Annotated in this window: 52 protein-coding genes, 1 pseudogene and 1 riboswitch (2 of these 54 only partly in view); of the genes and pseudogenes, 14 read left to right on the top strand and 39 right to left on the bottom strand. The window is 70.7% G+C overall.

The genetic code is table 11. The annotated features are described in order from the left end of the window. Window positions 1–41 carry the 3' portion of a response regulator gene (locus ACFC1J_RS08135; RefSeq protein WP_375904184.1) on the top strand. The gene continues 652 nt to the left of window position 1, outside the view, so only the last 41 of its 693 coding nucleotides appear in the window; the start codon falls outside the window, past its left edge; its stop codon occupies window positions 39–41. Window positions 42–109: 68 nt separating this feature from the next. Beyond that, a riboswitch (FMN riboswitch) is annotated at window positions 110–255 on the top strand. A gap of 7 nt (window positions 256–262) precedes the next feature. Then, window positions 263–703, top strand: a pseudogene (locus ACFC1J_RS08130) (6,7-dimethyl-8-ribityllumazine synthase); the annotation flags it as partial. A gap of 62 nt (window positions 704–765) precedes the next feature. Here ACFC1J_RS08130 and ACFC1J_RS08125 read toward each other — a convergent pair. From ACFC1J_RS08125 to efeU, 6 genes are all read right to left on the bottom strand, one after another. Continuing rightward, complete coding sequence (locus ACFC1J_RS08125) at window positions 766–2,118, bottom strand: FAD-binding oxidoreductase (RefSeq protein ID WP_375904182.1); 1,353 nt, start codon at window positions 2,116–2,118, stop codon at window positions 766–768. Window positions 2,119–2,186: 68 nt separating this feature from the next. Beyond that, window positions 2,187–2,831, bottom strand: a complete 645-nt coding sequence (locus tag ACFC1J_RS08120; RefSeq protein WP_375904180.1) for an FMN reductase — start codon at window positions 2,829–2,831, stop codon at window positions 2,187–2,189. Between the two features lies 1 nt (window position 2,832). Next, the gene (locus ACFC1J_RS08115) at window positions 2,833–4,047 is read right to left on the bottom strand and encodes an LLM class flavin-dependent oxidoreductase (RefSeq protein ID WP_375904495.1); all 1,215 of its coding nucleotides are present in this window, start codon (window positions 4,045–4,047) and stop codon (window positions 2,833–2,835) included. A 204-nt stretch (window positions 4,048–4,251) separates the two neighbouring features. Next, window positions 4,252–5,598, bottom strand: a complete 1,347-nt coding sequence (efeB, locus tag ACFC1J_RS08110) for an iron uptake transporter deferrochelatase/peroxidase subunit (RefSeq protein ID WP_375904178.1) — start codon at window positions 5,596–5,598, stop codon at window positions 4,252–4,254. Between the two features lies 1 nt (window position 5,599). Further along, window positions 5,600–6,832, bottom strand: coding sequence for an iron uptake system protein EfeO (gene efeO, locus ACFC1J_RS08105; protein ID WP_375904177.1), 1,233 nt, complete (start codon window positions 6,830–6,832; stop codon window positions 5,600–5,602). Beyond that, window positions 6,829–7,821 (bottom strand): iron uptake transporter permease EfeU, encoded by a 993-nt coding sequence (gene efeU / locus ACFC1J_RS08100; RefSeq protein ID WP_375904175.1) that lies wholly within the window; start codon window positions 7,819–7,821, stop codon window positions 6,829–6,831. The genes efeO and efeU overlap by 4 nt, the downstream gene beginning before the upstream one ends. A gap of 164 nt (window positions 7,822–7,985) precedes the next feature. Between efeU and ACFC1J_RS08095 the strand changes: the two genes are divergently transcribed. Then, window positions 7,986–8,990 carry an isopenicillin N synthase family dioxygenase gene (locus tag ACFC1J_RS08095; RefSeq protein WP_375904174.1) on the top strand — a complete coding sequence of 335 codons (1,005 nt, stop codon included), beginning with the start codon at window positions 7,986–7,988 and terminating at the stop codon, window positions 8,988–8,990. A 136-nt stretch (window positions 8,991–9,126) separates the two neighbouring features. On the opposite strand, the gene ACFC1J_RS08090 is transcribed toward ACFC1J_RS08095, so the two are convergent. From ACFC1J_RS08090 to rpsO, 4 genes are all read right to left on the bottom strand, one after another. Beyond that, complete coding sequence (locus ACFC1J_RS08090) at window positions 9,127–9,441, bottom strand: transcriptional regulator (RefSeq protein ID WP_375904172.1); 315 nt, start codon at window positions 9,439–9,441, stop codon at window positions 9,127–9,129. Continuing rightward, the gene (locus ACFC1J_RS08085; protein ID WP_375904170.1) at window positions 9,434–10,324 is read right to left on the bottom strand and encodes a hypothetical protein; all 891 of its coding nucleotides are present in this window, start codon (window positions 10,322–10,324) and stop codon (window positions 9,434–9,436) included. Before ACFC1J_RS08085 ends, ACFC1J_RS08090 begins: the two co-directional genes overlap by 8 nt. Further along, a complete protein-coding gene (locus ACFC1J_RS08080; RefSeq protein ID WP_375904168.1) occupies window positions 10,317–11,207 on the bottom strand; it encodes a hypothetical protein in 891 nt (296 codons plus the stop codon). Before ACFC1J_RS08080 ends, ACFC1J_RS08085 begins: the two co-directional genes overlap by 8 nt. A 256-nt stretch (window positions 11,208–11,463) precedes the next feature. Further along, complete coding sequence (gene rpsO, locus ACFC1J_RS08075; protein WP_018187174.1) at window positions 11,464–11,733, bottom strand: 30S ribosomal protein S15; 270 nt, start codon at window positions 11,731–11,733, stop codon at window positions 11,464–11,466. A gap of 162 nt (window positions 11,734–11,895) precedes the next feature. Between rpsO and ACFC1J_RS08070 the strand changes: the two genes are divergently transcribed. Next, window positions 11,896–13,182, top strand: a complete 1,287-nt coding sequence (locus ACFC1J_RS08070; protein ID WP_375904167.1) for an MFS transporter — start codon at window positions 11,896–11,898, stop codon at window positions 13,180–13,182. A gap of 33 nt (window positions 13,183–13,215) precedes the next feature. On the opposite strand, the gene ACFC1J_RS08065 is transcribed toward ACFC1J_RS08070, so the two are convergent. Then, window positions 13,216–13,710 (bottom strand): carboxymuconolactone decarboxylase family protein, encoded by a 495-nt coding sequence (locus ACFC1J_RS08065; RefSeq protein ID WP_375904165.1) that lies wholly within the window; start codon window positions 13,708–13,710, stop codon window positions 13,216–13,218. Between the two features lie 84 nt (window positions 13,711–13,794). Here ACFC1J_RS08065 and ACFC1J_RS08060 point away from each other — a divergent pair, with 84 nt between their 5' ends. Continuing rightward, window positions 13,795–14,661 (top strand): sigma-70 family RNA polymerase sigma factor, encoded by an 867-nt coding sequence (locus ACFC1J_RS08060; protein WP_375904163.1) that lies wholly within the window; start codon window positions 13,795–13,797, stop codon window positions 14,659–14,661. 64 nt (window positions 14,662–14,725) lie between these two features. Next, entirely contained in the window at window positions 14,726–15,619 is an 894-nt protein-coding gene (locus ACFC1J_RS08055; RefSeq protein WP_375904161.1) for a DNA-3-methyladenine glycosylase family protein, read from the top strand. A 67-nt stretch (window positions 15,620–15,686) separates the two neighbouring features. Here ACFC1J_RS08055 and ACFC1J_RS08050 read toward each other — a convergent pair whose 3' ends face one another. The 3 genes from ACFC1J_RS08050 to ACFC1J_RS08040 all read right to left on the bottom strand — a co-directional run bounded on the left by ACFC1J_RS08050 (window position 15,687) and on the right by ACFC1J_RS08040 (window position 18,468). After that, a complete protein-coding gene (locus tag ACFC1J_RS08050; protein ID WP_292717956.1) occupies window positions 15,687–16,235 on the bottom strand; it encodes a YceI family protein in 549 nt (182 codons plus the stop codon). 165 nt (window positions 16,236–16,400) lie between these two features. After that, window positions 16,401–16,769, bottom strand: coding sequence for an FKBP-type peptidyl-prolyl cis-trans isomerase (locus ACFC1J_RS08045; RefSeq protein ID WP_375904158.1), 369 nt, complete (start codon window positions 16,767–16,769; stop codon window positions 16,401–16,403). A 232-nt stretch (window positions 16,770–17,001) separates the two neighbouring features. After that, window positions 17,002–18,468 carry a PrsW family glutamic-type intramembrane protease gene (locus ACFC1J_RS08040; protein ID WP_375904156.1) on the bottom strand — a complete coding sequence of 489 codons (1,467 nt, stop codon included), beginning with the start codon at window positions 18,466–18,468 and terminating at the stop codon, window positions 17,002–17,004. A gap of 60 nt (window positions 18,469–18,528) precedes the next feature. On the opposite strand from ACFC1J_RS08040, the gene ACFC1J_RS08035 reads away from it, so the two are divergent. Continuing rightward, the gene (locus tag ACFC1J_RS08035) at window positions 18,529–19,398 is read left to right on the top strand and encodes a fumarylacetoacetate hydrolase family protein (RefSeq protein WP_375904154.1); all 870 of its coding nucleotides are present in this window, start codon (window positions 18,529–18,531) and stop codon (window positions 19,396–19,398) included. A gap of 30 nt (window positions 19,399–19,428) precedes the next feature. Here the strand turns inward: ACFC1J_RS08035 and ACFC1J_RS08030 are convergent, their stop codons facing one another. From ACFC1J_RS08030 to ACFC1J_RS07990, 9 genes are all read right to left on the bottom strand, one after another. Next, window positions 19,429–20,544 (bottom strand): LacI family DNA-binding transcriptional regulator, encoded by a 1,116-nt coding sequence (locus ACFC1J_RS08030; RefSeq protein ID WP_375904152.1) that lies wholly within the window; start codon window positions 20,542–20,544, stop codon window positions 19,429–19,431. Between the two features lie 24 nt (window positions 20,545–20,568). Further along, window positions 20,569–22,422, bottom strand: a complete 1,854-nt coding sequence (locus ACFC1J_RS08025) for a glycoside hydrolase family 3 protein (RefSeq protein WP_375904150.1) — start codon at window positions 22,420–22,422, stop codon at window positions 20,569–20,571. A gap of 26 nt (window positions 22,423–22,448) precedes the next feature. Then, window positions 22,449–23,312 (bottom strand): carbohydrate ABC transporter permease, encoded by an 864-nt coding sequence (locus ACFC1J_RS08020; RefSeq protein ID WP_375904149.1) that lies wholly within the window; start codon window positions 23,310–23,312, stop codon window positions 22,449–22,451. Window positions 23,313–23,316: 4 nt separating this feature from the next. After that, the gene (locus ACFC1J_RS08015) at window positions 23,317–24,276 is read right to left on the bottom strand and encodes a carbohydrate ABC transporter permease (RefSeq protein ID WP_375904147.1); all 960 of its coding nucleotides are present in this window, start codon (window positions 24,274–24,276) and stop codon (window positions 23,317–23,319) included. A gap of 1 nt (window position 24,277) precedes the next feature. Beyond that, window positions 24,278–25,546 (bottom strand): extracellular solute-binding protein, encoded by a 1,269-nt coding sequence (locus tag ACFC1J_RS08010; protein WP_375904145.1) that lies wholly within the window; start codon window positions 25,544–25,546, stop codon window positions 24,278–24,280. Between the two features lie 162 nt (window positions 25,547–25,708). After that, a complete protein-coding gene (locus tag ACFC1J_RS08005) occupies window positions 25,709–27,169 on the bottom strand; it encodes an aspartate ammonia-lyase (protein WP_375904143.1) in 1,461 nt (486 codons plus the stop codon). A 64-nt stretch (window positions 27,170–27,233) separates the two neighbouring features. After that, a complete protein-coding gene (locus tag ACFC1J_RS08000) occupies window positions 27,234–28,136 on the bottom strand; it encodes a metallophosphoesterase (RefSeq protein WP_375904141.1) in 903 nt (300 codons plus the stop codon). Between the two features lie 63 nt (window positions 28,137–28,199). Further along, window positions 28,200–28,532 carry a peptidase gene (locus ACFC1J_RS07995; RefSeq protein ID WP_375904139.1) on the bottom strand — a complete coding sequence of 111 codons (333 nt, stop codon included), beginning with the start codon at window positions 28,530–28,532 and terminating at the stop codon, window positions 28,200–28,202. Beyond that, window positions 28,529–29,767, bottom strand: a complete 1,239-nt coding sequence (locus ACFC1J_RS07990) for an anion permease (protein ID WP_375904137.1) — start codon at window positions 29,765–29,767, stop codon at window positions 28,529–28,531. The genes ACFC1J_RS07995 and ACFC1J_RS07990 overlap by 4 nt, the downstream gene beginning before the upstream one ends. A 168-nt stretch (window positions 29,768–29,935) precedes the next feature. On the opposite strand from ACFC1J_RS07990, the gene ACFC1J_RS07985 reads away from it, so the two are divergent. Both ACFC1J_RS07985 and ACFC1J_RS07980 read left to right on the top strand, forming a co-directional pair. After that, window positions 29,936–32,068 (top strand): S9 family peptidase, encoded by a 2,133-nt coding sequence (locus tag ACFC1J_RS07985; RefSeq protein ID WP_375904135.1) that lies wholly within the window; start codon window positions 29,936–29,938, stop codon window positions 32,066–32,068. Window positions 32,069–32,274: 206 nt separating this feature from the next. Further along, entirely contained in the window at window positions 32,275–33,195 is a 921-nt protein-coding gene (locus tag ACFC1J_RS07980) for a hypothetical protein (RefSeq protein ID WP_375904133.1), read from the top strand. 180 nt (window positions 33,196–33,375) lie between these two features. Here the strand turns inward: ACFC1J_RS07980 and ACFC1J_RS07975 are convergent, their stop codons facing one another. The 7 genes from ACFC1J_RS07975 to ACFC1J_RS07945 form a co-directional block, all read right to left on the bottom strand. Continuing rightward, window positions 33,376–34,404 (bottom strand): 6-phosphofructokinase, encoded by a 1,029-nt coding sequence (locus tag ACFC1J_RS07975; protein WP_375904131.1) that lies wholly within the window; start codon window positions 34,402–34,404, stop codon window positions 33,376–33,378. A 218-nt stretch (window positions 34,405–34,622) separates the two neighbouring features. Beyond that, complete coding sequence (locus ACFC1J_RS07970; protein ID WP_375904129.1) at window positions 34,623–36,788, bottom strand: DEAD/DEAH box helicase; 2,166 nt, start codon at window positions 36,786–36,788, stop codon at window positions 34,623–34,625. A 213-nt stretch (window positions 36,789–37,001) separates the two neighbouring features. Next, the gene (locus ACFC1J_RS07965) at window positions 37,002–37,979 is read right to left on the bottom strand and encodes a bifunctional riboflavin kinase/FAD synthetase (RefSeq protein ID WP_375904127.1); all 978 of its coding nucleotides are present in this window, start codon (window positions 37,977–37,979) and stop codon (window positions 37,002–37,004) included. Beyond that, on the bottom strand, window positions 37,976–38,410 hold the full coding sequence (locus ACFC1J_RS07960; protein ID WP_375904494.1) for a hypothetical protein: 435 nt from the start codon (window positions 38,408–38,410) through the stop codon (window positions 37,976–37,978). Before ACFC1J_RS07960 ends, ACFC1J_RS07965 begins: the two co-directional genes overlap by 4 nt. 135 nt (window positions 38,411–38,545) lie before the next feature. Continuing rightward, window positions 38,546–38,917: a hypothetical protein gene (locus tag ACFC1J_RS07955; RefSeq protein WP_375904125.1), complete on the bottom strand. Its 372-nt coding sequence runs from the start codon at window positions 38,915–38,917 to the stop codon at window positions 38,546–38,548. Continuing rightward, window positions 38,914–39,810, bottom strand: coding sequence for a tRNA pseudouridine(55) synthase TruB (gene truB / locus ACFC1J_RS07950; RefSeq protein WP_375904123.1), 897 nt, complete (start codon window positions 39,808–39,810; stop codon window positions 38,914–38,916). The genes ACFC1J_RS07955 and truB overlap by 4 nt, the downstream gene beginning before the upstream one ends. A 23-nt stretch (window positions 39,811–39,833) precedes the next feature. Continuing rightward, window positions 39,834–40,715 carry a LysR family transcriptional regulator gene (locus ACFC1J_RS07945; protein WP_375904121.1) on the bottom strand — a complete coding sequence of 294 codons (882 nt, stop codon included), beginning with the start codon at window positions 40,713–40,715 and terminating at the stop codon, window positions 39,834–39,836. Between the two features lie 283 nt (window positions 40,716–40,998). On the opposite strand from ACFC1J_RS07945, the gene ACFC1J_RS07940 reads away from it, so the two are divergent. The 3 genes from ACFC1J_RS07940 (at window position 40,999) to ACFC1J_RS07930 (ending at window position 43,617) form a co-directional block, all read left to right on the top strand. Continuing rightward, the gene (locus ACFC1J_RS07940; protein WP_375904119.1) at window positions 40,999–41,682 is read left to right on the top strand and encodes an SGNH/GDSL hydrolase family protein; all 684 of its coding nucleotides are present in this window, start codon (window positions 40,999–41,001) and stop codon (window positions 41,680–41,682) included. After that, window positions 41,679–42,530: an SDR family oxidoreductase gene (locus ACFC1J_RS07935; RefSeq protein WP_375904117.1), complete on the top strand. Its 852-nt coding sequence runs from the start codon at window positions 41,679–41,681 to the stop codon at window positions 42,528–42,530. The genes ACFC1J_RS07940 and ACFC1J_RS07935 overlap by 4 nt, the downstream gene beginning before the upstream one ends. A gap of 190 nt (window positions 42,531–42,720) precedes the next feature. After that, window positions 42,721–43,617: an A/G-specific adenine glycosylase gene (locus ACFC1J_RS07930; protein WP_375904115.1), complete on the top strand. Its 897-nt coding sequence runs from the start codon at window positions 42,721–42,723 to the stop codon at window positions 43,615–43,617. Window positions 43,618–43,664: 47 nt separating this feature from the next. On the opposite strand, the gene ACFC1J_RS07925 is transcribed toward ACFC1J_RS07930, so the two are convergent. The 5 genes from ACFC1J_RS07925 to nusA form a co-directional block, all read right to left on the bottom strand. Next, the gene (locus tag ACFC1J_RS07925) at window positions 43,665–45,653 is read right to left on the bottom strand and encodes a LuxR C-terminal-related transcriptional regulator (RefSeq protein WP_375904114.1); all 1,989 of its coding nucleotides are present in this window, start codon (window positions 45,651–45,653) and stop codon (window positions 43,665–43,667) included. A 328-nt stretch (window positions 45,654–45,981) separates the two neighbouring features. Beyond that, window positions 45,982–46,413 carry a 30S ribosome-binding factor RbfA gene (gene rbfA, locus ACFC1J_RS07920; protein ID WP_309338100.1) on the bottom strand — a complete coding sequence of 144 codons (432 nt, stop codon included), beginning with the start codon at window positions 46,411–46,413 and terminating at the stop codon, window positions 45,982–45,984. Window positions 46,414–46,555: 142 nt separating this feature from the next. After that, complete coding sequence (infB, locus tag ACFC1J_RS07915) at window positions 46,556–49,330, bottom strand: translation initiation factor IF-2 (RefSeq protein WP_375904112.1); 2,775 nt, start codon at window positions 49,328–49,330, stop codon at window positions 46,556–46,558. Between the two features lie 59 nt (window positions 49,331–49,389). Next, window positions 49,390–49,680: a YlxR family protein gene (locus ACFC1J_RS07910; RefSeq protein WP_375904110.1), complete on the bottom strand. Its 291-nt coding sequence runs from the start codon at window positions 49,678–49,680 to the stop codon at window positions 49,390–49,392. Window positions 49,681–49,800: 120 nt separating this feature from the next. After that, complete coding sequence (nusA, locus tag ACFC1J_RS07905) at window positions 49,801–50,787, bottom strand: transcription termination factor NusA (RefSeq protein ID WP_375904108.1); 987 nt, start codon at window positions 50,785–50,787, stop codon at window positions 49,801–49,803. Window positions 50,788–50,928: 141 nt separating this feature from the next. Here nusA and ACFC1J_RS07900 point away from each other — a divergent pair, with 141 nt between their 5' ends. Both ACFC1J_RS07900 and ACFC1J_RS07895 read left to right on the top strand, forming a co-directional pair. Continuing rightward, a complete protein-coding gene (locus ACFC1J_RS07900; RefSeq protein ID WP_375904106.1) occupies window positions 50,929–52,287 on the top strand; it encodes a flavin monoamine oxidase family protein in 1,359 nt (452 codons plus the stop codon). A 118-nt stretch (window positions 52,288–52,405) separates the two neighbouring features. Continuing rightward, window positions 52,406–52,666, top strand: a complete 261-nt coding sequence (locus ACFC1J_RS07895) for a helix-turn-helix transcriptional regulator (protein ID WP_375904104.1) — start codon at window positions 52,406–52,408, stop codon at window positions 52,664–52,666. An 84-nt stretch (window positions 52,667–52,750) separates the two neighbouring features. Here the strand turns inward: ACFC1J_RS07895 and ACFC1J_RS07890 are convergent, their stop codons facing one another. The 4 genes from ACFC1J_RS07890 to ACFC1J_RS07875 all read right to left on the bottom strand — a co-directional run. Further along, window positions 52,751–53,809, bottom strand: coding sequence for a TIGR00730 family Rossman fold protein (locus ACFC1J_RS07890; protein ID WP_375904103.1), 1,059 nt, complete (start codon window positions 53,807–53,809; stop codon window positions 52,751–52,753). Window positions 53,810–53,877: 68 nt separating this feature from the next. Then, window positions 53,878–54,318, bottom strand: coding sequence for a cupin domain-containing protein (locus ACFC1J_RS07885; RefSeq protein ID WP_375904101.1), 441 nt, complete (start codon window positions 54,316–54,318; stop codon window positions 53,878–53,880). After that, complete coding sequence (locus ACFC1J_RS07880) at window positions 54,315–54,914, bottom strand: pyridoxal 5'-phosphate synthase (protein ID WP_375904099.1); 600 nt, start codon at window positions 54,912–54,914, stop codon at window positions 54,315–54,317. Before ACFC1J_RS07880 ends, ACFC1J_RS07885 begins: the two co-directional genes overlap by 4 nt. A gap of 36 nt (window positions 54,915–54,950) precedes the next feature. After that, window positions 54,951–55,693, bottom strand: partial view of a P1 family peptidase gene (locus ACFC1J_RS07875; RefSeq protein WP_375904097.1) — the 3' portion only. 415 nt of this gene lie beyond the right edge of the window; 743 of the gene's 1,158 nt are visible here — the last part of the coding sequence; its start codon lies beyond the right edge, outside the window — the gene reads right to left on this strand; the stop codon is at window positions 54,951–54,953.

Genomic DNA, 55,693 nt, shown 5'->3' with positions numbered 1-55,693 from the left:
CCGCGTACCGCCTGGCCGGTGCACCCGCAGCGCCGCGCTGACGGCTGCTTCAGCGTCGGGCGCCGGATCGCACCGTGGTCGGAGCGACTGCAGTGCGGTGATAGCGTCGTCCTGTCCTCAGGGCGGGGTGAAAGTCCCCACCGGCGGTGTCGCGGCATGGTCCGCGCGAGCCCGCGAACGGTCCCCATGGCGGGGACCGCCGATCCGGTGCGATTCCGGAGCCGACGGTCACAGTCCGGATGAGAGAGGACAGAAGGAGCAGTCAACCATGCCCAGAATCGCCATCGTCGCCGCGCAGTGGCACGCGGAGATCGTCGAGCAGGCCGTGTCCGCCTTCGTCGAGCGTCTTGCCGAGCTCGGCATCGACCAGGTCGACGTGCTCCGCGTCCCCGGCGCGTTCGAGATCCCGCTGCACGCCCAGCGCCTTGCGCGCACCGGCCGCTACGAGGCCATCGCGACAAGTGCTCTCGTCGTGGACGGCGGGATCTACCGGCACGACTTCGTCGCCGGATCCGTCGTCGACGCGCTCATGCGCGTGCAGCTGGACACCGACGTGCCGGTGTTCTCCGCCGTGCTCACGCCGCACCACTTCCACGAGCACGACGAGCACCAGGACTACTTCCGGCGCCACTTCGCCGTGAAGGGCCGGGAGCTCGCCGAGGCCGTGTCGGCCACGGTGCAGAGCCTCGCCGCGATCGGCTGACCGACCCGCGGGGCCCTGCACCCGGCACGTCCGCCGTCGCTGAGTCCGCCGCCGAGGCGGACTCAGCGCGGCAGGCGTCCTTCGTGCAGCACGCCGTCGGGATCCGCGCTCGCGCGCACCGCGCGCAGCCGGTCGATGTCGGACGCGGTGGCGCACTGCTCGAGCGTCTGCCCCGGCGTGAGGAACGTCGGCACCGTCCGCGCGGCGGCGGCCGGGGCGAGCAGCTCGAGGAGGCCCGCGATGCTGGCGTCGCCGGGCTCGGTCGGTGCTCCGGGGAAGCTCGGCACGAGCGCATGCAGGAGCCAGCCGGCCGAGGCCAGGGAGGCGAAGCCGGAACGGCGCGGGGCGTCGAGCGCTCCGCCCAGCATCCGCAGGTCGATCCCGATGATCGTCGACTGCGCAGGAGCCTGACGGAAGTCGATCAGCGCGTCGATCACGGCGTCGTCGAGCTGGTCGAGCGCGAGAGATGCGCCCCGGCCCGCGGTCGGCTCGGTCGGCTCCCCCGAGGACGCCGCGAGTGCGGCGGGCGACGTCGCGCCGGCGGTCTCGCGCTGCACGGCACCGGCGCGCCGCACTCCCGCGAGGAGCGCGTCGGCGGCACCGTCGGCAGACAGCGCCTGGACTGTCAGGTAGCTCTTGCCGCGGATCGCCTCGGGCAGCATCGGCGCGTCGGGCATCCGCATCGAGCTCGTGAACACGTTGAGCGTCGACGGCGCGACGGCGGCGAGATCCCGCACGGCGCGCATCACCGCGGCGGAGTCGGCCGCGTCGAACGTCAGGGAGGCGCCCCACTGCGCCGGAGCGCGGACCAGATCGATCTCGAGCGCGGTGACGATGCCCACGACGCCGCCCGCGCCGCGCAGCGCCCACATCGCCTCGCGGTCGCTGTCGTCGTCGATCCGCTCGTGCGTGCCGTCGGGTCGCAGCACCCACGCGGCCCGCAGGTTGTCCGAGCCGAGTCCCGCCGTGCGACTGAACCAGGAGTGACCGCCGCCGAGCGTGTAGCCCGCGACCGAGACCACCGGGCTCGTGCCCGCGGGGGCCGCCCACCCCGTGCCTTCGAGCGCGTCGACCACGGCGCCCCAGCGCACGCCGCTGCCGACCACGACCACACCGGCCGCGAGGTCGATGTCGAGCCGGTCGAACGCCGTGGTCCGGACGATCACGGCCCCGGCCAGATCGCCGGAGGCGCCGTGGCCGCTCGGCTGCACGGCGATCGGCGTTCCGGCCTCGCGTGCCGCCGCGAGGATCAGGCGCAGATCGTCGAGGCCCGCGGGCACCGCCACCGCGGCGGGAAGCTGGTCGATCGAGAGGTTCCACGGGCGGCGGGCGGCGTCGAATCCCTCGTCCGAGGGGAGCAGAAGGGATCCGTCCAGCGCACGGTCGAGGGCATCGAATGCAGAGAGAAGGGGCATGACGCCACCATAGGATGCCCCACGGACATTTCCCCGGTGACGTCACGCCCCTCGTGCGTGCGCGCTGCCTACTCCCCCGCGAGACCGCCCAGCAGGTGCCCGAACGAGCGCCCTTCGCCGAGGTAGTTGCCCGGGTCGAAGGGATCCTTGTCGGCTGCGGGCTCGCGTCGGGCCATCGCCTCGGCGAGCTCCCGCGCTCCGCGCTCCACCCGCGCGCTGAGCGGGGCCACCTCGTCGGCATTCGCGCCCCAGTCGCTGGAGGCCGCGAAGACGCCCGTGGGGACGGGCTCCGCGTGCAGGTAGGTGAACAGCGGACGGATCGCGTAGTCGATCGCGAGCGAGTGCCGCGCGGTCCCGGCGTTCGCGCCGATCAGGACCGGCTTGCCCGTGAGCGCGTCCGGATCGAGCACGTCGATGAACGACTTGAACAGACCCGAGTAGCTCGTGGAGAAGATCGGCGTGACGGCGATCAGGCCGTCGGCCGAGATCACCGTGTTGATCGCCGAGTCCAGCGCGGGCGGGGCGAACCCGGTGAGCAGGTTGTTGGTGATGTCGTGCGCGAGATCGCGCAGCTCGATCACGTCGACGCTGACCTCGGAGCCGAGTTCGGTGAGCCGGTGCGCGGTCTCCGCCGCGAGGCGGTCGGCCAGCATGCGCGTGGAGGACGGGTTGCTGAGTCCTGCGGAGATCACCGCGATGCGACGGGCGCCCATCTCAGTTCGCTCCCTTCGTGGCCGCAGCCCCGAAGGACGATCCCGCCGCGGCAGGGACCGCGCCGCCGTCCTGGTAGGGCGATCCCGCGGTGAGGTTGTCGCCGCGGTTCGCGCCGGGCCGCGCCTCGCGCGCCGGGCCGTCGCCGTACACGGCCGTGACGCGCGCGGCGTGGGTCGGGGCGTCCGGCACGATCTCGGGACGGTTCTGCGCGAGCTCCTTGCGGAGCACCGGCACGACCTCGCCGCCGAGCAGGTCGATCTGCTCGAGCACGGTCTTCAGCGGCAGGCCGGCGTGGTCCATGAGGAACAGCTGGCGCTGGTAGTCGCCGTAGTGGTCGCGCATCGCGGCGTAGCGGTCGATGACCTGCTGCGGCGATCCGACCGTGAGCGGCGTCATCTCGGTGAAGTCCTCCATCGACGGGCCGTGTCCGTAGACCGGGGCGTTGTCGAAGTAGGGACGGAACTCGTTCACGGCGTCCTGCGAGTTCGGGCGGATGAACGTCTGCCCGCCGAGACCGACGATCGCCTGCTCTGGCGTGCCGTGACCGTAGTGCGCGAAGCGCTGCCGGTACAGCTCGATCAGGCGCTGGTAGTGCTCCTTCGGCCAGAAGATGTTGTTCGCGAAGAATCCGTCGCCGTAGTAGGCGGCCTGCTCGGCGATCTCGGGCGTGCGGATGGAGCCGTGCCACACGAACGGCGCGATGCCGTCGAGGGGGCGCGGGGTGGACGTGAAGCCCTGCAGCGAGGTGCGGAACTTGCCTTCCCAGTCCACGACGTCGTTCGTCCACAGCTCATGCAGGAGCGCGTAGTTCTCGATCGCGAGCGGCAGGCCCTGACGGATGTCCTTGCCGAACCAGGGGTAGACGGGGCCGGTGTTGCCGCGGCCCATCATGAGGTCCATGCGGCCGCCCGACACGTGCTGCAGCATCGCGTAGTCCTCGGCGATCTTCACCGGGTCGTTCGTGGTGATGAGCGTCGTGGAGGTCGAGACGATCAGGCGCTCGGTCTGCGCGGCGAGCGCGGCGAGGAACGTCGTCGGGCTGGACGACCAGAACGGCGGGTTGTGGTGCTCGCCGATCGCGAAGACGTCGAGGCCGACCTCTTCCGCGTGCTTCGCGATCGTGAGGGTGTTCTGGATCCGCTCGCGCTCGCTCGGGGTCTCCCCCGTGACCGGGTTGCGGGTGATGTCGCTGACCGACATGAGGCCGAACTGCATGCCCGACCAGGTGCTCGACTCGCTCACTGCTGTCTCCTTCAGATTTCTATTCACTTGAATGTATCTGATGAAACGTACTCCACCCAGAAGTATTCCCGCGATCCTCGACATCGGCCAGGGGATCCGCAGACGGGGAACGCCCGCCCCGGCAGGGACGGGCGCTGCGCGACGGCCGGCCGCAGCAGACCGGCGCACTCCGGCGGATCAGGCGAACAGGGCCGCGCCGACGTACGAGCCCTGCCGCGCACCGGGCGGGATCGCCCAGATGCCGGACCCGATGTGCGTGATGTACTCGCTCATGAGGTCGGTCGACAGCTTCTTCTGAAGGGTGACGAACTGCTCCGGCGTGCGCTGGTACGAGAGGAAGAACAGGCCGGCGTCGAGGCGGCCCAGCTCGTTGTTGCCGTCGACGTAGTTGTATCCGCGGCGCAGGATGCGGATGCCCTTGTTGATCGTCGGGTGCGCGAGGCGCACGTGCGAATTCTCGTCGATCGCCGAGCCGGAGAACACCGGCTCCGCCATCTCGCCGCCGCCGGAGAGCGGCGAACCGCTGCCCTTCGCCCGGCCGATGGTGCGATCCTGCTCCGCGAGACGCAGCCGGTCCCAGGTCTCGATCAGCATCGCGATCTTGCGCGCGACGAGATACGACCCGCCCGCCATCCACGCGGGCTCGTCCTTCTCCGCCACCCAGACGTGCTCGTCGAGGGCCTGGGCGTCGTCGGCCAGGATGTTCGCCGTGCCGTCCTTGTAGCCGAAGAGGTTGCGCGGGGTCTGCTGATCCGCGGCGGTGCGCGAGGTCCGCCCGAATCCGAGCTGCGACCAGCGCAGCCTGGCACGTCCGAACGCGATCCGGCTGAGGTTGCGCACGGCGTGCACCGCGACCTGCGGGTCGTCGGCGCAGGCCTGGATGCAGAGGTCGCCGCCCGTGTAGCCGGCGTCGAGGGCGTCGCCGACGAACGCCGGCAGATCGGCGAGCGCGGACGGCCGCCGATCGGCGATCCCGAACCGGTCGCCCTCTGCGAGGAAGAGCGACGGACCGAGCCCGAAGGTGATCGTGAGACCCGCGGCCGTGAGCCCCTGGGCCTCGCCGGTGTCGTCCGGCGGCGCCTCGGGAGAGCCCCCGACGGCGCCCGAGGCGCTCACGTCGAGGCCCTTCGTCAGCCGCGACGCCGCATAGCTCCAGTCCTGCAGGAGGGAGACGAGGTCTTCGCGGCTCGCGCGCGGCATCATGTCGAAGCTCGCGAAGTGCAGGTGCTCCTGCACGCGCGTGGTGATCCCGGCCTGGTGCGCGCCTTCGAAGGCGTACTCGTCCGCGGGAGCGGATCCGCCCAGCACCCCGGTCGCGGCGACCGCGGCCGCGCCCCCGGCTCCGACGGCGATGCCGGCGACACCGCTGCCGAGCGCCCAGCCGATCAGGCCGCGCCGGCTGATGCCGGTGCGCGGTGCCGCCCCCTCCGGCACGGCCCCGGCGGGCGCGTCGGCGGTCGAGGGTGCTTCCGGCGCCGCGTCGGCGGGCCGATCGGATCCTTCCGGGGACTCAGGGACCGTCATGTCAGCCGAGGATCGTGCTGGTGAGCTTCGAGAGCGGCTCGGCGAGCGCATTCAGCAGGTCGGTGAGGTCGCGCTTCTGCGCCTCGGTGACTGTGGAGTACGGCGCGAAGCCGTCCTTCAGCGAACCGTGCACCGCGAGCTCGGCCTCCAGGGCGGAGAACCCGCGATCGATCTGCTCCACGAGCTTCTTGCCCTCGGCGCCCTTGCTCTCGGCGAACTCGCGCACGACTGAGAAGGCCATCTTGGATCCCTCGACGTTCGCCGCGAAGTCGGAGAGGTCCGTGCCGGACCACCAGTCCTCCTCGCCCGTGATCTTGCCGGTGGCGACCTCGTCGAGGAGCGAGATGGACCCATTGGAGATCCCGGCGATGCCCTGGGACTCGAGGTCCTTCACGAAGGCGTCGGAGTGGACGTGGTCGTACAGCTCCTGCAGGTCCGCGAGGAGCTTGTCGGCGAACGTCGCGCGCTCGGCGGGCGTCGACGGCGCCCAGTCCTGGTTCGCCGGGGTGGTGCCGTCGGAGTTCATCGCGCCAGCGGCCGGGGCCCACAGGTCCTTCTCGATGCGGTGGAAGCCGGTCCAGTCGATGCCCTCGGCCTTCGCGTCGAGCTCGCGGAAGTCCAGGCGCGGGTCGAGCGTCCCCAGCTGCTCCGCGATGGGCTCGATGCGCTCGTAGTACGCACGCACCGTCGAGAACTGCGCCTGGGCGGCCGCGTCGTCGCCGCCGCGATAGGCATCGGCGAACGTCTTCGCGGCGGGGAGCAGCTGATCGACCTGGTCCTTCACATACGAGGCGTACTGCGTGAGGGCCTTCTGCTTCTGCGCCGCGTCGCCTCCGGTCTCTGCGACCTTCTCGCCGCTGACCGTGAACGCGGTCCTGCCGACACCGGCGCCGAGCATCCCCGGCTTGCACACCGTGAAGTACTTGCCCGGCTGCGCCACGACGGTGAGGGTGCGCGACGCGCCGGGGGCCACGTTCTCGACCTCGCCGACGATCCGCACGCCGTCCTCGGCGAGCAGGTAGAACTCGGTCACCTCGTCGCCCTTGTTGCTCACGTCGAAGGCGAGCGTGCCGCTGGTCGCTGTGGCGGCGGAGACGCTGCACGCATCGGCCGTGGACGAGACGGTCAGACGCCCGCCGGCGGCGACGTCGGACTTGGCGACGCAGCCCGTGAGGGCGAGGCCGAGGGCGGCGACGGCGCCGAGGACGGCGATCGGTCGGCGGGCGATGGTCATGAGGCTCCTTCAGGGGCGGGCGAGGCGGTCGACGCGGCACGGGTGGCCGCCGACTCGGTCGTGACGGGCGTCGCGGAGGACGCGGAAGCGGGAACGGAGGAAGACGGCGTCGTACGGGGCGTGGGGCGACGCAGCCCGCGCACGAACAGCGTGCCGACGATCGCGATGTACAGCGCCCAGGCGATCACCTGGAGCCAGCTCATCCGCGGCATGAAGCCGACGGTGGCCTGCAGCAGCACGGCGAGCGCGCTGTCGGGGCGGATCGCCGCGGTGACGTCGAAGGCCCAGCCGAAGGGCAGGCCGGCCCAGCCGACGAGCACGGAGCCCGCGGCGTCGAGCGGAGCGGCGGCGGTGAAGGGTCCTGGCACGACACCGGCCTCCTGCAGGTCGCTGAGCGCGTAGGCGAGCACGCCGGCCGCGATGATCACGAGGAAGCCTCCCGTCCAGGTGAAGAAACGGGAGAGGTCGAGCCTGACCGCGCCGCGAGCGAGCAGCCACCCGGCGAGGACCGCCACCACCAGGCCGAGCGCGGCCCCGAGGATCGCCGATGGCGCATCGCCGAAGGACTGCACCATCGACCAGAGCAGCAGAGTGGTCTCGACGCCCTCGCGGGCCACCGACACGAACCCGACCAGCACGAGCGCCCAGACGGTGCCCGCCTCGAGCGCGCGGTCGACGCCGCCCTGCAGCGTGGCCTTCATGGTGCGTCCGGCCTTGCGCATCCAGAAGATCATCCAGGTGACCATGCCGACCGTGACGAGCGAGAGCGTGCCGCCGATGATCTCCTGCCCCTGGAAAGTGAGGGCGTAGGCGCCGAAGGTCAGCACGGCGCCGATCACGAGCGCCAGCAGGATCGCGGCGCCGACGCCGGTCCATAGACGCGGCAGGACGTCCTTGCGATCGAGCCGCTTCAGGTAGGCGACGAGGATGCCGACGACGAGCGCGGCTTCGAGGCCTTCACGGAGGCCGATGAGGAAAGTGGCGAGCACGAGGGGCTGTTCCTGGAGAAGTTGTGAGGTAAGGCATCCCTTACCTCCATGAGCCTAGCATCCGCTTCCCCGCCTTCCGGACGCGAGCTCGGCGGGCGGAGCCGCGACGGTAATCCTCGGCAACAAACGGCCGACCCCCGCGGCAGCCGTCTTAGCCTCGCCTCATGGCCGAACTGAACCTCCCGATCCTTGACCTGTCCCAGCTCGACGCGGGCCCCGAGGCCGCCGCGGCGTTCCGCGATGACCTGCGCGCCGCGACCCACGACGTCGGCTTCTTCTACCTCACCGGCACCGGCGTCACCCCCGAGCTCGAACGTCGCCTGCACCAGGCGGCGTTGGACTTCTTCGCACTGCCGGAGGACGACAAGCTCGCGATCGAGAACGTCAAGAGCCCGCACTTCCGCGGCTACACCCGCATCGGCGGCGAGCGCACGCAGGGCGCGGTGGACTGGCGCGAGCAGATCGACATCGGACCGGAGCGCGAGGCCGTCGAGGGCGGGGCCGCCTACAACCGCCTGATCGGCCCGAACCTGTGGCCCGACGCCCAGCCCGAGCTGCGCGAGGTCGTGGCCGAGTGGCACGCGCAGCTCTCCGGCGTGGCCCGCACGCTCCTGCGCGCCTGGGCACTCGCGCTCGGCGCCGAGGAGACCTACTTCGAGCAGAACTTCGGCGATCCGTCGACCCTCATCAAGATCGTCCGCTACCCGGGCACCCACGAGCCCGAGCCGCAGCAGGGCGTCGGCGCCCACAAGGACTCCGGCGTGCTGACCCTGCTCTGGGTCGAGCCGGGCAAGGGCGGTCTGCAGGTGGAGCGCGACGGCTCCTGGGTCGACGCTCCCCCGGTCGGCGGCGCCTTCGTCGTCAACATCGGCGAGCTGCTCGAGTACGCGACGGACGGCTACCTCAAGGCGACCAACCACCGGGTGGTCTCCCCGCAGGCGCCGGACGAGCGGATCTCGATCCCGTTCTTCTTCAACCCCGCGCTCGATGCGCGACTGCCGCTCATCGACCTGCCTGCGGATCTGGCGGCGCAGGCACGCGGCGTCACGAAGGACCCCTCGAACCCGATCCACGCCCTCTACGGCGAGAACGCCCTGAAGTCGCGCCTGCGCGCGCATCCGGACGTCGCGGCGATCCACCACGCGGACCTGGTGGGCGCCTCCGTCTGAGCGAGGGCGGCGGGTCTGCGGTCGCGCTCGCAGCCGCGCTCGCGAGACACCACTTCTGGCATGAGACCCCGCGCCTGACGTGATGTCTCATGCGGAATCTGGTGTCTCGCGCAGTCACTCGTTGAAGACTCGCGGCTCAGATCTCCGGCCCGCCTCCCGCCACGATGTCCCTCAGAGCCTGCACATGCGCCTCGAACGCCCGCGCGCCAGGTGCTGTGACGCGCACCCAGGTGCGCGGCCGAGTGCCGACCTGGCCTTTCCGGCTGACGACGTAGCCGGCCGCGGACAGCGCGGCGATCGCCTTGCTCACCGCGGAATCGTTCGCCTGCAGCACGTGCGCGAGCGTCGCGAAGTCCATCTCCACGCCGTCGCGCAGGGCCGCCATCATCGAGAAGCGGATCGCGCCCGCGAAGGTGTCATCCAGGCGCATGCGCGGGTGCGGCTCAGCCATCGGGACCGGCCGGCCAGAGCGCTGCGACCACGAAGAACACCAGGATCGCCCCCGCCGCGACGGCGCCGATCATGCCGCCGAGCAGCGGGTTCGCGAACGCCGGAATCGGTGCGACGCAGGCGATCACCGCGGAGATCGCGAACGCCGTCCATTGCGGCGGACGCCACGTCGCGCCGATCGCGGGCACCGCGTTCAGGAAGCGTCCGAGCGCGGCGAACGCCATCGCGAGCACTGCGGCGACCACAGAGAGCACCTGGAAGCCCTCGCCCGCGGCGAACAAGGGACTCACTGCGGCGATCAGTGCGAACCCGACGCCGAAGCAGCCTGTGGCGATCCGCACGGCGGTGTTCATCTCGGCATGCTCTGCGACGGGGACGGCGGCCGCGTCACCGGCACCCCGGCGCATCGCGCCCCACGCCCAGAGCCCGGCACCGAGGCCCAGCACTCCTCCGAGCGCGACGAGAACCACGGGAGCGTCGCCGCGCAGGAACGTGATCACAAGGGCCAGCACGAACGCCGCAGCCGAGGCGACGGTGAGCACCTGATGCACGACACGCGCCGCGCCTCGAAGGGCCCGTGCCGCGGGATATCGTTCGCGGAGCCCGCGCGCGAGCTGACTCCACATCACGATGACGACGAGCAACGCCAGGGTGGGCAACGACCGTGCGTTCACGGACGGATCCCGAAACATCTGGGCAAGGAACCAGGAGACGAAGGCGGTCGTCGGGACGATCGCCTCGAAGAAGAGGATCCGGCCCAGCCGGTGACGGTCGAGCACCTCTTCGCGTCGCCCCGCGATGCCGGGCAGCGCGTCGAGGGCGGCACGCGCAGCTTCCCGCCCTGGCACGCCCTCGGATCCGTGGACGCGGCGATCCTCAGTCATCGTCGCGCTCCGGGAGCAGGCTGACGATCGCCGCCAGGACCAGGACCACGGCGCCGAGAGCGAAGCCGGTCGCCAGCGCGATCCCCGGACGGGTGCTCACGAGGAGCACCATCGCCATGGCGGCGGACGCGCCGAAGCCGAACATGATCCACTGCGGGGCCCACCAGGTCTCGCCCAGATCCGCGCACCACCCTGTGAGCAGCGCGACGAGGTACAGGATCATGATTCCGAACATCGCCAATGAGCTGACGGCGGAACCCCATCCCGGAACGGCCGCCGCCCCGCTGACGGCAGCGCTGATCGCGAGGCACCCACCCACCGCCATCGTGCCGACCCGTGCGGTGCGGGTAAAGGGCGCACGTGCCGGAGCGAGGCGGGGAAGGTCGTTCCGTCCCTCGTGCCGCAGCGACAGACCGGCCGCCAGCCCACCGGCGAGGAAGAGCAGTGGCGGCCCGGGAAGCCAGAACCATGAGAACGCCCCGGTGACCCCGTCGATCACCACGAGCGCGAGACCGAGCGCGGCGCCTGCGACAGCCAGGCCGTAGCACACACCAGCGCGTGCACCCCGCAGCATGCGGCGCGCGCCGTAGCGCTCCCTGACGGCGCGCGCGAGGAACGACCAGATGAGGAACACGGCGAGCGCGTTCAGCGGCGCTATGGGCAGTTCGGGACTCTGCCGATGGAGCCCCCAGGCGATGAAGAAGATGCCAACGTACAGCGCGATTGCGATGCTCTCGACGATGTGCAAGCGCCCGAGCCGCCGGAGATCCAGCACGCCCTCGGCACGCTGCCTGACATCCGGAAGCACGTCCAGATACGCCTGCGCCGTAGCCGCGTCCGGCTGTTCCAGAGGTTCCGCACCCCGCATGGGCTGCTGCTCCATCGATCCCCCCGAATCATCGGTGAGCTTTCCTATAGGAAAGCTCCTCCCACTTTCCTACAGGAAAGTCGATCGGGGATCAATGCCGCGGGTCGTGAGAAACCACTTCCTGCATGAGACCCCGCGCCTGACGTGATGTCTCATGCGGAATCTGGTGTCTCGTGCGGATCCGCGCCCAGCCCCGGACAAAGGTCGAGGCCCGCCCCACACCGTGGGACGGGCCTCGCAAGAACGTTTTGCGCGATTGAACGCTGGCTGCTTAGCGGCGCAGTCCGAGACGCTCGATCAACGACCGGTAACGGTTGATGTCGACGTCCTGGAGGTAGCCGAGCAGACGACGGCGCTGACCGACGAGCAGGAACAGGCCACGACGCGAGTGGTGGTCGTGCTTGTGCTCCTTGAGGTGCTCGGTGAGGTCCTTGATGCGCTGCGTCAGCATTGCAACCTGCACCTCGGGGGATCCGGTGTCACCGGGGTGCGTCGCGTACTCTTCGATGATCGCCTTCTTGACGTCTGCTTCCAGTGCCATAGGTGATCCCCTTCCTCTTTGCTGCGCGGTGCCCGACGCCGAATGCGTGGGCTCTCTTTATCCGCGGCCGATCGAACGGCAACCGCCCAAGTCTATCAGCACCGGGCAGCACCGCGCGCCGGACCGGATCCACGCCCCCCGGAGCGCCGATACGCTCGACGAGTGAGTCATCTGATCGACCTGAGCCCGTTCCGGCAGAGCCCGGCGTTCGCCCGGATGTGGATCGGATCCACCCTCAGCGGCATCGGCGGGCAGCTCACGATCGTGACCGTCATGCTGCACGTGTTCGCACTCACGCAGAGCACCTTCGCCGTCTCCATGATCGCCGTCGCGGGGCTCGTGCCGATGATCCTCGCCGGCCTCTACGGAGGGATGCTCGCCGACGCCTTCGACCGCCGGCGGGTCGCGCTCATCGCCGCCGTCATCACGTTCGCCGCGACCGCGCTGCTCGCGACTCTCACCTGGACGCACGCGGAGACCATCTGGTGGCTCTACGCCCTGAGCATGATCATCGCCGCGGCGAACTCGGTCGGGATGGCCACGCGCACCGCGATCATCCCCCGGCTGCTTTCGCGCGACATGCTCGCCCCCGCCTCCGCGCTGAACGGCGTGGCCTTCGGCATGACGGTCATGGCGGGCCCCGCCCTCGCCGGGCTCCTCGTGGCGCTCACCGGTTACGGCTGGACCTACACGATCGACGTGATCCTCATGCTGTCGATGTTCCTGGGGCTCTGGACGCTCCCGAAGCTGCTGCCCGAGGGCGAGATCGTGCGTCCGGGGCTCGCCTCTCTCGTCGACGGCTGGCGCTTCCTGCGCCGCGCCGGAAACATCCGGATGCAGTACGTCCTGGACGTCTGCGCCATGACGTTCGGCCAACCCCTCGTGCTCTTCCCCGCGCTCGGCACCGTGATCCTGGGCGGCGGCGCCGTGACCACGGGCCTGCTGACGGCGGCCGTCGCGGTCGGGACGTTCCTCTCGAGCCTGTTCTCGGGGCGCATCGTGCACTACCGCTGGCACGGACGCGGCATCGCCAGGGCCGTACAGGCGTACGGCATGACGATCGCGCTGTTCGGCATCGTCCTGCTCGTGGGAGCGATGCTCCCCGCCCGCCATGCCACCGTGTCTTCGCCGAACGTGCTGCTGATCGCGCTCGCGTGCGTCGCCCTGGCCTTCTCGGGTGCGGCGGACAACGTCAGCTCGATCTATCGCAACACCATGATGCAGGCCGCGGTCCCCGACACGATGCGCGGTCGCCTGCAGGGCGTGTTCATCATCGTGGTCGCGGGCGGACCGCGTCTCGGCGCCCTGTACGCCGGAGCGCTGGCCTCGCTCACCGCCCTGTGGTTCCCGCCGCTGCTGGGCGGCCTGCTCGTGATCGGCCTCGTGGCGCTGTTCGTTCGGCTCAGCCCGCGCTTCCGGGCGTACGACGCCGAGGATCCGCAGCCCTGACACCCCGTCGAGGACCGCGGATCCCGGCGGAGGTCAGCGCCGCCCGGCCGGCTGCCGGATCGCGACGTTGATGCGGTTCCACACGTTGATCGCGCTGATCGCCAGGATCAGCGCGGACAGCTGACGCCGATCGAACTGTGCCGACACCTCGTCCCACAGCTCGTCCGGCACCGGGTCGGTCCTGTCCGCGATGCGGGTGAGCGCTTCGGTGAGCGCGAGCGCCGCCCGTTCCCGCGCCGTGAAGAACGAGGCCTCGCGCCAGGCGGCGACGCCGAAGACCCGCTCGTCGCCCGCTCCGTCCGCGCGCATCTCCTTGGAGTGCTCGATCGTGCACCAGCTGCAGCCGTTGATCTGGCTGGCCCGCAGGTGGACCATGTGCAGCAGTTCCTGGGACAGATCGGCTGAGGCCGCCACGCCGCTCAGGGCGGAGAGCGCGTCGAAGCCTCCCTCCAGCAGGAACGCGGGGTGAGGCATCCGCGCCGTGATAGCGACGGCCGTCGTGGTGTCGATGGTCTGGTCGATGGTCATGTCAGACTCTTCCCGTTCTTCGTGTCAGCTGCCGCCCGATCCGGACGGTCACTCTGATGACACGCGGGCCGGAGGAGATGTGACATGACGGACGAGGATTCTCTCGCCGAGCGCTTCGAGGAGCACCGACCGCGGCTGCGCCGGCTCGCGCAGCGCATGCTCGGCTCCACCGCCGATGCCGACGACATCGTGCAGGACGTGTGGCTGCGAGCCTCCGCGGCCGGCGCGGACGACGTGCGGAACTTCGGCGGCTGGCTGACCACGATCGCCTCCCGCGCCTGCCTGAACGTCCTGCGCTCGCGCGCCTCACGGGGCGAGATCCCGCTCGACGACGAAGCGACGGGTCCGGTCATCGAGGCGGATGTGCGCGCACCGGATCCCCTCGACCAGGCGCAGCAGGCCGAAGCGGTCGGCGCCGCGCTGACCGTGGTGCACGAGCGCCTCTCCCCCGCCGAGCGCGTGGCGTTCGTGCTGCACGACTCGTTCGACGTGCCGTTCGAGCAGATCGCCGATCTGCTCGAACGCTCCCCCGACGCCGTGCGGCAGCTGGCCAGCCGCGCGCGCCGAAGGGTGCGTTCGGCGGATGTCGCCGGCGCCAGGAACGCCCACGAGCGGCGCCCCGTCGTGGAGGCGTTCTTCGCGGCCGCCCGGGCGGGCGACTTCGACCGGCTCGTGTCGCTGCTGTCCCCCGAGGTCGAGCTGCGGATCGAGCAGGGGCTGTCGGCGACGGCGCTCGTGCGCGGCGGCGCCGCAGTCGCGGGGCGGGCGCTCATGTTCGCGATCCCCGACGCGGTGCTCCAGCCCGTGCTCGTGGACGGTCTCCCCGGCGTCGTCGTCCTGGTCGGCGCCCGTGCCGTCTCGGTCATGGCGTTCGATGTCGACGGCGAGCGGATCTCCGCCATCGACGCGTTCGCCGGCCCCGCCGCGGTCGCCGCCCTGTCGCTGCCCTGACGGCGCCGACCGCGGGTCGCTCGGCCGCCGCGGAAATGTCCGTGCCCCGGCGCAGACTGGCGGCATGAGCGCCACCACCCGCACCACCGCACTGCCCCTCTCCGGGGCCTACGACCTCCGCGAGGTCGCCCTCATGGGATTCGGCCATCGCGACGAATCCGCCTTCGACGGCGTCATGCGCCTGGCGTTCTGCACCGATGCGCTCGACTCCCAGGTCGGCGTGGAAGTACGCCAGCAGGACGACGCGCTCGCCCTGACGGTGCACGGGGAAGGCGATCTCGACGCGATCGCGGCACAGGTGGCCCGCGTCGTCTCGGCCGACCACGACGGCGGCGCCTGGGCCGCCGTCTGCGCCGGGGATCCGGTGCTCGCCCGTGTGCACGCAGCGGCGCCGGGCTTCCGTCCCTCGAACTTCTACAGCCCGTACGAGGCGGCGGTGTGGGCCGTCCTGTCGGCCCGTCGCGCGCGACGGCAGGGCATCGCCCTGCGTCGGCGTCTGTCGGAACAGCACGGCGCGGTCTTCGCCCTCGCCGGGCGCCCGGAGGCCGCACTGCCGCTGCCCGGGCAGCTGCTCGCGCTCGAGGAGTTCCCCGGGCTGCCCGCGGACCGGATCCCGCGGCTGCACGCGATCGCCCGCGCGGCGCTGGACGGGCTGCTCGACGTGCAGCGGCTCGCCGGCATGACGCCTGCGGAGGCCATGCTCGACGTCCAGCGCCTGCCCGGCATCGGCCCCTTCTACAGCGCGCTCATCGTCATCAGGGCCTGCGGGCTCGTGGACGTGCTGTCGACGCAGGAGGATCACACGCGCGCCGCCGTGCAGGCGCTGTACCGCCTCGACCACACCCCGGACGATGCCGAGCTGGAGCGGATCGCCGAGGCGTGGCGCCCGTTCCGCACCTGGGCCGCCGTGTCGTTGCGAGCCGTCGGATCCCGGCTCCTCGATCAGTCCGCGGCCTGAGCCTCGCTGCACGATGAGAGGGCGGGGTCGCTGTCCGCGACACCCGCCCTCTCCGGCGATGCTCCGATTACGCCTGCAGAGCGCCCTGCAGGTCGAGCGTGATCGTGACGTCCTTGCCGACGAGAACGCCGCCGGTCTCCAGCGCGGCGTTCCAGGTGAGGCCGAAGTCCTCGCGGTTGATGACGGCCTTCGCGGAGGCGCCGGCCTTGTAGTTGCCGTAGGGGTCGGAGCCGAAGCCGCCGAAGTCCAGCTCGAACGTGACCGGCTTGGTGACACCGTGGATCGTGAGGTCGCCGTCGACGAAGAGGTCGCCGCCCTCGACGCGGGCGCCGGTCGAGGTGAAGTCCATGGTCGGGTACTTCTCGACGTCGAAGAAGTCCGCCGACAGCAGGTGGCCGTTGCGACCGGCGTCGCCGGTGTCGAGCGAGGTGACGTCGACGCTCGCCTCGACGCGGGCCTCGAGCGGGTTCTCCGGGGCGACCAGGGTCGCGCTCTTCACGCCGAAGGTGCCGCGCACCTTCGAGATCATCATGTGGCGGACGCTGAAGGTGACCTCGCTGTGCGCGGGGTCCAGGGTCCAGGTGCCGCTGCGGTAACCGGGGATGTCGATGCTCATGGGTGCTCCTCGTCGGAAGGTCTGCGGCCGCCGCTGCTGCGACGACACCAGGTCCAACTTACATTCAGGTGAATGCATTCCCGATTCGCGGAACTTTTTCCGAGATCTCCCCTCGGGCGCGGCGAAGGCCCCGTCCGGAGACGGGGCCTTCGTCGTTCGCGCTGGTCAGCCGACGGCGACGAGGTCGATGATGAAGATGAGGGTCTTGCCTCCGAGGAAGTGACCGGATCCAGCCGGGCCGTAGGCGAGGTGCGGCGGGATGGTCAGCTCGCGGCGTCCGCCGACCTTCATGCCGGGGATGCCCTCCTGCCAGCCCTGGATCAGGCCGCGCAGCGGGAACTGGATGGTCTCGCCGCGACCCCAGGAGGAGTCGAACTCCTCGCCGGAGTCGTGCTCGACGCCGGCGTAGTGCACGGTGACGGTGTCGCCGGGCTTCGCCTCGTCACCGGTTCCTTCGAGGATGTCGCGGATCACGAGCTCCGTGGGGGCGGGTCCGGTGGGGGCGTCGAACTCGGGCTTGGTGCGCTCAGTCATGCCTCCATCCAACCCGACGCGGTCCGGCCCGGTCAACGCGAGGCACTGCGCCGACGGCGAACAATGCTCCGGCGCATCCCGGCGAACAGGCGAAGAAGCGCCCGCCCGAACCTTGACATCATCCCTGCACGGGTGCACCCTGTTTTCAGATCAACTCAGCGCCCGGAGGACTTGCAGGCATCGCCGCAGCACCGGGCGCTGAGTCTTGCTCAGCGGGTCGGAACCTCCGACCTCACACCGAGAGAAGCGCATCGCGCGCCGCGTGGGTGCGCTGCAGCAGGACCTGCTCGTCCTGCGTCGCGAGCGGATCCCGTCCCGTGATGATGCGCTGGCGCACGGACGCGAGCGTGGTCGCGTCCTTGATGAACCGGCGCATGACCGGACGCCGGTCGCCGCGCAGCCCCGACGCCCACCGCAGGCCGACGCGTCGGCCCGCGGGGGTCGCGAGCATCGACACCTCCTGCGGCGTGAACCAGCCCGCCGTCGCATAATCGCTGAGCCGGGCGAAGGTGAGCCGGGACTCCTCCTTGCGCAGCAGGATGATCACCACGATGAAGCCGACGAACAGCGGCACCTGCAGCACGATGTACAGCACGAAGAAGTTGCCGATCATCGAGGATCCGTTCCACAGCGCGTGCAGCGCCATGGCGCCGAGGAGCCCGACGGCGCCGAAGCCCAGAGCGCGAGCGGCCGAGGCGCCGCGACGCGCGGCGAGCCCGATCGCGAATCCGGTCACGGAGGTGAACATCGCGTGGGCGAACGGCGACATCAGTCCGCGCAGCACGAACGTGACGGTCAGGTCGGGTGCCCCGCCCTCGATGAGACTGACCGCGAAGTACTGGATGTTCTCGGTGAACGCGAATCCGGCCCCGACCAGGGCGCCGTAGACGACGCCGTCGATCGGGCCGTCGAAGCTGCGGCGCGCCATCACGAAGATCAGGAAGACGCCGAGCCCCTTCGCCGTCTCCTCGACCAGGGGTGCCTGGAACACAGCGGTCAGATCGTCGTTGCGCTGCCCGAGCAGCAGCGTCAGCAGGAGGTCGACGACGAGCGCGAGCCCCACCGAGGCGATCGCGCCCCACCCGATCGCGAAAGCCACCAGCGACTTCGGCTCCGGCTCCCAGCGGTCGATGAAGAAGACGCCGAAGAACACGATCGTGAGGGGCACGAGCGCGAGCACCATGCCGATCATGGACGCCGCGGGTCCGAGCGCCCAGACGAAGTAGGCGATGAGGCCGAGCAGGACGAAGCCGAGCGCGCCGAACGCCCACACCGAGGCGTGCCGGCCCTTCGCGGACGGAACCGGCAGCGCCGGGACCGCCTGCACGGGAGCGGGCGGCGTGTACGCGTCGTAGGCGACCGCGCCGTGGTGCTCGGGTCGCTGCGCGAGCACCGAGCCGTACACGGGCGCGATCGGCGTCGAGGCCGTCTGCGGATAGCTCTGCGGCTGGACGTACTGCGGCTGGTGCGCGTACGGGGAAGGCGCATACTGCGGCTGCCCATGCTGCGGCTGCATGGAGGGCTGCGGCGCGGCCGGCGCGGAGTACGACGGCTGCATCAGATACGGCGCGGACGGCCCCTGGTCCGCCACCGGCGAAGGCTGTGCGGCCGCGGGCGGCTGGTACGCCGGCGATGCGGGGGGCGACGGGCGCGAAGCCGGGCGCTGCTCGGCGGGATCGCCGTGTCCTCCAAAGCTCATGCCCAAAGCCTAGAGGCTCCCCGCGCCGGGGCCGCGGGTGCGCCCGGTAGCGTGGGAGGCATGCGGTTCGCTCATCTGCGCCGTCCCGAATCCGACACTCCCGCGCTCGCCGTCATCGACGGCTCGGGCGCGACGCTCGTCGCCGATCTCGTGGATCCGGCCCCTGCCACCCTCCAGCAGCTCATCGAAGGCGGCGACGTCCTTCTCGACGCCGTCCGCGACGCACACGCCCGCGGCGAGGCCCCCGTGCATGCGCTGGAGGGCTTCGCCTACAGCGCCGCGGTGCTCGCTCCGCCGGTCGTGCTGGCGGTGGGCCTGAACTACGCCGCGCACTCGAGCGAGCTCGGGCTGAAGACCGACACCGCGCCCACGGTGTTCACGCTCTGGCCGAATTCCCTGGCCGGGCACGAGCAGACCACGTCGTGGCCGCGCGCGCTGTCGGAGTCGGTGGACTACGAGGCCGAGCTCGGCGTCGTGATCGGCGCCGCCGCGAAGGACGTATCCGCCGAGGACGCCCTCGACCATGTCTGGGGCTACACGGTGGTCAACGACATCACCGCGCGCGACATCCAGTTCGCGGAGGCGCAGTGGTCGCGATGCAAGTCGTTCGACGGCTTCTCCCCCACCGGTCCCGTGGTCGTGACCGCCGACGAGATAGCGGACCCGCAGGATCTGCACATCTGGACGATCGTCGACGGCCACATGGTGCAGGACGCCTCCACCGGGCAGATGGTGCGGCCGGTGTCGGCGCTCATCTCGCACCTCTCGCGCTCCCTCACGCTGCGCCCGGGGACGCTGATCTCCACAGGCAGCCCCGGTGGCGCCGGCTACTCGCGCGATCCGCAGATCTTCCTGCGCGATCGCTCCACCGTGACCGTCGGCATCGACGGGATCGGCGAGCTCACCACGCACTGCCGGATCCTGGACTGACGATCCGCCCCGCATCGGGGCATCAGCGGCTCAGCAGCCGCAGCTGCCCCCGATGCGGAGATCGGTCGCCAGTCGCACGGTGCGCGCCGGCTCGCTCCCGTCTCCGGGATCGGTCAGCAGCAGGTGGGCGGCGATGCGTCCCATCAGCTCCATCGGCTGGCGCACGGTGGTGAGGCTCGGTGCGGACAACCGGCTCGCCAGGATGCCATCGAAACCGGTCACCAGGACGTCCTCGGGGACGCGCACCCCCTCGCCGCGGAGGACGTCCATCGCGCGCAGCGCCGTCTGATCGCTGCCGCACACGAGCGCGTCGGGCAGGGCGCCCGCAGCAGCACGCGCGCGCAGGACCGGATAGGCAGGGGTCCGCTCCAGGTCCGTGTCGTCGAGCGTCTCTCCGAGAGCGCCGGGGATCCCGCCGACAGCCGAGAGGAACCCTTCGCGCCGCTCATCGAGATCGTCCTCTCCGATCGCGCCCACCCAGCCGAACGACCGGATGCCGTGCGTCTCGTGCAGGTGCCGCACGATCATCCGCATGCCCCCGGCGTTGTCCACCGTGACCCGGTGCCCGATGCCCGCGCGCTTGCTCAGCTGCACGACCGGGACGCGTGCGGCCACGGCCTCGATCGCCGCGGTCGTGGAAAGGCCGGGCAGGATCGCGAGGCCGTCGACCCTGCCCGCCGTATCGGCGAGGTCGGACACGCCCACGCCGCCGCTGCTGAGAAGGACCGCCGTGCCGTTGCGTTTGCACTCCAGCACGAAGCCGCGCTGGACCTCGTCGACATAGAGCGGGAAGGTCCGCGGATCGCTCTCGCGCTCGTCCGCCGCCGCATCCCAGGGCACGGTCTCGGCATCCAGATCGAGCTCGTCCAGGTCGACCCGCGCTCCCCCGCGGGCCGACGGCGACGCCTCGGGCTCCTCGTCGAGGAGCATGTCGAAGAGGTGCAGGCCGAGCACCCCGGTGCGTCCCCGCGCGAGACTCCGGGCGGATCCGCTCGGCACGTACCCGATCTCCCGCGCCGCTTCGAGCACGACGCGGCGGGTGTCCTCGCGGACGCGCTCCGGCCGGCGGAACGCGAACGAGACCGTGGCGATCGACACGCCGGCGCGCTGCGCCACGTCATAGACGGTGGGTCGGCTCGACGCCATGAGCACCTCGCTTTCGGAGCGATTCTACTGAGCGCCCGGTCCGTCGATCATCAGGCCGGCGCCACGGCGGAACACCGGATCCTCCGTGGCGTCCGGAACGTCCGCGAATGCGGCGCGCACGGCGTCCATCGACCGCGGGATGTCGACGGGGAGCACCCCGCGTGGCGGAATCCGTCCGGAGAGCGCCGCGAGCGCCGCGGCGTCGGAGCTGCCGAACTCCACCGCGATCGCGGCGGCGAACGGGACGAACGGGGTGAGGATGGCGGGGCGGTCGAGATTCACCACGATCACGAGCGGACAGTGCGCGGCGATCCGGCGCAGCCGCGCGACGAGCCCCGGCGGGAAGTCGAGCGAGCCCTGGTGGAACCAGGCCTCGAGGAACAGGTCGTTCCGGGGCTCGAAGGGGGCGCCGATCCGCACGAGCGCGACGTCGGCCTCCTCTGGCGCGGAGACCGGGTCGGCGTACGCGGCGAGCGCATCCGCCGCCATCCCCTCGGCGTAGACGCGCGGACGCGCGCCCTGGAACAGCGGCAGTGTCCTGTCGCGGTTCTGCAGCACCGTGACGGAAGCGGCCTGAGCGTGCTCCCCCTCGGCGCGGAACTCCGCCGCTCCGACGATCCGCTCGGCCTCGTCCTCGTCCACGTACGGGTCGTCGAAGAGACCCAGGCGGAACTTCACCCGCAGGATCCGCCGCGCCGAGCGATCGATCCGCTCCTCGGCGACCGCGCCCTCCGCGACGAGATCGAGGAGCAGGTCGACGCATTCCTCCCCGCCGAACTGGTCGACGCCCGCGTCGAGCAGCCGGAGCATCCGCTCCCGCGGCGTCAGGTCCTCCACGCCCCATGCCCGCGCCGGCAGCACCTGATCCCCGACGTGGTTGTCGTTGATGAGCTCCCAGTCGCTGAGCACGACCCCGTCGTAGCCCAGCTCCTCGCGCAGCAGCCCGGTGACGATCTGCCGGCTGTAGCTGAACCCGACCTCCTCGATCGGCTCCCCGTGCCGCACCAGTCCCACCGGCATCCCGTAGTACGGCATGATCCCCGCGGTGTCGCGGCGGATCGCCTCGACGAACGGCCGCAGGTGCTCCTCGAAGCGTCCGCCGGGATAGACCTGCTCGCGACCGTAGGGGAAGTGCGCGTCCTCGCCGTCGAGCTGCGGTCCGCCGCCCGGGAAGTGCTTGGTGATGCAGGCGACGCTCTCGGGGCCGAGCTCCGCACCCTGGAATCCCTCGAGGTACGCACCCGTCATCTCGGTCACGCGGTCGGCGTCGTAGCCGAGCGTCTGCGCCTGACGGCCCCAGCGCGCCTCGGTCGGCAGGTCCACCTGGGGATGCAGCGCCATCCGGATGCCCACCGCCCGGTACTCGCGTCCCGCGATCGTGGCGAACCGCCGCACCTGTTCGACATCGTCGAGAGCAGCGAGCCCCAGCGGCTCCGGCCACTGCGAGAACGGGCCGGCCGCGAAAGCGACCCCGGAGTTCTCCACGAAGGCGTGCCGCGGATCGGTGCTGATCGTCACGGGGATCCCGTGCGGCGCGCCGGCGGCGAGTTCCTGAAGCCGGTTGTTCCAGTGCGCGCCCTCCCGCGCGGTCCGCATGCCGTGCACGTTGAAGTGCGTGAGGTGCTTCTCCCGGACGACCTGCGAGGTCGGCGACTTCGAGATGGCACCGGGTTCCTCGCGCAGCTCTCCCCCGTCACCGATCTCGATGACCGTGTGGAACAGCAGTCCCGCCTTCTCCTCGATCGACAGGCGGGAGAGCAGGTCTTCGACGCGCTCCTCCGTGCCGAGCCGTGGATCCTCGTACGGGTCCATGACTCCGTTGCCATTGAGGTCGCGGTAGTGCACGCCCTCCTCCGTGGTCCGGTCTTCGGCTCTCATCCGTGGGTTCCTCCCGGTCGATACGGTCATTTCAGGCCTGTGGTGGCGACGCCCCGGATGAACCACCGCTGCAGGAACACGAACAGCAGCAGGATCGGAGCGATCACGAGCACGGATCCCGCGAGCAGCAGCCCGTAGTCGGTCGCGTTCTGCCCGGTGGAGTAGAGCGACAGGGCGACCGGCAGGGTGTACATGTCCTCCGTCTGCGCCGCGACGAGCGGCCACAGGAAGTTGTTCCAGGACCCGAGGAAGGTGAGGATCCCGAGCGTCGCCAGCGGCGGCCCGCACAGCGGCATCACCACACCGCGGAAGATCCGCCACTCCCCCGCGCCGTCCAGGCGGGCGGCCTCGAGCAGCGCATCCGGGATGCCCGTCATGAACTGGCGCATGAGGAAGACGCCGAGCGGCGCCGTGACGAACGGCAGGATCAGGGCCGGGTAGCTGTTCACGAGTCCGAGCTTCGAGACCATCACGAACAGGGGCACGAAGGTCACCACTCCGGGGACCATCAGCGTGATCATGACCGCGCCGAAGAGCACGCGCTTGCCCGGGAACTCCATCTTGGCCAGCGCGTAGCCGACCATGGAGCAGAACACCAGGTTGCCGAGCACCGTGACGAGGGCGACGATCAGGCTGTTCCCGAAGAAGTGCCAGAAGTCGAGCGGTCCGAACCACTGCGCATAGTTCGCCGCGGTCGGAGCCTCCGGCCACCAGGTCGGCGGGCGGCGCAGGATCTCCCCCTGCGTCTTGACGGATCCGAGGACCATCCAGACGAAGGGGACCAGCCAGAGCACGAGGCCGATCGTGAGGACGGCGTACGAGGTCGCCCTCCCGCTGAGCCGCCGAGGGCGGGGGCTGCGGGTCCGGGGCGCGGTACGTGCGAGAGTCATGGCGTCAGTCCTTCGATCGCAGCAGCCGGAACTGCAGCAGGCTCACGAGCGCGATCACGAGGAACAGCACATAGCTGGCCGCGGACGCGAGCCCGTACTCGCCGAAGCCGAACTGCTGGTACGTGTAGTAGGCGACGGACAGGGTCGAGTCGAGCGGACCGCCCTTGGTCATCACGAACGCCTCCTCGAAGAACTGCAGATAGCCGACCGAGATGAGCACGGCGCCGAGCAGGAGCGTGGGCCGCAGCAGCGGCAGGGTGACGGAGACGAGCCGCCGCCAGGGCGAGGCGCCGTCCATGATCGCCGCCTCCGTGACGTCCTCCGGAACCGCCTGCAGGCCGGCGAGGAAGATCACCATGAGCGTCCCGACGTTGCGCCACACCGCCATCAGGATCAGCGAGGGCAGCGCGAAGGCCGGGTCATTCAGCCAGTTGGGCCCGTGGATGCCGAACGCGGCGAGCGCGGTGTTGAGCAGGCCGTCCGGCTGCAGGATGTAGCGCCAGACCACGGCAACGGCGACGATGCTGGTGACGACGGGCGCATAGAACCCGACGCGGAAGAACGACACCAGCCTTCCCTTGCCGCTGTTCAGCGCGAGGGCGAGCGCCAGCGCGACGATCATCGTCACCGGGATGCCGACCACGACGAAGACGCCCGTGACGCCGAGCGAGGTGAGGAACCGGGGATCGCGGAAGAGCGTGAGGTACTGCTGAAGGCCGACCGCGTCCACGGCGAACGGAGAGGCGATGTCGCGCGCGGTGAAGTCGGTGAACGACATCGCGAACGAGCCCACGATCGGCACGACCATGAACACCGCGAAGACGAGCACGAAGGGCAGCGCGAATCCCCAGGCGATGAGCGCGCGGCGGCGGCGGGCGGCGGCGAACGTACCGGGCCCGCGCCGGCCGTCCCCGCCGCCGGAACCCGTGCGGGTCCCGGCGGTGGGCAGGAGGGTCGCCGTCATCTCACTTCAGCCCGATCGTGTCCGCGTCGGACTGCAGGGTCTTCAGCGCGTCTGCGACCGACGTGCCGCCACGACGGATCGTCTCGAGCGCCTGGTCGCCCTTCGCGGCCACCTGCACCCAGGAGGTCGAGACGGGCGGGGCCTTGGCGGTCTCCAGCTGAGTGCCGAACGTCGTGAGGCTCGCGTCGGCGGAGACGGCCTTCTCGTCCCAGGCGGCCTTGGCCGCGGGCAGATCGCCCGTCGCGGTGTAGAAGTCGGCCTGGACCTCGGGCTGGGAGAGCCAGCGCGCGAGCTTCCACGCGGAGGCGGCGTTCTTGCTGCCGTTGAAGACGACCAGGTTCGCACCGCCGCTGAACGAGACCGAGCCCTTGTCGGCGGGAAGCACCGCCGTCGCATACTTGCTCGCGAAGTCGGCCCCGCCGACCGAGGCCAGCTGCCCGCGCAGGAAGGGCCCCTCCACGACCATGGGCGTGGTGCCGGCGACGAACTCGGACTCGACCGCACCGGGCGAGGTGTCGACGTTCGGATCAGAGAGCTTCTTGTCGAAGAAGCTCTTGTAGTATTCGATGCCCTTGGCCATCTCCGGGGTGTCGAGCGTCCACTTCTTGCCGTCGGAGACCTCGGCACCCGCCGACCACGGCATCCAGAGCGCTCCCTGGAACGAGTCGTTCCCCGCGGGCATGCGGATGCCCCACTCCGCCCCGCCCTTGGACTGCATGTCCGCCGCCATCTGCTGCAGCTCCTCCCAGGACTTCGGCGCCGCGGTCCACCCGGCCTTGGCGGCGATGTCGGTGCGGTAGTAGAGCACCCGGGTGTCGACGTACCAGGGGACCCCGGCGGTACGGTCGCCGATCTTGGTCGAGCTCACCGCCCCGTCGAAGAAGCCGGAGGTGTCGATCCCGGAGGGGACGGTTCCGAAGGCATCGCCGAAGTCCGCCATCCAGGTGGTGCCCATCATCGCGATGTCCGGCGTGTTGCCGCCTGCGATCGCGGTCTGGATCTTGTTGTGCGCGGCGTCCCACGGGATTGCGGTGACCTTGACGGTGACCCCGGGGTTCGCCTTCTCGAAGGCCTTGACGAAGTCCGGAAGGGCCTCCCCTTCGGCTCCCATCGCCCACATCGTGATCGTTCCCGTGGCCGGCGCGTCATCGAGCTGCACCGCGGACGCCGCGGGCGCCGAGGACCCGCCGTCCGCGCGACCGCACCCCGTGAGTGCGAGGCCCATCGCGGCGAGAGCGGCGATGCCGGCCAGAGCTGTCCTGCTTTTCACGTCTTCCTCCTTGAAGCGTTCTGTGATCAGAATCTAAGCGCATAGATTGTTGCTCGCCCTAAATCTAAGCGCATAGATTCAGTCACCGCAAGCCCCACGCCCGGAGACGACGAATGGCCCGTCGCTCCGGAGAGCGACGGGCCATTCGTCGTGCCGCGGGGGTCAGGCGCCGGCGTCGAGATCCTTCGACGGGATCACCGGGATCGCTGCGGTGATCGTCTCGAGGCCCGAGAGGCGTGCAGGCGACAGCTGCTTGGCCACCTCCTCGCGCGACATCAACCCGGCCTCGACCACGAGGTCGGCGACGTTGCGGTTGGTCAGCAGCGCGGTCTTGGCGAGAGCGGCGGAGGCGGCGTAGCCGATGAACGGCGTGAGCGCCGTGATGACGCCGACCGACGATCCGACCATCGCGCCCAGGCGGTCGCGGTTGGCGGTGATGCCGTCGACGCAGTTCACGCGCAGGGTCCACATCGCCTGGCGCATCCAGGTGATGGACTGGAAGATCGAGTGCGCGATCACGGGCTCGAAGGCGTTCAGCTGCAGCTGACCCGCCTCGGCGGCCATCGTCACCGTCATGTCGGATCCGGCGACGGCGAACGCGACCTGATTCACGACCTCGGGGATGACCGGGTTGACCTTGCCGGGCATGATGCTGGAACCGGCCTGCATCGCGGGCAGGTTGATCTCGCCGAAACCTGCCTGCGGGCCCGAGGAGAGCAGACGCAGGTCGTTGCAGATCTTGGAGAGCTTCATCGCGTTGCGCTTGAGCGACGACGAGAACGACATGAAGGACCCGGTGTCGCTGGTCGCCTCGACGAGGTCGCTCGCGGTGGCGAGGTCCAGTCCGGAGATCTCGCGCAGGTGCTTCAGCACGGAGGGGGCGTAGGCCGGGTGCGTCGTGATGCCCGTGCCGATCGCGGTCGCGCCCATGTTGATCTCGTACATCAGCCAGGCGTTCTCGGTCAGACGCGTGTGGTCGTAGCCGAGCGTGGAGGCGAAGCCGTGGAACTCCTGGCCGAGGGTCATCGGCACCGCATCCTGCAGCTGCGTACGGCCGACCTTGAGCACGTCGTGGAACTCGCGCGCCTTGTTCAGGAACGACACGCGCAGCAGGTCGAGCTCATCGAGCAGCGAGCGCAGATTGAGCGAGAGGCCGATCTTGACCGCCGTCGGGTAGACGTCGTTCGTGGACTGGCTGCGGTTGGTGTGGTCGATCGGCGAGAGGAAGGCGTAGTCGCCCTTCTCGCGGCCGGCCAACTCGAGCGCGATGTTGGTGATGACCTCGTTCGCGTTCATGTTGGTCGAGGTGCCGGCCCCGCCCTGGATGACGCCGACGATGAACTGGTCGTGGAACTCGCCGTTGATGACCTTCTGCGAGGCGGCGTCGATGAGGTCCGCCTTCTCGGCATCGAGGGCGCCGATCTCCTTGTTCGCGCGCGCGCTGGCCTGCTTGACCATCGCGAGCGCCTCGATCAGCTCCGGATAGACGGAGATCGGGCGCTTCGTGATCGGGAAGTTCTCGGCGGCGCGGAGCGTATGGATCCCCCAATACGCGTCAGCAGGGATCTCCTTGCTTCCCAGGGAGTCGGTTTCGGTACGGGTGGCAGGCGCAACGGCGGCCATGGACACATCCTCGTGGGTGATGGCGAACAGGGAAGGGGGATGCCTCCATCCTACCCGCCCCGGATCATCGGCCCGGCTTGCGCGAGAACGCCTCCAGGCGCTCCTCGGGCGTGAGCCGGGCCATCCGCTCGACCCATTCCGGGTTGAAGGCGTCGACCGTGGTCGCCTCGACCACGGGGACCACGGTGTGCGTGATGGTCTCCGGGCGCACGTGCACGAGCTGGAAGGACTGCGCGGCGTCCATCCCGTTCACCTGATCCGCCGGGCTCGCGACGTCCATCGTGTAGCAGGTGGCGCTCGCGACGCTCACCGGGACGCCGGCGAACGTGGCGTGCAGCGAGTAGTGCAGGTGCCCGGCGAGTATTCCGCGGACGTCGGATCCGCGCAGCACCTCGGCGAGCTCGTCCTGATGGCGCAGCTCGAGGATGTCGAAGAACGGGATGTGGCTGGGCACCGGCGGGTGGTGCATCGCGAGCAGCGTGCCGTGCGGGGCGGGCGTGCGCAGCTGATCGGAGAGCCAGTCGCGCTGCTCCGCGTCGATGTCGCCGTGGTGCCAGCCGGGGACCGTGGAATCCAGTGCGATCACGCGCAGGCCGTTCAGATCCCAGACGCCCGTGATCGGGTCCTCGGCGGGCGGCATGTCGAGCAGGTGCTCCCGCATGGCGGGTCGCTCGTCGTGGTTGCCGGCCACCCAGATCACCGGCGCGCCGAGGCGCTCGGACACCGGCTCCACGACGGAGCGCAGCCGACGGTACGCGTCCGGCTCGCCGAGGTCCGCCAGGTCCCCCGTGACGACGATCGCGTCCGGCCGGCCGATCGCGCTCTCGATCGCGGCGAGCGTGCGCGCCAGGGTGCCGTCCACGTCGAAGCGCCCGCCGAGGGCCGCGCCCCCGGCCAGCAGGTGCGGATCGCTGACATGGACCAGCGTGTGCGTGGGCGGGGCGTAGCGGCCGAACTGCACAGTCATGGTCCTCAGGCTAGCCCGCGAGGACGGCCTTCCCGGATGGCGCCGCGCAGGCCGCCGGGCTCGCTACTTGACGACGATGAGCAGGATTCCGCCGAGCACCGCCGCCGCGCAGACGGCGAAGCACGCATAGGCCGCGATCTGGGCGAGCATCTTCTGGCCCGCCGTGAGCGGACTCTTGCGCGCGGCTTTCGCCGCGGCCTTCGCCGCACGCCTGGCTTCCTTCTCGCTGATCACGGTGATCGCGTCGGTGAACTCGGCGGGGGTCACCACGGGAACCCTGCCCGCGCGCACGAGCAGGCGCAGGCCGAGCGCGTAGAAGCCCACCACGACCAGGGTGCCGATCAGAGCGGCACCGAGGACCTGGAAGAACGCCTCCCAGTGGATGACGACGGTCATCGTCCCGCCCCCTTCTCCTTGGCCTTCGCGCGGTCGCGGGCGCGCTGCGCCCTGGCCTGCCGCGGAGTGAGCGGCGGCTCCTCCGGCACCTCGATCGCGCGGCCGGAGTCGGCCACCTCGCTGAACGCGTTGTTGGCCGTGACGGCGTTGCGACGCGAGCGCAGGAACAGGGCGATGATCACGGCGAGCGCGAGGACCGCATCGATCAGCACGCCCCAGCCGCCGCCGATGACCACCACGAACGCGGCGATGGCCCCGACGAGCCCGGCCGCGGGAAGCGTGAGCACCCAGCCGGTCGCGATGCGGCCGACGGTGCGCCAGCGCACGGCCGAACCGCGCCGTCCGAGCCCGGATCCGATCACGGATCCCGAGGCGACCTGCGTGGTGGACAGCGCGAAGCCGAGCGCGCTGGAGGCGAGGATGGTCGCCGCGGTGGACGTCTCCGCCGCGAACCCCTGCGCGGGCTTGACATCGGTGAGCCCCTTGCCGAGCGTGCGGATGATGCGCCAGCCGCCCAGGTAGGTGCCGAGCGCGATCGTGAACGCGCACGCGACGATCACGTAGATGTGCGGCCGGTGGTCGCCCTGCGCCTGCCAGCCGACCGAGATCAATGCCAGCGTGATCACGCCCATGGTCTTCTGCGCGTCGTTCGTGCCGTGCGCGAGCGCGACGAGCGACGACGTGAAGATCTGTCCCCAGCGGAAGCCGCTCCGGCCGTCGGGCTTGCCGTCGTAGCGACGCGTCGTCAGATACGCGAGCTTGGTGGCGAGGTACGCGATCAGCCCGGCGGTGAGCGGCGCGATGAGAGCCGGGAGCACGACCTTGGACAGCACGACGCCGAAGTTGATGCCGCTGAGTCCGACACCGACCAGCGTCGCCCCGATGAGCCCGCCGAAGAGCGCATGCGACGAGCTGGACGGCAGTCCGAGCAGCCAGGTCAGCATGTTCCAGGTGATCGCGCCGATGAGACCGGCGAAGATGAGCGACGGCATGAGATGCGCGGTGCTCGAATCCTCCTGGATGATGCCTCCGGACACCGTCGCGGCGACCTCGGTGGACAGGAACGCCCCGACGAGGTTCAGTCCTGCGGCGAGCATGACCGCGGTCCGCGGTTTGAGCGCACCGGTCGCGATCGGGGTCGCCATGGCGTTCGCCGTGTCGTGGAACCCGTTGGTGAAGTCGAAGAAGAGTGCCAGCAGGATCACCAGCACGACGATGAGGGCTGCGGTTTCCACCGTTCGCTTTCGTGAAGTGGAGGGAAGTGACGAACGAAGAGTTCACCGAGGATTCAGCATCCGTTAACGGGCCGGTTGCATCCTCCCACCCCGGCCCAGGACGGTCAACTCGACGCCCCCGTCATCGGCTCCCGCCCCTGCCCTCGCGGCCTCGGCTAGCGTTGATGCGTGACCTCCGTCTCCGAGACCGCCCCCGTCCCCTCCCCTGTTCCGCCTCGTGCGGCCCGCCGCTCGCTGATCCGCGCCCACCACGGCGATGTGTTCGACGACCCGTACGACTGGCTGCGCGTGAAGGAGGATCCCGAGGTGATCGCGCACCTCGAGGCCGAGAACGCGTACACGGACGCGCGCCTCGCGCACCTCGAGCCGCTCCGCGAGGCCCTGTTCCAGGAGATCAAGGGACGCGTGCAGGAGTCGGATCTGTCGGTGCCGACCCGCCGCGGAGACTGGTGGTACTACGGCCGCACCGTCGAGGGCAGCCAGTACGGCCTGCAGTGCCGCGCCGCGGTGTCGTCCGCCGACGACTGGACGCCGCCCGTCCTCGACGCCGCGGTCCCCGTGCCCGGTGAGCAGATCCTGCTCGACGGCAACCTCGAGGCCGAAGGGCACGAGTTCTTCGCGATGGGCGCGTTCGACGTCTCGGACGACGCCACCCGCCTGCTCTGGTCGACCGACTTCGAGGGCGACGAGCGGTACACGGTGCACGTCCGCGACCTGCGGACCGGCGAGACGCTGCCCGATGAGATCCCCGGCACCTCCGGAGCGTTCTTCACGCCCGACGGCGCCGCCGTGATCTACACGACCGTCGACGAGTCGTGGCGCCCCGACACCCTCTGGCTGCACCGGATCGGCACGCCGGTGTCCGACGACGTGCAGCTCTTCCACGAGCCCGACGAGCGGTTCTGGCTCGGCGCGGGGATCACCCGCAGCCGCCGCTATCTGGTGATCGGCGTCGGATCCAGCATCACGAGCGAGGAGCACCTCGTCGACCTGGATGACCTCACCGCGCCTCCGCGCGTGGTCTGGCCGCGGCGCGACGGCGTCGAATACTCGGTCGAGCACGCCGTGGTGGGCGGCCGGGACGAGCTGCTCATCCTGCACAACGACGACGCGCTGGACTTCGAGCTCGTCGCGGTCTCCGCATCCGAGCCGCAGGGCGAGCGCCGCACGATCCTCCCGCACACGCCGGGACGCCGCCTGCTGGACGTGGACGCGTTCCGCGACACCACGGTCGTCGCCTACCGTTTCGAGGGCCTCGAGCGCATCGCGCTGATGGACTCGGCCACGGGGGCGCTGGACGAACTCGGCTTCGACGAGCCGTTGTACTCGGCGGGCTTCGGCGGCAACCCGGAGTGGTCCGCGCCGTTCCTTCGTCTGGGCTACGGCTCGTTCGTGACGCCCTCGACGGTCTACGACCTGGAGCTCGCGACCCGCACGCTGCACCTGCGCAAGCGCCAGCCGGTGCTCGGCGGCTACGACCCGGCCGACTACGGGCAGCGCCGCGACTGGGCCGTCGCCCCGGACGGCGCCCGCATCCCCGTCTCCCTGGTGTGGAAGCGCTCGTTCGGCGAGCCGGGAGCCGAGCCCCGCGCCGTGCACCTGTACGGCTACGGATCCTATGAGCACTCGATCGACCCCGGCTTCTCGGTCATGCGCCTCTCGGCGCTGGACCGCGGCGTGGTCTTCGCGGTCGCGCACGTGCGCGGCGGCGGCGAGATGGGCCGGCAGTGGTACGAGGACGGCAAGCTCGGGCAGAAGGCGAATTCGTTCACCGACTTCGTCGCGTGCGCGCGTCATCTGGTCGACACCGGCATCACGAGCCCGGACCGGATGGTCGCGGAGGGCGGCAGCGCGGGCGGCCTGCTGATGGGCGCCGTCGCGAACCTCGCCCCCGAGCTGTTCCGCGGCATCCTCGCCTCTGTCCCCTTCGTGGACGCGCTCACGACGATCCTGGATCCGTCCCTCCCCCTCACCGTGATCGAGTGGGATGAGTGGGGCGACCCGCTGCACGACGCCGAGGTGTACGCCTACATGAAGTCGTACACGCCGTACGAGAACGTGCGCGACGGCGTCGCCTACCCGTCGATCCTCGCCGTCACCTCGCTCAACGACACACGCGTGCTGTACGTCGAGCCCGCCAAGTGGGTGTCCCGCCTGCGCGACGCCGGCGCGGACGACGTCCTGCTCAAGTGCGAGATGGTGGCCGGTCACGGCGGCGTGAGCGGCCGGTACAACTCCTGGCGCGAGCGCGCCTTCGAGCTGGCCTGGATCCTGGACCGCCTCGGCGTCGCCGCCGTCTGAGCCCGGCTCGGTTCGCCGGCCCACCATGTCCCACTTTTGGCGGCACCATGTCCCACTTCTGGCTGAGAAATCAGTGCGGGAGCAGCCAGAACTGGGACATGGTCCGTAGGCCGCGTTCGATCCGCACAGGGGTGTGAGGCCAGGAACACCCCACGGATCCCGTGCGGAGCCCGCCGAGCGCGGATGCCGCCGTCCACGCTGGGAGCATGCACCACCCCCTGCCCGAGTCGCTCGGCCCGCGGTTCAGCGTCGCGGAAGCCAGAGCGCTCGGCGTCGCGCGCGGACGCCTGCGCGGATCCGACCTCGAAGCGCCTTTCCCCGGTACGCGGCGAGTTCGCGATCTCGGGTCGGGATCCGAATATCGCGACCGCTGCCGGGACTACCTTCCACGACTGCGCGACGACCAGTTCTTCTCGCACGAGACCGCCCTCGCCCTGCTCGGAATCGCACTGCCCGAGCACCCCCATCGGCTGCGGATCCACGTCAGCACGCATCGTCCCGCGCGCGAGCCCCGGGTTCGCGGCGTCGTCGGGCATCGACTGCAGCGCCGAGAACCGGCGACGAGCGTGACCTCGGACGGCCTGCCGGTCGAGCATCCCGTGCGCGCCTGGCGGCAGTGCGGACCGCTCTGGCCGCTCGACGACCTCATCGCCGCAGCCGATCATCTGCTCCTGCCGGCACGACGGCTCGCGGAGGCCGAGGATCTCCGCGAGGAGATCCTCGGCATGGGCGATGTCCGCAGCGGAATCCTGCGGCGCGCGCTGGCAGACGCGCGGATCGGCGTCGAGTCTCCGCGCGAGACGAGGCTCCGGCTCATGATCGTGCGGGCAGGGCTCCCGGAGCCGGTCGCCGGCTGGGAACTGCGCGATCGGCGCGGCGCATTCATCGCGAGACTCGACCTCGCCTACCCGCGCTGGCAGGTGGCGTCCGAGTACGACGGTCGGCAGCACGCGAGCGACCCGAAGCAGTTCGCGCGCGACGCCGACCGCTGGCATGCGATCGGCCGCGCGTCCTGGACTCTCGTCCGGGTCCTGTCGCACCACCTGGACGGACCCCGCCCCGTCGCCGTGGATCGCGTGAGGTCCGCCCTGCTGGACGCCGGCTGGCGCCCCGGGATGCCCGGCTGACCGGTCGCACCCCGGCCGTGCACCGCCTCGCCCCTGCCCCGGCCGACCTACCGACCGTGTCCCACTTCTGGTTCCGGATCCGCGGATCCGGAACCAGAAGTGGGACACGGTGCTGACAGGAATGGGACACGGTTCGAGCAGAAGTGGGACACGGTCCCGAACCCGGGCTCGGGGGCCCGCTCACCCGAACAGGGCGGCGGCTTCCTCGTAACGCTGCAGCGGGACCGTGTTCAGCTCGCCGAGCGCCTCGGCGAACGGGACGCGCACGATGTCGGTGCCGCGCAGCGCCACCATCTGACCCCAGGAGCCCTCCACGAGGGCGTCGGCGGTGTGCAGGCCGAGCCGCGTCGCGAGCACGCGGTCGAACGCGGAGGGCGAGCCGCCGCGCTGGATGTGGCCCAGCACCGTGGAGCGGGTCTCGATGCCGGTGCGCTTCTCGATCTCCGGCGCGAGGATCTCGCTGATGCCGCCGAGGCGCGGGCGGTTGAACGCGTCCAGGCCCTTGTCGCTGAAGGCCTGATCCATGCCCTTGAGCTTGAAGCCCTCCGAGACCACGACCAGCGGCGCGCGACCGCGGTCGCTCGCGCCGGTGACGAGGTCGCAGATCTCCTCGATCGACATCGGCACCTCGGGGATGCAGATCACGTGTGCGCCGGCTGCCATGCCGGCGTGCAGGGCGATCCAGCCGACGTGCCGGCCCATGACCTCGGCGATCATGCAGCGCTGGTGCGAGTCGCCGGTGGTGCGCAGCCGGTCCATGGCGTCGGTCGCGATGTTCACCGCGGTGTCGAAGCCGAAGGAGTAGTCGGTCGCCCGCAGGTCGTTGTCGATCGTCTTCGGCACGCCCAGGACCCGGATGCCGTCGTTCGAGAGGCGGTCCGCGGCGGCCAGAGTCCCCTCGCCGCCGATCGCCACGATGCCGTCGATTCCGTGCTTGGCGAGGGTCTTCGCGACGTTCTCGGCACCGCCGCGCGGGCCCTCGTACGGGTTGGTGCGGCTCGTGCCGAGGATCGTGCCGCCGACCTTGCTCAGTCCCTTCACCTCATGCCGGGTGAGCGGGAAGAAGTCGCCGTCGACCACACCGCGCCAGCCGTCGCGGATGCCGACGAACTCCAGCTCGTAGGTGGTGGTGCCCTTGAGCACGATGCCGCGGATGACCGCGTTCAGGCCGGGGCAGTCGCCACCGCTGGTCAGGATGCCGATCTTCATGGGTCGTCCTCGGGAGGGGGAAGGGGATGGAAGCGCGGCGCCGTTGCCTCGTTCGACCCTAGTGCCGATCGGCTCCGACGCGCCATTCGGCGACGCCGAAAAGCGTAGTTCTTACACGCCCCTCCGCGGAGTTCTCGCCTTCTTGACGAAGAACGGCGCCTCTGTCTCCGAAACAGGGAGAAGAAGCGCCGTTCTTGACAAATGGTGACGCGATGCGGTCAGTCGCCGCCCAGCGCCTCGCGCAGGAGGTGCATGAGCGCCGCCAGCTGCACCGACTCGCTCGCGCCCTCCTCCACGGCCTCACCGTCGAGCGCTCGCGCGGCGAGACCCTGCTTCTGGTCGATGAGTTCGGCGATCTTCGTGTCGAGGGTGTGCGCCGCGATGATGCGCCAGGCCGTGACCGGCTCATCCTGACCGATGCGGTGCACACGGTCGATCGCCTGGGTCTGCTCCGCCGCGGTCCAGCTGAGCTCGGCGAGCACCACGTTCGACGCCGTCTGCAGGTTGACGCCGACGCCGGCCGCGGTGAGCGAGCACACGGCGATCCCGACCTCGGGGTCGCTGTTGAAGGCGTCGACCGCCTGCTGCCGCGCGATCGCCGTCTGGTCGCCGCGGAGCGACACCGAGCGGATCCCCGCCGCGGCGAAGTGCGCCTCGGCCTGATCCATCACGTCGACGTGCTTGGCGAAGAAGACCACCTTGCCGACCGAGCGCTGCAGCTGCGCGGCATAGTCCGCGGCGAGCAGCGCCTTGGCCTGGCCGATCTTGCGCACCATGGTGAAGACGTTGTCTCCCCCGGTGCCCGCCGCCTTCGACTCCTCGAGCTCGCTGTGCGCGACGAGCCGGACGATGTCCTCGTCGATCTCGCCGTGGGCGCCCCTCGACGAACTCGGGGACCGGTCGGCAGATCCGCGCGCCTCGATGATCCGGCGGTACTTCGCCGCCATCCGCGCGCCGAGCTCGGCTTCCGCCTGCCGGATCCCACGACCGAACTCATCGTCGAGCTGCACCGGCAGATCCGCGATGAGCTTGTCGGGCAGGTCGGCGGCCACGTCCTTCTTCTTGCGCCGCACGATGCCCATCGAGATGACCGCATCCCTGGCCTCGCCGTAGAACGCCTTGTCCGCGGGCGTCAGGCCGGTCGCGTCGAGCTTGTCCGCGAGCTCCGCGGAGGGCCGCTCGCCGTTGGTCCAGCCGAGGAAGCGCCAGATCGCGTCGAAGTCCTCGACGTCGTTGATCAGCGGGGTTCCGGTGAGCGCCATCAGCAGCGGGTGCGAGCCCGCCGCCTGCTCCCTGATGCGGGATGCCAGCGCGAGCACGTTCTGCGAGCGCTGCGACGAGAGGTTCTTGATGAAGTGCGCCTCGTCGACGACCATCCCGCGCAGGCCGATCTCGCCGAGCCAGGACAGGTGCCTGTCGAGGATCTCGTAGTTGACGATGAAGACGTCGGCGAAGGCGTCGACGTCCTGACCGTCGCCCTGGATCACCGCGGCGCGGCGCTGCGGGGTCCAGCGCTCGACCTCGCGCGCCCAGTTCATCTTCACGACGTTGGGAACGACGACGAGCAGCGGGTAGGCGTGGGCGACGGATGCGGCGAGGACCGACTGGGCGGTCTTGCCGAGGCCGGGCTCGTCGGCGAGCAGGAACGAGCGGTGCCCGGCCCTGACCGACTCGAGGAAGCGCGACTGGTGCACCATCACCTCGAGGCCCTTGGGCGAGAGGTGGTCGTACTCGGGCAGCGGCGGCAGCTCCATCGAGGCGGCCGTGCCGCCCGCCCCCGACTCGAACGCCTTGTACAGCGGACCCATCAGCTCCCAGCCGTCCAGCCGGCGTCGCGGAGTGACCCCGGCCCGGGGCGTGAGATCCGGGGCGAGGAAGGGGTTCGCCAGCATCCGCGACTCCACCGACGGCGGAGTGACCTGGCGCTCGGCCAGCGCTGCGGGCACCACCGGCGCCTGCTGCACGCGGACGACGTCGGCGATGACGAGCTCCTCGGGAGCCAGCTCGGCACCCGATTCCAGCAGCCAGTCGCGGCGCATCCGCTTCGCGACGGGGCTCGTCGCCTGATCCGCCTCGAGCAGCTGGATCAGCGAGGTGTCGCGCGCAGCGGTCTTCGCGAGGATCGTCGCCACGCCGTCCAGACGCTTGAGCTGCTCGGCCCGCGCGGCATCGCCGAGTTCGGCGTCGCCCTTGGCCCTGGCGCGCTCCTCGCGCACCAGGAACGCGATCACCTGGAACTTGACGCGATTGGTCGGGCCGAGTTTCCCGTGCTGGGCCTTGGCCTCGATCTCGCGCACCTTGCGCGCGAGGATAGGGATCAGCGGCGCGTCCTCGTCTCGACGGGACGTCTTCTTCCGCCGGGTGGCGGTCGCCGTGGTCGGCATGCTCCTCCTGAGCGTGGATGCCGTCTCCGAGAGGACGGCGACTGTCCGAAAAGATCGTCCGGACGAGGCTCCGTCCCGACGATGCATGTCCGCGGACGGGCGGCTGCCGAGAGGCATCGCAGACCGAGCGGACGAGAACCCCGCAGGCGTGCATCGCGCACGTCGATCACAACGGGTTCGCGGCCAGTTTACGCCACGCGAGCCCCGATGCGGTCACTCGGCGGGCGAGTTCGCCGGATCCGGCTCCGGCAGGCCCAGCAGGATCCGCGCCTGGGCGACGTCGGATGCGATGCCCGCGACGAGTGCGTCCATGCTGTCGAAGGCCGTCATGCCGCGCAGCCGCTGGGTGAACTCGACCGTCGCATCGTGCCCGTAGAGGTCCAGGCCAGGACTGTCGATCGCGTGCGCCTCGACCTGGCGCTGCAGCACGTCGTCGAACGTCGGGTTGGTCCCGACGGAGATCGCGGCGGGGTGCACGAGCCCTGTCGTGTGATCCACCAGCCGCCCCGCGTAGACGCCGTCCGCCGGCACCATCTCGTCGAGCAGGGACGGAAGGTTGGCGGTCGGGAAGCCGAGTTCGCGCCCGCGCTTGAGGCCGTGCACGACCTCTCCGCGCACCGAGACCGGACGACCCAGCACGGCGCCCGCGAGCGCCACATCGCCCGCCGAGAGCAGCTCGCGCACCCAGGACGAGGAGACCCGCCGATCGGTGCCCTCCAGGAAGACGTCTTCGATCACGTCGACGGTGAAGTCGCTCCGCCTGCCCAACTCGGCCAGCAGCACGGGCGTCCCTCTGCCGCCGCTGCCGAACCGGAAATCGCGTCCGACGAGAACCGTCGCGACGTGCAGCGCATCGACGAGGATCGCCTGCGCGAAGTCCTCCGCCGCGCGCGAGGCCAGTTGCTCGTCGAAAGTCAGCACGAGAACCGCATCCAGTCCGCACGCGGAGAGCAGCTCGATCTTGCGCTCGACGGACACGAGGTCGTCCGGGCACCGATCCGGGCGCAGCACGCTCAGCGGGTTGCGATCGAACGTCACCGCCACGGTCTTCGCGCCGATGCGCGCCGCATCCTGCCTGGCGCGGCGGAACACCGCGCGATGCCCGGAGTGCACGCCGTCGAACTTGCCGATCGCGGCGACCGTGCGGCCGAAGTCCGCGGGGATCTCGGCGGGGTCGCGGAACACGATCATGCGGCGGATCCGTCCGACGGGGCGGGGGCGTCCGCGGCGGCGGACACCGTGCGGGACGGGCGGTGCGCGACGAGCCACCAGAGCCCGGCCATCGGCAGCAACAGCGGGATCAGCACGTAGCCGAGGCCGTACTGCGACCACACGGTCTGGTGCTGGAAGAGCGCAGGGTGGGTGAGACTCAAGGTGCCAACGACCAGGACTCCGACCAGCTCGAACACGATCGCGACCCACGCGACGCGGTACCAGCCCGGGCGTCCGGATCCGATCAGCGCGAGCGTCGCGACGATGTAGACGACCGCCGACGCCGCGGACAGGGCGTACGCGAGCGGCGCCTCGTCGAAGGCCCGCGCGATCTGCACGAAGGACCGACCCGTGGCGCCCAGCGCCATGACCGCGTACACGATCACGAGCACGCGGCCGACGCCGCGCATGCGGGGGCGGGCCGGTGCGGCGGAGGAGCCCTCCGGCGGGGGGGCGGAGTCGGACGGGGTCGAGGGTCGCGCAGTGCTCATGGCGGACTCCATTCTACGGAACGCGAGGGCTGTGGTCCTCGCGCGCGGCGCTGCTCAGCCGCCGATCGGGGTGACCCAGATGACCTGCATGCGCCAGATCATCACGGCCAGCGCGAGCGCGACCACGCCCATGATCACCGTGCTCCACCGTGAACGCTCGAGCAGCGCCCAGATCGCTCCGCCGATCGGCAGCAGGACGGCAGAGACCAGATACACGCCGTACTCGAGCGGATCGCCCAGCGCCGGGTTTCCGGTGAACGGGGAGACGATCGCCATGACCACCTGCACGATGAGCAGCAGTTCGATCAGGGCGAGGGATCCGACCGTCCAGTCGTTCGGGCGCCTGCCCGCGAAGCCCATGATCAGGCACAGCAGTCCGGCCGCGACGGCGACCGCGAGCTGCACGACCGTGAACCAGAGGATCATGACGCCCCTTCCGGCATGTTCATCGCGCTCTTCAGATCATCTCCGCGGCGCTCGACGATCCCGATCAGGGCGCCGTCCGGATCGATCGCCGCGGCGCGCAGGCCTTCGAACCTCGCCCGCTGGCCGACCAGGCGCTTGCCGTGACGCAGGTCGACGGCCTCCTGCGCACTGACCTCGAGGACCGGGAGGATCAGGGCCGCGGCATCGGCCGCGGACAGCGGGCTGGCCTCTGCAAGATCGTCAAGCGAGGACGCATCGGTCACGTCGAACGGGCCGACGCGGGTGCGGCGCAGCGCCGTGAGGTGCGCGCCGACGCCGAGAGCGGCTCCGAGGTCGCGGGCGAGGGCGCGGATGTAGGTCCCGGAGGAGCAGTCCACGACCACGTCGAGGTCGCGCATGCCGTCGGCACCAGGGCGGTCGTCGAGCACGTCGAAGCGGGACACCACCACGTCGCGGGCCGCGAGCACGACGTCCTCCCCCGCGCGTACGCGGTCATAGGCCCGGCGTCCGTCGACCTTGATCGCGGAGACCGCGCTGGGCACCTGCGAGATGGCGCCGGTGAGCGCGGCGACTCCCGTGGCGATCTCGTCCGGGGTGATCGCGGAAACGCGGTCCGGATCCGCCGAGGCCAGGATCTCCCCGTCGGCGTCGTCCGTGCCCGTGCTCTGACCGAGGCGGATCGTGGCGAGGTAGGTCTTGTCGGCGCCGACCACGAAGGTGAGCAGGCGCGTCGCGGCCTCGATCCCGACCACGAGCAGGCCCGTGGCCATGGGATCGAGCGTGCCGGCGTGCCCGACCTTGCGCGCGCCGAACACCCGGCGGGTGCGGGCGACGACGTCGTGACTCGTCATCCCGCCCGGCTTGTCGACGAGCAGGATGCCGCTGGTTGCCATCCCCCCAGCCTAGATGTGTTCCCTCATGACGTTGTCGACACGGCCTTCGGCGGGCGGGTCCCGGAGGAGAGGCGTGTTGCCGTGCGGATGAAGTGCGCAAGGGCCTGGGAGGTGCTGTGCGGGGGCCAGGCGATAACAGTGGTGACGGCTGGCGCATCCGACAGGGGGACCATCGCGTGACCGTCGCGGAGTTGGGATTGCAGCGACTCGGGCGCGACGGCGCAGGCCAGTCCGAGCGAGATCAGTTGGAGCAGCTGCGTGTGATCGCGGACCTGTGGGCCTGGGCCTTCTGGGTAGCTGCCGTCGGGTTCTGGCCAGCGCGGGAGAGGCAAGTCCGCCAAGGCATCGGCCTCAGCCAGTGAGAGGTGGGGCCGGACGGCAACGGGATGGTCGGCGGGCACGACCAGCACCTGCTGTTCCGTATGCAGGTCCTCGGTGTCCAGTCCGATTGTCTCGTCGTACGGCCGCTGCAGCAGAGCAACGTCGGCACGTCCGGTGCGCAGCAGAGTTTCTGGTTGACCCGGCCCACCGAGGGTCACCTCGATCGCGACAGCGCCCGGTTCCGCAGCATAGGCGTCAAGAATCGTGGAGAGCAGTTCGCTCGAAGCTCCAGCCTTCGCCGCCAGGACCAAAGTGGGCCCGGGCGCCGCAGCTCGGAGGGTGCGGGACTCGGCGGCTTCGACCGCCTGGAGAGCGAGCCTGGCCTCCCGGAGCAGGACTGTTCCTGCCTCGGTCAGGGTCACGGCGCGAGCGGTGCGGTGCAGGAGAACGACCCCGAGTCGCCGTTCGAGTTGCTGGATCGCCCGGGACAACGGGGGCTGCGCCATCATGAGCCGCTGTGCGGCTCGCCCGAAGTGCAGCTCCTCTGCAACGGCGACGAAGTATCGCAGCTCACGCGTCTCCATCGGTGCATCGTATCCTCCGCAGCCCTGAGTGATACCCGTACGGTATCGCTCAGCACGTGATCGGTCTTGGACCGCCGCCGGCACCGGAACACAGGATGAAGGAAAGCGATCACGGAGAGTAAGGACGCGTGCCATGACGAATGACCAAGTGCGGTGGCTGTTGAAGGTCATCCAGCCCGAGCGGACCCTCGCTTCGCTCCCCGGAGGAGCCAGTGTCGACCCGAGCGCTCATGCCGGACTCCTCGGCGTCCCGGGCGAGGTCTACACAGCCGAAATCGAGCGCATGCGGCAGGAGGCCTCCGAAGCGGCGGACGAATTGCTTGCGGATCACGCCGTCGCCACGATGATCGACCGTCTGCCCCTCCGGGAACACGCCCATGTCGTGGCGTTCGGTGACAGCTTGACCTCGGACCCCCAGTCGTGGGCAGTGATTCTGAGGGAGGCGCTGAGGAAACGGCGCGGTGATGACAGGATCTCTCTGACGATCAACGCCGTCGCGGGCGAGACCACCACCCACGGTCTCGTCCGCGTCGCCGAGACCATCGCCGCCCAGCCCGACTGGATCATCTTCCTGATCGGCACCAACGACGCCCGCACCCAGGGGCCGCACCCCACGAAGACGCTGGTCCATCATGAGGAGACCCGGCGCAACATCGCGGAGCTGCGTCAGCGCATCGCCGGCGAGACCTCGGCAACCGCCATCTGGGTCACTCCGCCCGCGGTCGACGAGGCGATGGTGGCCGAGCACTGGGGCCTCGCGAGGTTCGGGGTCCGGCTCCGCAACCAGGACCTGGAGCGCGTCGCGACGATCGTCCGCGAGGGCGGCGTCCCCGTCGTCGATTCCTTCGACGCGCTGGGTTCGCCGCCCTCGTCTGACGTGCTGATGGGAGACGGCCTGCACTTCACGGTGGAGGGCCAGAAGCGAATAGCGCTCGAAGTGATCCGCGGCTGGAGCACCCTGCCGTGAACTACCTCGTGTTCGGTGCCACCGGCAACATCGGCGCCCGGGTCACGCAGCGCCTCATCGAGGCCGGATCCCGCCCTTCCGTCTTCGTGCGCAACGCGATGAAGGCCCAGAGCCTGTTCGGCGATCGGGTCGATATTCGCAGAGGGGACCTCGACACGCCGAGTCCCTCACTGGCAGCTGCGCTCGACGGTGTGGACGGGATCTTCCTGCTGACGGACGGGCCAAACCTCCCGGATCAGGATCGGGCGATCTCCTCCGCGGCCCTCCAGGCGGGCGTTCGGCACATCGTCAAGCTCTCGACGTTGGACGTTCTCACCGGGATCGGAACCGGACCGTGGCACGCGGCGGGCGAGGTCGCTGTGCGCGACAGCGGAGTCCCGTTCACGTTCATTCGCGCAGCCGGATTCATGTCCAACGCGCTGAGCTGGTCCCACCCCATCCGCAACGAGGGCATCCTCCACTCGTCGACGGGCGAAGGGAGGATCGCATTCATCCATCCCGACGACATCGCTGCCGTCGCCGCCACCGTGCTGATCGCGCGCGAGCACGACAATCAGACCGTCGTGATCACGGGCCCTGAAGCACTGACCTACAAGGAGATGGTGACCACGATCAGCGAAGCCATCGGCACGTCCATCGACTTCAGGGAGATATCTGACCAACAGGCATACGCGGACGCCGTGGAATGGGGAGGGGAAGGTCCCTACGTCGATGCCCTGGTGGACATCTGGCGTGCGGTGCGCCAGGGCCGTCTCGACACGGTGACGGAGGGGGTTCGCCGGATCATCGGGCGGGAACCGCTCTCCTTCACCCAGTGGGTCGCCGAGAACGCGACGTCATTCGCATAGGACGCCGCCGTCTTGCGCTCCCGCTCCTGCCCCTCGCCCACCGGATGACCGGCAGGTCCCGGGGAGTGGCGCTCCGTTCGCGTCCATGCCGGAGACGAGCGCACCACTGCGCTCGCCGGTTTCCTGATTCCGGATCCGACGCCCCGCACCCGGCGCAGGAAACTCCCCTCCCGGGGTAGCGTGGATTCCCGTGCCCGACTCCCCCGCCTCCTCGCCGACCGCGTCCGCGCTGATCGCCTGGTACCGGGAGCACGCGCGGGATCTGCCGTGGCGGCGCGCGGAGTACCTCGCCCGATACGGCGCCTGGGGGGTGCTGGTGAGCGAGTTCATGCTGCAGCAGACGCCCGTGAACCGGGTCATCCCGCACCTCGAGGCCTGGCTCGCGCGCTGGCCGGATCCGCTCTCGCTCGCGGTCGCGACCCCGGCCGAGGTGCTGCAGCAGTGGGCGAACCTCGGCTATCCGCGCCGGGCGCTGTGGCTGCACCGTGCCGCGACCGCGATCCGCGACGAGCATGCGGGCGTCACCCCGCGCGATGTACCCGCTCTGCTGGCGCTCCCCGGCATCGGCGACTACACGGCGCGCGCCGTCGCGGTGTTCGCGTTCGGCGACCGCCACCCCGTGGTCGACACGAATACGCGCCGGGTGATCGCGCGCGTCGTGCACGGGCGCGCCCAACCCGATCCGCCCTCCCGTCGCGACCTGGACGACATGCTCGCCCTGCTGCCGGATGAGCCCGGTGCGGCCGCCGTCGTGAACGCGGCGACCATGGAACTCGGCGCGACGGTCTGCACCGCCCGCAGCGCGGACTGCGCCCACTGTCCTCTCGCCGACCTGTGTGCCTGGCGCGCCGCGGGCTTCCCCGACGGCGAGGATCGGCGGCGGCGGCAGGCGAAGTACGAGGGATCGGACCGGCAGGCGCGCGGCGGCGTGCTCCGCGCGCTGCGGCACGCGGAAGGACACCGCCTGCCCGCCGACGCGATCCTCCCGGACTGGCCGGACACGGTCCAGCGCGACCGCGCGATCGACTCGCTCATCGCCGACGGGCTCCTCGAAGCGGCAGACGGCGAACTCCTGCTTCCGCGCTGACCTCGTCGCGCCCCGGTATGCCCCTCCCCGCAGGGACGACCGACGGCTCAGAGGTGCTGATCGATACGGTGCGCCAGCACGGTCAACTCGTGCCGGGTCCGCACATCGACCTTGGCGAAGATGCGCCCGCCGTGCACCTCCACGGTCCGCACCGACACGTGCAGGGCGAGTGCGATCTCCTTGTTCGTGCGCCCTTCGGCCATGAGGAGCGCGACATCCAGCTCCCGCGCGGTGAGGATGGGTTCCCAGATCGCACGGCACACCTCCAAGGACGACGGCGCCGCGGCGCCCTGTGCGGCGCCGTCATCCGCGGACGAGCGCTGCGGACGCTCCCCCAGCGCTCGAAGCCGCCGGCCCACCATGCCCCGCCACGCCAGAGCCCCTGACTCCTCGAACAGACTGAACGCGGCGCGCAGGTGCCGCACCCCGCGGCCGCGGTCGCCGTGCGCCGCGGCGGTCGATCCCAACAGGGCCTCGACCCTTGCCCGCTCGAACGGCGAGCGGATCCCCCGGCTCTCCGCACCCACGGCGTCGAGATCGGCGCGCCAGGACGACTCGCGCGCGGATCGGACGCGCTCGCGCAGCGTCCGCGCAAGCCTCGCCTCGGGCGGCTCCGGCGCCACCGGAGCCCCCAGCGGGCCGACCTCGTCCAGTCCGGGAAGACCGACACGCTCCGAGGGCCTGCCCCGATCCGTCCAGAGCGTCATGTGCACAGCCGCCTCGTCGCTGCATCCTCGCAGATAGGCGCCGATCGCGCGGTCCACGAAACCGTCGGAGTCCTGCGTCCACGGGATGCCGGCGGCGAGCTCATGCGACAGCGGTCCGACGCGACCCTCCACGGCGAGCTCGAGTCGACGGCACAGCGCCGCGGCGACGCCGCCGAACGGGAGCGCCACCGGCAGCTCGGCGGCGGAGGCGCACAGGATCGCGTGCGCGGTTCCGATCCGGCCAGCCCAGGAGTTCAGCAGCACGTCCGCGACCGCACGCCTGGCACGCAGCAGCGGGGCGCTCGCGTGCAGGCCGAGCGGGAGTTCCGCGTCCTCGTTCGCACCCGGCCCCGCCAGGGCGCGGATCCCGGCGTCCGGATCGCCGTCGAGGCCTGCGCGAAGGGCAGCGGTCACCCGACGGATCGCATCGCCTTCATCGAGGGCACAGCCGGCATCCGGAGCCGCCTCGAGTCGTCGCAGGCCCGGTTCACGGTCGCTGCAGGGCGCGCCGAAGGGTGCGTTCAGCAGCGCGGCGAATCCGCACCCGCGACCGATCGCCTCGGCGGAGATCCGCGGATCCGGCGCGGGAGCCGTGCCGTGCCGCACGACATGCCCCAGGACGAACGCCGCCGCCCCACCGCGATGCCCGGGATCGACGCGCAGCGCCTGCTCGAAGCGATCCGCAGCATCGGTGATCCACCCTCCCGCCAGGGCCGCCCACCCGCTGAGCAGCAGAGCCCCGGCGTGCGCAGGCGTGCCGGGGCGCGCGTGCTCCGCGGCCTCCGTGGCACGGGACCATGCGCGCTCTGCGTCTCCTTCGCGCAAGGCAGCGCATGCGAGCGCGAGAAGCGGCTCGACCAGTCCGGGATCGCCCACCACCGCACCCCTGGCGCGATGCCACAGCGCCGCGTCCTCATCCCCGGCGCTCCCGAGGACCGCCGCGAGCAGCTGGTGGGCGCGCAGCCGCTCCTGCGCCGACGCTGCGGCGAGCACGTGCGTGCGCAACGCGGCGTCGAGGAGCCGGAAACGTCCGCCCCGCAACTGGGCCAGGCCGCCGAGGGGCGACTCCGAGACCCGCTCCGGCTCGCATCCCGCGATCGCGCCCAGCACCTGCACCGTCCCGCTCCCGCAGACGGCGAGCACCAGCACACTCTGCAGATCCGCCCCCTCCGGCACCGCGTTCCGCGCGTGCGTCTCCAGCGCAGCGACCGCCGGAAGGGGATCCGGGAGTGCGCGCCATCCGCGGCGCTGCTCTGTTCCCAGAGCCGCGAGCAGCTCCGCGGACGCCACCGCGTCGCCGCCGCAGATGCCGGCGATGACGGAACGCACGTGCGGAGCGACGTCGTGAACGGCTCCGAGGACGTCGGGCGCCGTCTCCCGTTCCGGTGTCTGGCCGGTAGGAGGCAGGATGGCGGCATGCCGAGCCCCGGATCGTGGTCTCTTCGTGTCCCCCATGGCGCGCCCCCCGGCTTGCCGTCCTCGCACGCCTCATCGCGTGCGTGCTTGGGAGGCTAACAAGCTCACCCGGCGGACTCCAGGGTTCTTGAACGCTGTGGAAAAATCCAGTGGGGCGCCAATCGACGAGAAAGGGCCCGGGAACAGCGTTCCCAGGCCCTTTCCGCGAATCCCCCACCGCCGCGCTGCGGCGCGATCCGGTCTATTCCTCGTCGTCCTCGCGCGGCTTGACGTACGGGTCGGCCTCGCCCGCGAACGAGGCGGAGGCAGCGATGCCTGCGACCTGCTCGTCGCGCTCGCGCGCCTGACGGAGGAGGTCGCTGATGTGGTCGGCATTCTCCGGCAGAGCATCCGGGATGAACTCGAGCGTGGGCACCAGGCGCACGCCGAGCTGACGCCCGACCTCCTTGCGCAGCAGCCCGGTCGCAGCGGTGAGCGCGGCGCCCGAGGCCACGCGCTCCTCCTCCGTGCCGAGCACGGTGTAGAACGCGGACGCGTGCTGCAGATCACCCGTGACGCGCACGTCGGTGATCGTCACGAAGCCGAGGCGCGGATCGCGCAGCCCCTTCTCCAGCCGCTCAGCGAGGATCACGCGGATGCGATCCGCGAGTCGTGCCTGTCGTTCTCCGGCCATGTCCTTACCCTCTCACTCTTTCGCCCGCGCTGAACGCGAGCGCGGAGCAGGATGGCATCCTGTGGCGACCGTCGGGGCGCCCGCGAAGCGGGCCGGGCCCCCGAAAGGCCGACACAGGATGCCATCCTGCACAACCACGTGCTTACGCGCGCGGCTTCTCCACCATCTCGGTGGTCTCGATCTCGTCGCCGACCTGGATGTCGTTGTACTTGCCGAGGCCGATACCCGCCTCGAAGTCCGTGCGGACCTCGGTGACGTCGTCCTTGAAGCGGCGCAGCGACTCGATGGCCAGCCCATCGGCGAGGACGATGCCGTCGCGGATGACGCGAGCCTTGGCGTTGCGCGTGATCGTTCCCGACCGCACGATGACACCGGCGATGTTGCCGAACTTCGAGGAGCGGAACACCTCGCGGATCTCGGCGACACCCGACTGGACCTCTTCGAACTCCGGCTTGAGCATGCCCTTGAGGGAGTTCTCGATCTCGTCGATCGCGTTGTAGATGACCGAGTAGAACCGCACGTCCACGCCCTCGCGGGACGCGGCCTCACGGGCCTTCGGGTCGGGGCGGACGTTGAAGCCCACGATGATCGCGTTGTCGATCGTCGCCAGGTTCACGTCCGACTCCGTGACGGCGCCGACACCGCGGTGGATGATACGCAGCTGCACGGAGTCGTCGACCTCGATCTTGAGGAGCGACTCCTCCAGCGCCTCGACGGCACCGGACACGTCGCCCTTGATGATGAGGTTGAGCGTCTCGACCTTGCCCTCTTCAAGAGCACGGGTGAAGTCCTCGAGCGAGATGCGCTTGCGGGCCTTCGCCAGCTGCGCGTTGCGCTCGACGGCCTCGCGCTTCTCCGCGATCTGACGGGCCATGCGGTCCTCGTCGGTCACGATGAACACGTCGCCGGCGCGCGGGACCGAGTTCAGCCCCTGCACCTGGACCGGGCGGGAGGGAGCAGCGGCCTCGACCGCGTCGCCGTTCTCGTCGATCATGGCGCGGACGCGTCCGTAGGCGGTGCCCGCGACGATCGCGTCACCGATCCGGAGCGTTCCGGACTGGATCAGCACGGTCGCGACCGAACCGCGGCCCTTGTCGAGCTTCGCCTCGATGGCGATGCCTCGCGCGGCCTTGTTCGGGTTCGCGGTGAGGTCCAGACCGGCGTCCGCGGTGAGCAGCACGGCGTCCAGGAGCTCCTGGATTCCGGTGTTCGCGCGCGCCGAGACGTCGACGAAGATGACGTCTCCGCCGTACTCCTCTGCGACCAGTCCGTACTCGGTGAGCTGCTGACGCACCTTGGCCGGGTTGGCCTCGGGCTTGTCGACCTTGTTGACCGCGACCACGATCGGCACATTGGCCGCCTGGGCGTGGTTCAGCGCCTCGACCGTCTGCGGCATGATGCCGTCGTCGGCCGCGACCACGAGGATCGCGATGTCGGTCACCTGCGCACCGCGGGCACGCATGGCGGTGAACGCCTCGTGACCCGGGGTGTCGATGAAGGTGATCGCACGCTCGATGCCCTCGTGCTCGGTCCACACCTGGTACGCACCGATGTGCTGCGTGATGCCGCCGGCCTCGCCGTCGATGACGTTGGTCTGGCGGATCGCATCGAGCAGTCGGGTCTTGCCGTGGTCGACGTGACCCATGACGGTGACCACCGGGGGACGGATCTCGAGGTCGTCCTCGCTCTCCGCCTCCAGCTCGGCCTCGAGGTCGAGACCGAAGCCCTCGAGGAGCTCTTTGTCCTCGTCCTCGGGCGAGACCATCTGGATCGTGTAGCCGAGCTCGGCGCCGAGAACCTCGAACGTCGCCTCGTCCAGCGATTCGGTGGCCGTGGCCATCTCGCCGAGGTTGAAGAGGATCGTCACGAGCGTGCCGGGCTGCACGGTGTAGCCGCGCAGCGCCTCGAGCTTGTCCGCGAAGTCCGCGATCGATGCGCCGCGGCGCAGGCGGATGATCTCGCCATTGCCCTTGGAGACGTTGACGCCGCCGACGACCGGCGCCGACCGCATCTCGAACTCTTGCCGCTTCGCCCGCCGCGACTTGCGCTGCTTGCTCTTGCCGCCGCCCTTGCCGAATGCACCGGCGGTTCCGCCACCGGGGCCGCGGCCTCGGCCGCCACCACCGCCGGGACGACCGGCGAAACCGCCGGCCGGAGCGCCGCCGGGACGCTGGAAGCCGCCGCCTGCACCGGCGCCGGCACCGCCGGGACGACCGGGACCACCGGTGCGCTGCTGGAACGGAGCGCCGGGACGACCGCCGCCACCGGGACGACCGGGACCGCCGGCACGACCGCCCGGACCCGGACGGGGTGCGCCGATGCGCGGGGATCCGGGGCGCGGAGCCTGCGGACGGGGGATGTTGCCCGGCGTCGGACGCTGGCCCATGCCCTGCTGCGAGGCGAACGGGTTGTTGCCCGGACGCGGACCTGCCGGCCGGGAGCCCATGCCCTGCTGCGAGGAGAACGGGTTGTTGCCAGGACGCGGTGCGCCGGGGCGCGGGGCGCCGGAGCCACCGGGCTTGGGCGCAGAGGACTTCTCCGCCGCGGGGGCGGCCGGAGCGTCGGACGCAGCCGGTGCGGAGGGCTGCTCCGCTGCCGGAGCCGGAGCGGCCTCAGCCGGCTTGGCCGGACCCGGCTTGGGGCCGGGGGTCGGCGCCTTGGGGCCGGGCTTGGGCGCGCCGGAGGACGCCGCGGCGGGCGTGGTGCCGCCGGGCTTCGCGGCCGGGGCGCCCGAGGGCGCGGCGCCGGTCGGCTTGTCGGCCTCGATGGCGGCGCGCAGCTTGCGCGCGACCGGAGGCTCGATCGTGGATGAGGGGGACTTCACGAACTCGCCGAGCTCCTTGAGCTTCGCGAGTGCGAACTTGCTGTCGACGCCGAGTTCAGCGGCGATCTCGTGCACGCGTGGTTTACCAGCCACAATTCTCCTGTCAGGGTCGGTCCGCCCTGGCAGGGCAGACCACTAGTCGCGGACGGGTCTCATTTCGAGCCGTTCACTTTGTTTCCATAGCCGTTCAGCCGTTTCTCGAGGGTCTGCGTATTCTCTGCTTCCGGGAATTCCATTGCAGCGGACACACGGAGCGCACGGGCGAAGGCGCGTCTCCGCAGAGCGGTGTCCACGCACTCCAGCGCCGGATGCACCCATGCACCCCGCCCCGGCAGCACGGCCCGCTCGTCGAAGACGAGCTCACCGTTCCGGATTGCCACCCTGAGCAGGGCGGTGCGAGATGCACGAGCGCGGCAACCGACACACGTTCGTACGGACTCCATCTTACACCTCGGATCTACGGCGCTTGTTCGCGAGCGACGGGAGGCTTCGTCTCCGTCGCTTCGCGTCCTCGCTCAGCCTTGACCCGTGACGCATCAACGCGACCGCGTCGCATTGCTCCGTCACGCGTCGAGAATCGAGTCCGGCTGGATGTCGATCTTGGCGCCGGTGAGCTTGGCGGCGAGGCGGGCGTTCTGCCCCTCCTTGCCGATCGCGAGCGACAGCTGGTAGTCGGGGACCAGGGCACGGACGGCCTTGGTGCCGGAGTCGAGCACGAACGCACTGGTCACCTTCGCGGGCGACAGCGCGTGCGCGACGAACGTGGCCAGGTCCTGGTGGTAGTCGACGATGTCGATCTTCTCCCCCGCCAGCTCCTCGGTGACCGCTCGGACCCGGCGGCCCATCTCGCCGATGCACGCGCCCTTGGCGTTGATGGCGGGGTCGTTCGCCTTCACCGCGATCTTGCTGCGGTGCCCGGCCTCGCGGGCCAGCGCGACGATCTCGACCAGGCCCGCCGCGATCTCCGGCACCTCGAGCGCGAACAGCTTGCGCACGAGTCCGGGGTGCGTGCGGGACACGGTGATCGCCGGGCCCTTCATCCCCTTGGCGACCGAGGTCACGTACACGCGGATGCGGGTGCCGTGCGCGTACTCCTCGCCGGGGACCTGTTCCTCGGGCGGGAGGATCGCCTCGACGGATCCGAGGTCGACGTGGATCATGCGCGGGTTCGGCCCCTGCTGGATCACGCCGGCGACGATGTCGCCCTCCTTGCCGCGGAACTCTCCGAGCACGGCGTCGTCGGCGATGTCGCGGAGCCGCTGGCCGATGACCTGCTTGGCGGCGAACGCCGCGATGCGGCCGAAGTCGTCCGGCGTCGAGTCCTCCTCGCCGATGATCGCGCCCTCGTCGTCGCGCACCGGAACCATCACGGTCACGTGTCCGGTCTTGCGGTCGAGGTCGACGCGGGTGCCCTCGGTCAGCACGCCCTCCTGGGAGTCGTGCTTGGCGTAGGCGGTCAGGACGGCCTGCTCGATGATCGCGACCAGCTCGTCGAAGGGAATCTCCTTCTCCCGCTCGATCGTGCGCAGCAACCCGAGATCGATATCCATGACGGCCTCCCTGTTCAGCTCTCGTCGGCGCACACCCGCACGCACGACATCCGTACAACGATACCCTGGCCGAGCCCCCTCGCGAAGTCCCCCCGGTCGCCGGGTCGGAGAGGGACGGCGAGGACGCCCCGAGGAGGACGAGTGCCCGAGTTCGACACGATCGTGATCGGCGCCGGCATGTCCGGCGCGACCGCAGCACGGCTGCTCACCGACGCCGGACGGCGCGTGGTGGTGCTCGAGGCGCGGAACCGGATCGGCGGTCGCATGCACACCGACCGCACCGCGGGCTTCTCCGTGGACCTCGGCGCGTCCTGGATCCACGGGATCGAGGACTCCCGCCTGTGGGAGCTCGCGCAGGCGCTGGAGGTGCCGACGATCGAGTTCACCGTGGGCAGCTTCCAGGCGGGCGGGCGCCCCATCGCCGACTTCGACGGCGACGGGAACCGGATGTCGGCGACCGCGAGCGCGCGGTGGGTCGCCGACGTCGACACGGCCGATCGCGCCCTGGAGGAGGCGATCTCCCGCTCCGCGCCCGGCGACACCTACCTCGACGTGACGGAGCGCGCCCTGGACGCGCTCGAGCGCCGTGCGGGCGCCCTGGATCCCGAACGCATCGACGAGATCCGCGAATTCTTCCGGCACCGCGTCGAGGAGCAGTGCGGCGCGTGGATCGGCGACCTCGACGCGCACGGGCTCGACGAGGACACGATCGACGGCGACGAGGTGGTGTTCCCCCGGGGCTACGACGAGCTTCCGCAGCGCATCGCGGCAGGGCTGGACGTGCGGCTCGAGCACGTGGTGCGACGGATCGCGCGCGCCGCGGACGGCGTGCGCGTCGAGACCGATCACGGGGTCTTCACCGCGGCGCAGGCGGTCGTCACCGTACCGCTCGGCGTGCTGAAGGCGGGCGCGATCTCCTTCGAGCCGCCCCTGCCCGCGGAGGTCGCGGATCCGATCGCGCGGCTCGGCATGGGCGTGTTCAACAAGATGTTCCTGCAGTTCCCCGAGCGCTTCTGGGCAGACGGCGTCTACGCGATCCGCGCTCTCGGCGAGCCCGGCGAGCACTGGCACTCCTGGTACGACGTGTCCGCGATCAGCGGCCGGCCCACCCTCCTGACGTTCGCCGCGGGTCCCTTCGGAAGGCACGCGCAGACGCTCACCGACGACGAGTCGGCGGCCGATGCGGTGGCCGCCCTGAGAAGGCTGTACGGCGCGGCCGTCCCGGATCCGGTCGCCCGCTGGATCACGCGCTGGGGCGAGGATCCGTTCTCGCACGGCTCGTACTCGCACGTCGCGACCGGATCCTCGCACGAGGACCACGACGCCCTCGCGGGCCCGGTGGACGGCGTGCTGCACTTCGCCGGCGAGGCCACCTGGGGCGAGGAGCCCGCGACGGTCGGCGGCGCCTACGCGTCCGGCGTGCGCGCCGCGGAGCGGATCCTGGGGCGCCCCGTCGACCTCGTCGCCTTCGCCGAGGGGATCCGCCGCTCCGAGGTGTGAGCAGCGCGGTACCGCTCGCGGCGCTTTGGTCCTACAGTGCTGTCATGGAGGCCGTGCTGGGGGCTCCGACAACCCGGGAACCGTGGACGACCGGCACGATCGTCGAGGCGGTGCCGACGTGCGCGCCGTGATCGCGCCGCTCGGCGCCGAGCCGTCGGGCCGTGCGCTGGACGCACTCACCCCACGCGAGCTCGACGTGCTCGCGCTCATGTCCGAGGGCTGGTCGAACGCAGCGATCGGCGGACACCTGTTCCTCTCCGAGCGCACCGTCGAGACGCACATCGGCGCCATCTTCGCCAAGCTCGGCATCGAGGACTCCCCCGACGGCAATCGTCGCGTCCGCGCCATCCTCGCGTACCTGCAGACCCGCGCCCCCTGAGCCTCCTCCATCTCCGAGTCGTCCCCGCCAGCGGACCCCAGGGGCTCCTGTGGCGGGGACGACTCGGAAGTGGGAGGTCCTTGTTCAGGCGGAGGGCGCGGAGGGGGCGGAGGGGGCGGACCCGAACCGGTTGACCGCGCCGATGAGGCGGAAGAGGCTCCCGACCGAGCGCTGATCGAGGTGCAGCGAAAGCCGCGGCAGGTCCACGAGGTCCTTGTCGGCGAGCTCGACGGGCTGCGGACCGCAGGCCTCGATGCGACCGGAGGACAGCATCGATCCGAACTGCTCGTTCAGCTGCGCGACCTCGTCGGCGGTCGGCTCCGCACGCAGACGGAGCACGAGCAGGTCCCCCACCCACCGCAGCGAGTCGTAGTTGCGCCAGAATCCGGCGACGACAGCGGCCGCCTCGGTCACGGAGTCGGTGATCCGCACGCGGTCGAAGTCGCCGGGCGAGATCACTCCGGTCGGCGCGAGGTCCTCCTGCACGAAGCGCTCGAGGCCCCGCCAGAACGTTCCTCCCGGCTCGTCCAGCAGCACGATCGGCATGGGCTCCGCCTTGCCGGTCTGCTGCAGCGTGAGCAGTTCGAACATCTCGTCCAGGGTCCCGAAGCCTCCTGGCAGGCAGATGAATCCGCGGGACTCCTTCATGAGCATGAGCTTGCGCGTGAAGAAGTACTTCATGGCGACGACGTGCTCCTGCTCGGCGACGATCGTGTTGGCCTTCTCCTCGAACGGGAGCCGGATCGAGACGCCGAGCGAGCGCGCGGGGCCCGCGCCCTCCGCGGCGGCCTGCATGATCCCGGGGCCTGCACCGGTCACCACCATCCAGCCCTCCGCGGCGAGCGCGGCCGCCACGTCGCGCGCCTGCCGGTACAGCGGATCATCCTGCGCGGTGCGGGCGGATCCGAAGACCGTGACCTTCGAAACCCCGCGGAAGGGAGCGAAGAGCCGGAATGCGTCGCGCATCTCCGAGAGGGCGGCCGTGACGATCTTCAGATCCAGCCGATCGGTGCCGTCCTCGCCGAGCAGCAGGGCGGTCCGCAGCATCCGCAGCACGAGTCGTCGGTCGGCGCGCACGCCGGCATCGTCGAGCACGGCGTTGATCTCGGCCCTGAGGGCGGGAGGCAGGATCTCGTCGGTCATGCCTCCAGCGTGTCACGCCCCGGATGGCGGCGGGCACCGCCGCGCGGAGCAGCCGGAGCCCGTGGCGTTCAGTCCGCAGCGGGCCAGGGCATCGGACGCTCCGGCAGGCGCGCACTGTCGTCGGGGAGGTGCGGCAGCGGCTCGCCACCGGCGCGGATGCACAGCCAGCGCAGCTCGCCCGGGCTGTCCGGACGCGCGCGCCAGGTGCGCGGCACGCCCTGGCCGACGCGCACCACCGAGCCGGGCCCGACCTCGACGACGTCGTCGCCGACACCCATCTGGCCGCGACCGGCGAGGAACACGTAGAGCTCCTCGATCCGGGCATGCGTGTGCCAGTACCCGGCCTCTTCACCGGGGACCAGGGCGTTGGCGGTCATGCCGATGTACTGCATCGTGAGCTCGTGGTCGACGACGCGCCGGCCGTCGCGCGAGCGCGTCTCATCGAAGCCGCCGTGGAAGGCCCGCCACTCGTCGGGGCTCCCGATGCTCATGACCTCGTAGTCGCTCATGCGTGCTCCTCCTCGTCCGCGCTCCGGCGCGCTCCCTCGCCGCCGCTCCAGGACCGGAGCCAGCGATCCCCCTCACGGGCGTACACGATGCGGGTGTGCCGGCGATCCACCGAGCCCTGCCAGAACTCGATCCGGCTCGGGACGATCCGCCAGAGCGCCCAGTCGCCGTCGACGACCCCGGCGCGCGCCGTCGCCGAACGCGCCGCGAGATCGGCCGCGCTCTCCCCCGCGGGGGCCTCGACGACCGGCCCGCGCACCCGCACGGCGCGCAGCACCGGCTGCCACCAGAAGTTCAGCGCGGCCGCGGGGTTCGCCGCGAGCTGACGACCCTTGGCGGAGGAGCGCGTTCCCGCGAAGGCCCAGCCGCGCTCGTCGACGTCCTTGAGGATGAGCGTCCGCGCATCCGGAACACCGTCCGCGTCGACCGTCGCCAGCGTCGCGACATGCGGCTCGGCGACCCCCGCCTCGGCGGCGGCGGTGATCCAGTTCAGGAACAGGGCGAGCGGATCATCCGGCACCGATTCCGGATGCAGCGCCGGTGCGGATCCGGTGAGAGACGGGCGTTCCCGCAACCAGGCGGCCGGCGTCGTATCCATGTCCCCATCCTGCAGGACGCGCGTCCTGCAGGAGTCTCAGTGCCCCGCGCGCCGCGCCACCGCCGCACGGATCTCGTCGTGCGGGAGCGCGACGCTCTCGTGACCGTCGCGGCCGATCATGTCCTCCGCCGCGACGAGCGCGTTCCACACCGCCTCGTCGACCGCCTGCACCGCGGCGGTGAGGAACGGATCCATCCGCCCCCAGGGCACGAAGCGCAGCTGCTCGTACCCGGCGCGCTCATCGGAGGGGAACACCGAGCTCAGCGCCCCGGAGTTCGCCGTGGACAGGGCCAGCACGATGTCACCCGAGAAGTGGCTGCCCGCGGTGCCGCTGCGACCGAGCCCCAGCGCGCCCCGGCGGGCGAGCGCCGCGCACTGGCCCGGCAGCAGCGGGGCGTTCGTGGCGATGACGACGATCGCGGAACCGGCTCCGCCCACCGCGCGCGCCGCTGCCCGATCCTGCGCGAACCAGTCGGAGTCCATCGGGTTCGGCGCCGCGGTCCGCTGCCCGAGCGGGAAGCCGTCCAGGCGCAGTTCCGCGCGCGAGCCGAAGTTCGCCTGGATGAGCGCGGCGACCACGTACTCGTCCTCGTCGTGGCGCACCGCTCGGGAGGCCGTGCCCGTGCCGCCCTTGAAGCCGTAGCAGTTCATGCCGGTGCCTCCGCCGACGTTCCCCTCCGCGATCGGCCCCGCGGTCGCCGCATCCAGCGCCTGGACCGCGTGCTCCGGCTGCACGTGGGCTCCGTTGATGTCGTTGAGATACCCGTCCCAGGTCTCCC

The sequence above is a fragment of the Microbacterium sp. NPDC056052 genome (assembly GCF_042266785.1).
In the GTDB taxonomy this organism is placed as follows: Bacteria; Actinomycetota; Actinomycetes; order Actinomycetales; family Microbacteriaceae; genus Microbacterium.
The sequence above is the reverse complement of the archived record's forward strand: the minus strand, read 5'-3'. Positions and strand labels throughout refer to the sequence as shown.

Bases quoted from the DNA above. Each gene is read 5' to 3' on its own strand.
- ACFC1J_RS08125 (WP_375904182.1), bottom strand. From the start codon at position 2,118: ATGCCCCTTCTCTCTGCATTCGATGCCCTCGACCGTGCGCTGGACGGA.
- ACFC1J_RS08120 (WP_375904180.1), bottom strand. From the start codon at position 2,831: ATGGGCGCCCGTCGCATCGCGGTGATCTCCGCAGGACTCAGCAACCCG.
- ACFC1J_RS08115 (WP_375904495.1), bottom strand. From the start codon at position 4,047: ATGCAGTTCGGCCTCATGTCGGTCAGCGACATCACCCGCAACCCGGTC.
- efeB (WP_375904178.1), bottom strand. From the start codon at position 5,598: ATGACGGTCCCTGAGTCCCCGGAAGGATCCGATCGGCCCGCCGACGCG.
- efeO (WP_375904177.1), bottom strand. From the start codon at position 6,832: ATGACCATCGCCCGCCGACCGATCGCCGTCCTCGGCGCCGTCGCCGCC.
- ACFC1J_RS08095 (WP_375904174.1), top strand. From the start codon at position 7,986: ATGGCCGAACTGAACCTCCCGATCCTTGACCTGTCCCAGCTCGACGCG.
- ACFC1J_RS08090 (WP_375904172.1), bottom strand. From the start codon at position 9,441: ATGGCTGAGCCGCACCCGCGCATGCGCCTGGATGACACCTTCGCGGGC.
- ACFC1J_RS08085 (WP_375904170.1), bottom strand. From the start codon at position 10,324: ATGACTGAGGATCGCCGCGTCCACGGATCCGAGGGCGTGCCAGGGCGG.
- ACFC1J_RS08080 (WP_375904168.1), bottom strand. From the start codon at position 11,207: ATGGAGCAGCAGCCCATGCGGGGTGCGGAACCTCTGGAACAGCCGGAC.
- rpsO (WP_018187174.1), bottom strand. From the start codon at position 11,733: ATGGCACTGGAAGCAGACGTCAAGAAGGCGATCATCGAAGAGTACGCG.
- ACFC1J_RS08065 (WP_375904165.1), bottom strand. From the start codon at position 13,710: ATGACCATCGACCAGACCATCGACACCACGACGGCCGTCGCTATCACG.
- ACFC1J_RS08060 (WP_375904163.1), top strand. From the start codon at position 13,795: ATGACGGACGAGGATTCTCTCGCCGAGCGCTTCGAGGAGCACCGACCG.
- ACFC1J_RS08055 (WP_375904161.1), top strand. From the start codon at position 14,726: ATGAGCGCCACCACCCGCACCACCGCACTGCCCCTCTCCGGGGCCTAC.
- ACFC1J_RS08050 (WP_292717956.1), bottom strand. From the start codon at position 16,235: ATGAGCATCGACATCCCCGGTTACCGCAGCGGCACCTGGACCCTGGAC.
- ACFC1J_RS08045 (WP_375904158.1), bottom strand. From the start codon at position 16,769: ATGACTGAGCGCACCAAGCCCGAGTTCGACGCCCCCACCGGACCCGCC.
- ACFC1J_RS08040 (WP_375904156.1), bottom strand. From the start codon at position 18,468: ATGAGCTTTGGAGGACACGGCGATCCCGCCGAGCAGCGCCCGGCTTCG.
- ACFC1J_RS08035 (WP_375904154.1), top strand. From the start codon at position 18,529: ATGCGGTTCGCTCATCTGCGCCGTCCCGAATCCGACACTCCCGCGCTC.
- ACFC1J_RS08030 (WP_375904152.1), bottom strand. From the start codon at position 20,544: ATGGCGTCGAGCCGACCCACCGTCTATGACGTGGCGCAGCGCGCCGGC.
- ACFC1J_RS08025 (WP_375904150.1), bottom strand. From the start codon at position 22,422: ATGAGAGCCGAAGACCGGACCACGGAGGAGGGCGTGCACTACCGCGAC.
- ACFC1J_RS08020 (WP_375904149.1), bottom strand. From the start codon at position 23,312: ATGACTCTCGCACGTACCGCGCCCCGGACCCGCAGCCCCCGCCCTCGG.
- ACFC1J_RS08015 (WP_375904147.1), bottom strand. From the start codon at position 24,276: ATGACGGCGACCCTCCTGCCCACCGCCGGGACCCGCACGGGTTCCGGC.
- ACFC1J_RS08005 (WP_375904143.1), bottom strand. From the start codon at position 27,169: ATGGCCGCCGTTGCGCCTGCCACCCGTACCGAAACCGACTCCCTGGGA.
- ACFC1J_RS08000 (WP_375904141.1), bottom strand. From the start codon at position 28,136: ATGACTGTGCAGTTCGGCCGCTACGCCCCGCCCACGCACACGCTGGTC.
- ACFC1J_RS07995 (WP_375904139.1), bottom strand. From the start codon at position 28,532: ATGACCGTCGTCATCCACTGGGAGGCGTTCTTCCAGGTCCTCGGTGCC.
- ACFC1J_RS07980 (WP_375904133.1), top strand. From the start codon at position 32,275: ATGCACCACCCCCTGCCCGAGTCGCTCGGCCCGCGGTTCAGCGTCGCG.
- ACFC1J_RS07975 (WP_375904131.1), bottom strand. From the start codon at position 34,404: ATGAAGATCGGCATCCTGACCAGCGGTGGCGACTGCCCCGGCCTGAAC.
- ACFC1J_RS07970 (WP_375904129.1), bottom strand. From the start codon at position 36,788: ATGCCGACCACGGCGACCGCCACCCGGCGGAAGAAGACGTCCCGTCGA.
- ACFC1J_RS07965 (WP_375904127.1), bottom strand. From the start codon at position 37,979: ATGATCGTGTTCCGCGACCCCGCCGAGATCCCCGCGGACTTCGGCCGC.
- ACFC1J_RS07960 (WP_375904494.1), bottom strand. From the start codon at position 38,410: ATGCGCGGCGTCGGCCGCGTGCTCGTGATCGTGTACGCGGTCATGGCG.
- ACFC1J_RS07955 (WP_375904125.1), bottom strand. From the start codon at position 38,917: ATGATCCTCTGGTTCACGGTCGTGCAGCTCGCGGTCGCCGTCGCGGCC.
- truB (WP_375904123.1), bottom strand. From the start codon at position 39,810: ATGGCAACCAGCGGCATCCTGCTCGTCGACAAGCCGGGCGGGATGACG.
- ACFC1J_RS07945 (WP_375904121.1), bottom strand. From the start codon at position 40,715: ATGGAGACGCGTGAGCTGCGATACTTCGTCGCCGTTGCAGAGGAGCTG.
- ACFC1J_RS07940 (WP_375904119.1), top strand. From the start codon at position 40,999: ATGCGGCAGGAGGCCTCCGAAGCGGCGGACGAATTGCTTGCGGATCAC.
- rbfA (WP_309338100.1), bottom strand. From the start codon at position 46,413: ATGGCCGGAGAACGACAGGCACGACTCGCGGATCGCATCCGCGTGATC.
- ACFC1J_RS07910 (WP_375904110.1), bottom strand. From the start codon at position 49,680: ATGGAGTCCGTACGAACGTGTGTCGGTTGCCGCGCTCGTGCATCTCGC.
- nusA (WP_375904108.1), bottom strand. From the start codon at position 50,787: ATGGATATCGATCTCGGGTTGCTGCGCACGATCGAGCGGGAGAAGGAG.
- ACFC1J_RS07890 (WP_375904103.1), bottom strand. From the start codon at position 53,809: ATGACCGACGAGATCCTGCCTCCCGCCCTCAGGGCCGAGATCAACGCC.
- ACFC1J_RS07885 (WP_375904101.1), bottom strand. From the start codon at position 54,318: ATGAGCGACTACGAGGTCATGAGCATCGGGAGCCCCGACGAGTGGCGG.
- ACFC1J_RS07880 (WP_375904099.1), bottom strand. From the start codon at position 54,914: ATGGATACGACGCCGGCCGCCTGGTTGCGGGAACGCCCGTCTCTCACC.